43 protein-coding genes (1 of these 43 running past the window's edge) are annotated in these 57,671 nt (G+C 73.3%); 11 read left to right on the forward strand and 32 right to left on the reverse strand.

The window, feature by feature from the left end:
* Nucleotides 1-413 precede the first annotated feature (413 nt).
* The 3 genes from ACFY0I_RS30230 to thyX form a co-directional block, all read right to left on the reverse strand.
* Nucleotides 414-2,099 (reverse strand): ribonuclease J, encoded by a 1,686-nt coding sequence (locus tag ACFY0I_RS30230; RefSeq protein WP_388901774.1) that lies wholly within the window; start codon nt 2,097-2,099, stop codon nt 414-416.
* 115 nt (nt 2,100-2,214) lie between these two features.
* Complete coding sequence (dapA, locus tag ACFY0I_RS30235; protein WP_388901776.1) at nt 2,215-3,114, reverse strand: 4-hydroxy-tetrahydrodipicolinate synthase; 900 nt, start codon at nt 3,112-3,114, stop codon at nt 2,215-2,217.
* A 228-nt stretch (nt 3,115-3,342) separates the two neighbouring features.
* Nucleotides 3,343-4,083, reverse strand: a complete 741-nt coding sequence (gene thyX, locus ACFY0I_RS30240) for an FAD-dependent thymidylate synthase (RefSeq protein WP_281211123.1) — start codon at nt 4,081-4,083, stop codon at nt 3,343-3,345.
* Nucleotides 4,084-4,320: 237 nt separating this feature from the next.
* Here thyX and ACFY0I_RS30245 point away from each other — a divergent pair, with 237 nt between their 5' ends.
* Together ACFY0I_RS30245 and ACFY0I_RS30250 are read left to right on the forward strand one after the other, a co-directional pair.
* Nucleotides 4,321-4,560 (forward strand): hypothetical protein, encoded by a 240-nt coding sequence (locus ACFY0I_RS30245; RefSeq protein WP_362875972.1) that lies wholly within the window; start codon nt 4,321-4,323, stop codon nt 4,558-4,560.
* 48 nt (nt 4,561-4,608) lie between these two features.
* Complete coding sequence (locus ACFY0I_RS30250; RefSeq protein ID WP_388901778.1) at nt 4,609-5,163, forward strand: PH domain-containing protein; 555 nt, start codon at nt 4,609-4,611, stop codon at nt 5,161-5,163.
* 37 nt (nt 5,164-5,200) lie between these two features.
* Here the strand turns inward: ACFY0I_RS30250 and ACFY0I_RS30255 are convergent, their stop codons facing one another.
* From ACFY0I_RS30255 to eccD, 6 genes are all read right to left on the reverse strand, one after another.
* The gene (locus ACFY0I_RS30255) at nt 5,201-5,653 is read right to left on the reverse strand and encodes a hypothetical protein (protein WP_388901780.1); all 453 of its coding nucleotides are present in this window, start codon (nt 5,651-5,653) and stop codon (nt 5,201-5,203) included.
* Between the two features lie 15 nt (nt 5,654-5,668).
* The gene (gene dapB / locus ACFY0I_RS30260; protein WP_388901782.1) at nt 5,669-6,421 is read right to left on the reverse strand and encodes a 4-hydroxy-tetrahydrodipicolinate reductase; all 753 of its coding nucleotides are present in this window, start codon (nt 6,419-6,421) and stop codon (nt 5,669-5,671) included.
* Between the two features lie 58 nt (nt 6,422-6,479).
* Complete coding sequence (locus tag ACFY0I_RS30265) at nt 6,480-7,859, reverse strand: M16 family metallopeptidase (RefSeq protein ID WP_388901784.1); 1,380 nt, start codon at nt 7,857-7,859, stop codon at nt 6,480-6,482.
* Nucleotides 7,856-10,078, reverse strand: a complete 2,223-nt coding sequence (locus ACFY0I_RS30270; RefSeq protein ID WP_385572627.1) for a polyribonucleotide nucleotidyltransferase — start codon at nt 10,076-10,078, stop codon at nt 7,856-7,858. The genes ACFY0I_RS30265 and ACFY0I_RS30270 overlap by 4 nt, the downstream gene beginning before the upstream one ends.
* A 284-nt stretch (nt 10,079-10,362) precedes the next feature.
* The gene (gene rpsO / locus ACFY0I_RS30275) at nt 10,363-10,650 is read right to left on the reverse strand and encodes a 30S ribosomal protein S15 (RefSeq protein ID WP_388901785.1); all 288 of its coding nucleotides are present in this window, start codon (nt 10,648-10,650) and stop codon (nt 10,363-10,365) included.
* 172 nt (nt 10,651-10,822) lie between these two features.
* On the reverse strand, nt 10,823-12,328 hold the full coding sequence (eccD, locus tag ACFY0I_RS30280; RefSeq protein ID WP_388901787.1) for a type VII secretion integral membrane protein EccD: 1,506 nt from the start codon (nt 12,326-12,328) through the stop codon (nt 10,823-10,825).
* 199 nt (nt 12,329-12,527) lie between these two features.
* Between eccD and eccCa the strand changes: the two genes are divergently transcribed.
* Together eccCa and ACFY0I_RS30290 are read left to right on the forward strand one after the other, a co-directional pair.
* Nucleotides 12,528-16,517 (forward strand): type VII secretion protein EccCa, encoded by a 3,990-nt coding sequence (eccCa, locus tag ACFY0I_RS30285; RefSeq protein ID WP_388901788.1) that lies wholly within the window; start codon nt 12,528-12,530, stop codon nt 16,515-16,517.
* 208 nt (nt 16,518-16,725) lie between these two features.
* The gene (locus ACFY0I_RS30290; RefSeq protein WP_266573624.1) at nt 16,726-16,959 is read left to right on the forward strand and encodes a DUF397 domain-containing protein; all 234 of its coding nucleotides are present in this window, start codon (nt 16,726-16,728) and stop codon (nt 16,957-16,959) included.
* Nucleotides 16,960-17,055: 96 nt separating this feature from the next.
* Here ACFY0I_RS30290 and ACFY0I_RS30295 read toward each other — a convergent pair whose 3' ends face one another.
* From ACFY0I_RS30295 to eccB, 4 genes are read right to left on the reverse strand one after another with little or no spacing between them, the layout of a single operon-like run.
* A complete protein-coding gene (locus ACFY0I_RS30295) occupies nt 17,056-17,364 on the reverse strand; it encodes a WXG100 family type VII secretion target (protein WP_388901790.1) in 309 nt (102 codons plus the stop codon).
* A 49-nt stretch (nt 17,365-17,413) separates the two neighbouring features.
* Entirely contained in the window at nt 17,414-17,743 is a 330-nt protein-coding gene (locus tag ACFY0I_RS30300) for a WXG100 family type VII secretion target (RefSeq protein WP_388901792.1), read from the reverse strand.
* A 54-nt stretch (nt 17,744-17,797) separates the two neighbouring features.
* On the reverse strand, nt 17,798-19,084 hold the full coding sequence (mycP, locus tag ACFY0I_RS30305) for a type VII secretion-associated serine protease mycosin (protein ID WP_388901794.1): 1,287 nt from the start codon (nt 19,082-19,084) through the stop codon (nt 17,798-17,800).
* Complete coding sequence (gene eccB / locus ACFY0I_RS30310) at nt 19,081-20,607, reverse strand: type VII secretion protein EccB (protein ID WP_388901796.1); 1,527 nt, start codon at nt 20,605-20,607, stop codon at nt 19,081-19,083. Before eccB ends, mycP begins: the two co-directional genes overlap by 4 nt.
* A 349-nt stretch (nt 20,608-20,956) precedes the next feature.
* Between eccB and eccE the strand changes: the two genes are divergently transcribed.
* The 3 genes from eccE to ACFY0I_RS30325 all read left to right on the forward strand — a co-directional run bounded on the left by eccE (nt 20,957) and on the right by ACFY0I_RS30325 (nt 26,105).
* Complete coding sequence (gene eccE / locus ACFY0I_RS30315) at nt 20,957-22,129, forward strand: type VII secretion protein EccE (protein ID WP_388901798.1); 1,173 nt, start codon at nt 20,957-20,959, stop codon at nt 22,127-22,129.
* A gap of 53 nt (nt 22,130-22,182) precedes the next feature.
* Nucleotides 22,183-22,917 carry a hypothetical protein gene (locus ACFY0I_RS30320; protein WP_388901800.1) on the forward strand — a complete coding sequence of 245 codons (735 nt, stop codon included), beginning with the start codon at nt 22,183-22,185 and terminating at the stop codon, nt 22,915-22,917.
* 134 nt (nt 22,918-23,051) lie between these two features.
* The gene (locus ACFY0I_RS30325) at nt 23,052-26,105 is read left to right on the forward strand and encodes an SCO5717 family growth-regulating ATPase (protein ID WP_388901802.1); all 3,054 of its coding nucleotides are present in this window, start codon (nt 23,052-23,054) and stop codon (nt 26,103-26,105) included.
* Between the two features lie 145 nt (nt 26,106-26,250).
* Here ACFY0I_RS30325 and ACFY0I_RS30330 read toward each other — a convergent pair whose 3' ends face one another.
* The 9 genes from ACFY0I_RS30330 to rimP all read right to left on the reverse strand — a co-directional run bounded on the left by ACFY0I_RS30330 (nt 26,251) and on the right by rimP (nt 40,554).
* A complete protein-coding gene (locus tag ACFY0I_RS30330) occupies nt 26,251-27,216 on the reverse strand; it encodes a bifunctional riboflavin kinase/FAD synthetase (protein ID WP_388901804.1) in 966 nt (321 codons plus the stop codon).
* A 119-nt stretch (nt 27,217-27,335) separates the two neighbouring features.
* Entirely contained in the window at nt 27,336-33,008 is a 5,673-nt protein-coding gene (locus ACFY0I_RS30335; protein WP_388901805.1) for a hypothetical protein, read from the reverse strand.
* 325 nt (nt 33,009-33,333) lie between these two features.
* Nucleotides 33,334-34,242 carry a tRNA pseudouridine(55) synthase TruB gene (gene truB / locus ACFY0I_RS30340; protein ID WP_388901807.1) on the reverse strand — a complete coding sequence of 303 codons (909 nt, stop codon included), beginning with the start codon at nt 34,240-34,242 and terminating at the stop codon, nt 33,334-33,336.
* Nucleotides 34,239-34,691 (reverse strand): 30S ribosome-binding factor RbfA, encoded by a 453-nt coding sequence (rbfA, locus tag ACFY0I_RS30345; protein ID WP_388901808.1) that lies wholly within the window; start codon nt 34,689-34,691, stop codon nt 34,239-34,241. The genes truB and rbfA overlap by 4 nt, the downstream gene beginning before the upstream one ends.
* Before the next feature lie 40 nt (nt 34,692-34,731).
* Nucleotides 34,732-35,025: a DUF503 domain-containing protein gene (locus ACFY0I_RS30350; RefSeq protein ID WP_362875956.1), complete on the reverse strand. Its 294-nt coding sequence runs from the start codon at nt 35,023-35,025 to the stop codon at nt 34,732-34,734.
* 230 nt (nt 35,026-35,255) lie between these two features.
* Nucleotides 35,256-38,381, reverse strand: a complete 3,126-nt coding sequence (gene infB, locus ACFY0I_RS30355) for a translation initiation factor IF-2 (protein WP_388901809.1) — start codon at nt 38,379-38,381, stop codon at nt 35,256-35,258.
* 151 nt (nt 38,382-38,532) lie between these two features.
* Nucleotides 38,533-38,820 carry a YlxR family protein gene (locus ACFY0I_RS30360; protein ID WP_388901811.1) on the reverse strand — a complete coding sequence of 96 codons (288 nt, stop codon included), beginning with the start codon at nt 38,818-38,820 and terminating at the stop codon, nt 38,533-38,535.
* Between the two features lie 133 nt (nt 38,821-38,953).
* The gene (gene nusA, locus ACFY0I_RS30365) at nt 38,954-40,039 is read right to left on the reverse strand and encodes a transcription termination factor NusA (protein WP_388901813.1); all 1,086 of its coding nucleotides are present in this window, start codon (nt 40,037-40,039) and stop codon (nt 38,954-38,956) included.
* A gap of 2 nt (nt 40,040-40,041) precedes the next feature.
* Nucleotides 40,042-40,554, reverse strand: coding sequence for a ribosome maturation factor RimP (gene rimP, locus ACFY0I_RS30370; protein WP_388901815.1), 513 nt, complete (start codon nt 40,552-40,554; stop codon nt 40,042-40,044).
* 158 nt (nt 40,555-40,712) lie between these two features.
* On the opposite strand from rimP, the gene ACFY0I_RS30375 reads away from it, so the two are divergent.
* The 4 genes from ACFY0I_RS30375 to ACFY0I_RS30390 are packed head-to-tail and all read left to right on the forward strand — an operon-like array spanning nt 40,713 to nt 43,588.
* Nucleotides 40,713-41,282: a hypothetical protein gene (locus ACFY0I_RS30375; RefSeq protein ID WP_388901817.1), complete on the forward strand. Its 570-nt coding sequence runs from the start codon at nt 40,713-40,715 to the stop codon at nt 41,280-41,282.
* Nucleotides 41,279-41,719: a ferritin-like domain-containing protein gene (locus ACFY0I_RS30380; protein WP_388901818.1), complete on the forward strand. Its 441-nt coding sequence runs from the start codon at nt 41,279-41,281 to the stop codon at nt 41,717-41,719. Before ACFY0I_RS30375 ends, ACFY0I_RS30380 begins: the two co-directional genes overlap by 4 nt.
* 45 nt (nt 41,720-41,764) lie before the next feature.
* The gene (locus tag ACFY0I_RS30385) at nt 41,765-42,667 is read left to right on the forward strand and encodes an aminoglycoside phosphotransferase family protein (protein ID WP_388901820.1); all 903 of its coding nucleotides are present in this window, start codon (nt 41,765-41,767) and stop codon (nt 42,665-42,667) included.
* Nucleotides 42,668-42,709: 42 nt separating this feature from the next.
* Entirely contained in the window at nt 42,710-43,588 is an 879-nt protein-coding gene (locus tag ACFY0I_RS30390; protein WP_388901822.1) for a slipin family protein, read from the forward strand.
* Here ACFY0I_RS30390 and ACFY0I_RS30395 read toward each other — a convergent pair.
* From ACFY0I_RS30395 to ACFY0I_RS30440, 10 genes are all read right to left on the reverse strand, one after another.
* The gene (locus ACFY0I_RS30395) at nt 43,575-45,275 is read right to left on the reverse strand and encodes a proline--tRNA ligase (RefSeq protein WP_388901823.1); all 1,701 of its coding nucleotides are present in this window, start codon (nt 45,273-45,275) and stop codon (nt 43,575-43,577) included. The genes ACFY0I_RS30390 and ACFY0I_RS30395 overlap by 14 nt on opposite strands.
* 43 nt (nt 45,276-45,318) lie before the next feature.
* A complete protein-coding gene (locus ACFY0I_RS30400; protein ID WP_388901825.1) occupies nt 45,319-45,903 on the reverse strand; it encodes a GNAT family N-acetyltransferase in 585 nt (194 codons plus the stop codon).
* An 80-nt stretch (nt 45,904-45,983) separates the two neighbouring features.
* Complete coding sequence (locus ACFY0I_RS30405) at nt 45,984-46,829, reverse strand: GNAT family N-acetyltransferase (RefSeq protein ID WP_388901826.1); 846 nt, start codon at nt 46,827-46,829, stop codon at nt 45,984-45,986.
* Between the two features lie 139 nt (nt 46,830-46,968).
* Nucleotides 46,969-48,126: a flavodoxin-dependent (E)-4-hydroxy-3-methylbut-2-enyl-diphosphate synthase gene (gene ispG, locus ACFY0I_RS30410; RefSeq protein WP_385572591.1), complete on the reverse strand. Its 1,158-nt coding sequence runs from the start codon at nt 48,124-48,126 to the stop codon at nt 46,969-46,971.
* 187 nt (nt 48,127-48,313) lie between these two features.
* A complete protein-coding gene (locus ACFY0I_RS30415; protein WP_388901828.1) occupies nt 48,314-49,615 on the reverse strand; it encodes a M50 family metallopeptidase in 1,302 nt (433 codons plus the stop codon).
* Nucleotides 49,612-50,874, reverse strand: coding sequence for a 1-deoxy-D-xylulose-5-phosphate reductoisomerase (dxr, locus tag ACFY0I_RS30420; RefSeq protein ID WP_388901830.1), 1,263 nt, complete (start codon nt 50,872-50,874; stop codon nt 49,612-49,614). Before dxr ends, ACFY0I_RS30415 begins: the two co-directional genes overlap by 4 nt.
* Before the next feature lie 12 nt (nt 50,875-50,886).
* Complete coding sequence (locus tag ACFY0I_RS30425; protein WP_388901831.1) at nt 50,887-52,197, reverse strand: hypothetical protein; 1,311 nt, start codon at nt 52,195-52,197, stop codon at nt 50,887-50,889.
* A gap of 75 nt (nt 52,198-52,272) precedes the next feature.
* Nucleotides 52,273-54,234 carry an acyl-CoA dehydrogenase family protein gene (locus ACFY0I_RS30430; protein WP_388901833.1) on the reverse strand — a complete coding sequence of 654 codons (1,962 nt, stop codon included), beginning with the start codon at nt 54,232-54,234 and terminating at the stop codon, nt 52,273-52,275.
* Nucleotides 54,235-54,420: 186 nt separating this feature from the next.
* Nucleotides 54,421-55,866, reverse strand: coding sequence for an aldehyde dehydrogenase family protein (locus ACFY0I_RS30435; protein ID WP_388901834.1), 1,446 nt, complete (start codon nt 55,864-55,866; stop codon nt 54,421-54,423).
* A 265-nt stretch (nt 55,867-56,131) separates the two neighbouring features.
* Nucleotides 56,132-57,671 carry the 3' portion of a PucR family transcriptional regulator gene (locus ACFY0I_RS30440; RefSeq protein WP_388901836.1) on the reverse strand. It continues 41 nt past the right edge of the window, so only the last 1,540 of its 1,581 coding nucleotides appear in the window; the start codon falls outside the window, past its right edge — the gene reads right to left on this strand; the stop codon is at nt 56,132-56,134.

Consider the following 57,671-nt stretch of genomic DNA (forward strand, 5'->3'; position numbering starts at 1 on the left):
TCAAGGAACGGACGCTTCCTTTGTACTCACCCTCTCGGGCTTTCCTCCGGGCTTCGTTCTGTTCTGTTCTTGCGTTTCCGACTCTATCAGACTCTCTCGGGCCCGATTTCCTCGGTGCTTTCCAGGTCCTGCGCTTTCGCGCTTTCCCTTTCCGGCGATTCCGACTCTATCAGATTCATTTCCCTGTCGTTTCCGACCGGATTTGAATTCTGATGGCCTTCGGCGGCCTTTCCCTTTCGGGCGGATCAGACTTTATCAGGTTTCCCCGGGTCATCGATCCCACCCGCTCGCGGACCGGTCCGGGCGCACGTGTGTGCTCGGGGCCCTGCGAGGTGGAGACGTAAACGTACTGGAGCGGGGCCCCCGGATGCAAATCCGGTTGCCCCGCTCCGGTGTGGTCGCTACGGGCGAGGTCAGACCTCGACCACGACCGGCAGGATCATCGGGCGCCGGCGGTAGCCGTCGGAGACCCACTTGCCCATGGTGCGGCGGATGAGCTGCTGGATCTGGTGCGGCTCGGCCACGCCGTCGGCGGCGGCGCGGGCGATGGCTTCCTCGATCTTCGGCAGGATCGCCGTGAAGGCGGAGTCCTCGATGCCGGAGCCGCGGGCCTGGATGGTCGGGCCGCTCACGACCTTGCCCGTGGTGCTGTCCACCACGACGAAGACCGAGACGATGCCCTCGTCCCCGAGGATGCGGCGGTCCTTGAGCGAGGCCTCGGTGACATCGCCGACCGAGAGGCCGTCGACGTAGACGTAGCCGGCCTGGACCTTGCCCGAGATGCGGGCCTTGCCGTCGATGAGGTCGACGACCACGCCGTCCTCGGCGATGACGATGCGGTCCTTGGGGACACCCGTCATCGCGCCGAGCTCGGCGTTGGCGCGCAGGTGGCGCCATTCGCCGTGGACCGGCATGAGGTTCCGCGGCTTGCAGATGTTGTAGAAGTACAACAGCTCGCCGGCGGAGGCGTGACCGGAGACGTGCACCTTGGCGTTGCCCTTGTGCACGACGTTGGCGCCCCAGCGGGTCAGGCCGTTGATCACGCGGTAAACCGCGTTCTCGTTGCCCGGGATCAGGGACGACGCCAGGATCACGGTGTCGCCGGGGACGATCCGGATCTGGTGGTCGCGGTTGGCCATGCGGGACAGGGCCGCCATCGGCTCGCCCTGCGAGCCCGTGCAGACCAGCACGACCTCGTCGTCCGGCAGGTCGTCGAGGGTCTTGACGTCGACGACGAGGCCGGCCGGGACCCGGAGGTAGCCCAGGTCACGGGCGATGCCCATGTTGCGGACCATCGAACGGCCGACGAAGGCGACCCGACGGCCGTACTCGTGGGCGGCGTCCAGGATCTGCTGGATGCGGTGCACGTGGCTCGCGAAGGAGGCCACGATGATCCGCTTCTGCGCGCTCGCGAAGACGCCGCGGATGGCGTTCGAGATGTCGCGCTCCGGCGGGACGAAGCCCGGGACCTCGGCGTTCGTCGAGTCGGAGAGGAGGAGGTCGATGCCCTCCTCGCTCAGACGCGCGAAGGCGTGGAGGTCGGTCAGGCGGTTGTCCAGCGGGAGCTGGTCCATCTTGAAGTCGCCCGTGCAGACCACCATGCCGGCGCCGGTGCGGATCGCCACGGCCAGCGCGTCCGGGATGGAGTGGTTGACGGCGATGAACTCGCAGTCGAACGGGCCCAGGCCCTCGCGCTCGCCCTCCTTCACCTCGAGGGTGTAGGGGCGGATGCGGTGCTCCTGGAGCTTCGCCTCGATGAGGGCGAGGGTCAGCTTGGAGCCGATCAGCGGGATGTCCGGCTTCTCCCGGAGGAGGTACGGGACGGCGCCGATGTGGTCCTCGTGGCCGTGCGTGAGGACGATGCCCTCGATGTCGTCGAGGCGGTCCCGGATGGACGAGAAGTCCGGCAGGATCAGGTCGATGCCGGGCTGCTCCTCCTCGGGGAAGAGGACGCCGCAGTCGACGATCAGCAGGCGACCGTCGAACTCGAAGACGGTCATGTTTCGGCCGATCTCACCGAGACCGCCCAGCGGGGTGACCCGAAGGCCACCCTTCGGGAGCTTCGGCGGCGGACCGAGTTCAGGGTGCGGATGGCTCAAAAGTTTCTCCTTCACCACGCGCGCCACGTACCCCTTGAGGCACGTGGCGCGCATGTCATTCGTGCACTTGCGTTCGTCTGTCGTGGTCTTGCTTATTCAGTTGTGAAGTCTGTTGTCAGAGCTGTACCCCGCCCGCGGCAAGATCGATCTTGAGCTGCGCCGTCTCTTCGGCCGACAGCTCGACCAGCGGGAGTCGCAGCGGGCCCGCGGGCAGGCCCTGCAGGTTCAGCGCGCCCTTGGTGGTCATCACGCCCTGGGTGCGGAACATGCCGGTGAAAACGGGGAGCAACTTCTGGTGGATCTCGGTGGCCTTCTGCACGTCGCCGCCCAGGTGGGCGTCGAGCATCGCACGCAGCTCGGGGGTGACCACGTGGCCGACCACCGACACGAAGCCGACCGCGCCGATCGACAGGAGCGGCAGGTTCAGCATGTCGTCGCCCGAGTACCAGGCCAGGCCGCTCTGCGCGATGGCCCAGCCTGCGCGGCCGAGGTCACCCTTGGCGTCCTTGTTGGCAACGATACGGGGATGCTCGGCGAGCCGAACCAGGGTTTCGGTATTGATCGGAACGCCGCTGCGACCGGGGATGTCGTAGAGCATGACCGGCAGCTCGGTCGCGTCGGCGATGGCCGTGAAGTGCTGGTAGAGGCCCTCCTGCGGCGGCTTGCTGTAGTAGGGCGTGACCGCGAGCAGGCCGTGGGCGCCGGTGCGCTCGGCCTGGCGGGCCAGCTCCAGGGTGTGGCGGGTGTCGTTCGTACCGATGCCGGCGACGACGTGGGCGCGGTCGCCGACCGCCTCCAGTACGGCTCGTACGAGGTCGTTTTTCTCCGCGTCGGTGGTCGTGGGCGACTCACCGGTGGTGCCGTTGATGATCAGGCCGTCGTTGCCTGCGTCCACCAGATGGACGGCGAGACGCTGCGCGCCGTCGAGGTCAAGTGCGCCATCCGCCGTGAACGGCGTGATCATGGCGGTGAGGACCCGCCCGAAGGGGGTCTGCGGAGTCGAGATCGGAGCCATGGGTAACACGCTACTCGCTGCCACGCTCGCGATGTCCCCTCGGGTGACGTCAACAGGGGGAACCTCCGAGTCGTGGCCTCGCAGGTTGTTGGATCCCGGCACTGCCTGCTCGGGGGTTCAAGCAGTGCCGGGTCCGTTTGATCAGCCTAGATGAACTTTACGAAACGCCGCAATACGGACACTTGGGACTTGTCTCCGTACATGTGTACGCCGCACGTGCGTCGAGCCTTACGGGGCAACGCGGCCGTTGCCGTTGAAGGCCGCGTAGGTCAGCGGCATGAGCCGCGCCCAGTGCTGCTCCATCTTCTCGCCGACCATCTCGATCTCCCGCTGCGGGAAGGACGGGACCGCAGCCAGCTCGTGCTGGGTGCGCAGACCGAGGAAGTGCATGAGCGAGCGCGCGTTGCAGGTGGCGTACATCGAGGAGAAGAGACCGACCGGCAGGACCGAACGGGCGACCTCGCGGGCCACCCCCGCCGCCAACATCTCCTGGTACGCCTCGTAGGCCTGGCGGTACGAGTCCTCCATGACCCGGCCCGTCAGCTCCTGCTGCGCCTCGGTGCCCTCGACGAAGACGTACTTGCCGGGGCGGCCCTCCTGGACGAGCTTGCGCTCGGCGTCGGGCACGTAGAAGACCGGCTGGAGCTCCCTGTAGCGGCCGGATTCCTCGTTGTAGGACCAGCCCACGCGGTGCCGCATGAACTCGCGGAAGACGAAGATCGGGGCGCTGATGAAGAACGTCATCGAGTTGTGCTCGAAGGGGCTGCCGTGGCGGTCGCGCATCAGGTAGTTGATGAGGCCCTTGGAGCGCTCGGGGTCCTTCTGCAGCTCCTCCAGGGACTGCTCGCCGGCCGTGGAGACGCGGGCTGCCCACAGCACGTCGGAGTCGGCGGCGGAGTGCTTCACCAGTTCCACCGTCACCTCACTACGGAAGCTGGGTTTCAGGTCTGAAGCAGCGGTCTCGCTCACACGGGGTCCTTCCGAACGGTCTTACCTGGGGCGCGCCCACTCTACGGCGCGCGCGGTGGGTCCCCGCGCAGCCGCGGGGGGCGGCGGGGTCCCCCGTACAGCTGACGAGGTGCCAAGTTTTTTCGTTGATGTCCCGATTTCAGGCACCGATCGGGGCGTTCGTACGTCCTACAGGGAGAACCCGTTCCGTCCCACCCCCACGGCCTCCGGGCCCTGATCGTGAGGAGAGTCGCTCCCATGTTCCGCCGGCGCGAACCCGTCCCGTTCGCCTTCGTCGCCGAGGCCGACCGTTTCCGCAGTAACGTCACTCCGCCGCCGCGCGAGAGTCTGAGCAGGACTCAGATCGCCGCCCGTAGTCTGGTCGGACTGACCGTGGTGGCGGGGCTCGTCGGCTCGTTGCTCCTCGGGATGCCCGCACTGCAGCCGTACGAGGCGACCGGGAAGGCGCAGCAGTCCGAGGCGTCCGAAGGACGGTAGCCTCACGGGCACTGCCCAATCGAACGTGCACGTGAGTGAGGTCCTGCCGTGCCCCTGCCCTTCTTGACGGCCGACGGCGTTTTCGACGTACATGAGGACGAAGCCCTCCCCCACGCGGATCCGGAGCGCTGGCGCCGGCCCTACCGGCCCGGCCCCTGGCGCGTGGCCGGAGCGGCCGTGCTGCTCCTGCTTGCGGCGTTCATGCTGCTGGCCACGATGATCATCGCCTTCGCGGGCACCTGGCTGGGCGCGTGCGTCGGCCTGGCCGCCTCGCTCGTCGTCGTCGGCTCCGCGCTGCGGATGCTCCGTACGGGCGTCTGGGTGAGCCCGTACGGGCTGCGGCGGGTCGGGTTCTTCCGGACCCGTTCCCTCGCCTGGAGCGAGGTCGACGCCATCCGCACGGTGCAGCAGCCGGTGCGCTGGCTGGGGCTCCCCCGGACCGTCCAGGGTCAGGCCCTGACGGTGGCCGGTCGCTCCGGTCCGGATCTGCCGGTCCTGCTGACCGACCACAACGCCGACTTCCTGTCCCGGGGCGAGGCCTTCGACCGGGCCGCCGGGACGCTGGAGGCGTGGGCGCAGGAGTACCGGCCCGTCCCGGCCTGACGCGCCGCCGACGGCCGCCGGAAAGCCCGTACGGGGATCAGACCCGTACGGGCTTTCCCGCGTGCAGGGCGATGGCGCGCTGCATCGCCTTGCGGGCGCGCGGGGTGTCGCGGGCGTCGTGGTAGGCGACGGCGAGGCGGAACCAGCTGCGCCAGTCCCCCGGCGCGTCCTCGGTCTCGGCCTTGCGGCGTGCGAAGACCTCGTCGGCGGAGTCCCGCAGGATCCGGCCGTACTCGTCCCGCTCCAACTCGTCCTCGGGCAGGCCGCCCTCGGCCTCCAGTTCGGTCGCGAGCTGGTTGGCCCGGGTGACGAACTGGGTGTTCTTCCAGAGGAACCAGACGCCGATGACCGGGAGGATCAACACGGCCACGCCGAAGGTGACGGTGATCCAGGTGCCCTGCCGGAGCAGCATCAGCCCCCGGCTGCCGACCAGGACGAAGTAGACGACCAGGACGGCTGCCGTGATGAAGTAGGTGATCTTCGCGCGCATGGGACTACTGCCTCATCAGCCGAGGTCGAGGAAGTTTTCCAGGCCGAAGGTGAGGCCCGGGGTCTGCGTCACGCGGCGCACGCCGAGCAGGATGCCCGGCATGAAGCTGCTGTGGTGCAGGGAGTCGTGACGGATGGTGAGGGTCTCGCCCTCGCTGCCGAGCAGCACCTCCTGGTGGGCCAGCAGGCCCCGGAGGCGGACGGCGTGCACCGGGACCCCGTCGACGTCCGCGCCGCGGGCGCCGTCGAGGGCGGTGGCGGTGGCGTCGGGCTGCGCGCCGAGGCCGGCCTCGGCGCGGGCGGCCGCGATGAGCTGCGCCGTACGGGTCGCGGTGCCGGAGGGCGCGTCGACCTTCTTCGGGTGGTGCAGTTCGACCACTTCGACGGACTCGAAGTAGCGGGCGGCCTGGACGGCGAACTTCATGGTGAGGACGGCGCCGATGGAGAAGTTCGGGGCGATGAGCACCCCGGTCTCCGGCGAGCCGGCCAGCCAGGTGTTCAGCTGTCCGAGGCGGTCCTCGGTCCAGCCGGTGGTGCCGACGACGCCGTGGATGCCGTGGCGGACGAAGAAGTCCAGGTTCTCCATCACGGAGTCGGGCGTGGTCAGCTCGACCACGACCTGGGCGCCGGCCTCGGTCAGCGTCTCCAGCTTGTCGCCGCGGCCGAGGGCCGCCACCAGCTCCATGTCCTCGGCGGCCTCGACGGCCTTGACCGCCTCGGAGCCGATGCGGCCCCGGGCGCCGAGGACCGCCACGCGCAGCTTGCTCATGTTCCGTCCTTAAGTGTGTGCAGCCTTGATACGGGTACGGGCCGGGGCCCGTACGGAGCTAGGCGACCGCTTCGTCGAGGCGGGCGGCCTGCTTCTCCTTCAGCGGACCGATCACCGCGAGGGAGGGGCGCCGGGTCAGTACGTCCCGGGCGACCGCGCGGACGTCGTCCGGGGTCACGGCGGCGATCCGGGCCAGCATGTCGTCGACGGACATCTGGTCGCCCCAGCAGAGCTCGCTCTTGCCGATGCGGTTCATGATCGCGCCGGTGTCCTCCAGGCCGAGGACGGTGGAGCCGGAGAGCTGGCCGATGGCGCGCCGGATCTCGTCGTCGTCGAGGCCGTCGGCGGCCACCTTGTCCAGTTCGTCGCGGCAGATCCGCAGGACGTCGTGGACCTGGTTGGGCCGGCAGCCCGCGTAGACGCCGAACAGGCCGGTGTCGGCGAAGCCCGAGGTGTACGAGTACACGCTGTAGGCCAGTCCGCGCTTCTCGCGGACCTCCTGGAAGAGGCGGGAGGACATGCCTCCGCCGAGGGCGGTGTTCAGGACGCCCAGGGCCCAGCGGCGCTCGTCGGTGCGGGCGAGGCCCGGCATGCCGAGGACGACGTGCGCCTGCTCGGTCCTGCGGTTGACGAGTTCGACCTGGCCGGCGGTGCGGATCCGCTTGGTGCCGGTACGGGGGCCCACGGGCTCGGCGTCGGTGCGGGTGAGCGCGCCGGCCTTCTCGAAGGCCGCGCGGACCTGGCGCACGACCTTGTCGTGGTCGACGTTGCCGGCCGCGGCGACGACCAGGCGGGTCGGATCGTAGTGCTTCTTGTAGAAGCGGCGGATCCGGTCGGCGCCGAGGGCGTTGATCGTGTCGACGGTGCCGAGGACGGGGCGGCCGAGCGGCGAGTCCCCGTACATGGTCCGGGCGAACAGGTCGTGGACCACGTCACCCGGGTCGTCCTCGGTCATCGCGATCTCTTCGAGGATGACGCCGCGCTCGGCGACGACGTCCTCCTCGCGGATCAGCGAGCCGGTGAGCATGTCGCAGACCACGTCGATGGCCAGCGGCAGGTCGGTGTCGAGCACCCGGGCGTAGTAGCAGGTGTACTCCTTCGCCGTGAAGGCGTTCATCTCGCCGCCGACCGCGTCGATCGCGGAGGAGATGTCGAGGGCACTGCGCTTGTCGGTGCCCTTGAAGAGGAGGTGCTCCAGGTAGTGGGTGGCTCCGTTGAGCGTGGGCGTCTCGTCCCGGGAGCCCACGTTCGCCCAGATGCCGAAGGTGGCGGAGCGGACGGAGGGCAGCGTCTCGGTGACGATGCGCAGTCCGCCGGGCAGGACGGTGCGTCGGACGGTGCCGATGCCGTTCTGCCCCTTGAGCAGGGTTTGGGTACGGGCGACGGCCCGCCCCTCCGAAGAGGGGCGGGCCGTCACACGGGAACTACGCGACGTCACTTGTCGGAGTCGTCCTTGTCAGCGTCGTCACCGGCGGCCTCGCCGTCGATCACGGGGATCAGGGACAGCTTGCCGCGCTGGTCGATCTCGGCGATCTCGACCTGCACCTTGGTGCCGACCGCGAGCACGTCCTCGACGTTCTCCACGCGCTTGCCACCGGCGAGCTTGCGGATCTGCGAGATGTGCAGCAGGCCGTCCTTGCCGGGCATGAGGGAGACGAAGGCACCGAAGGTGGTGGTCTTGACGACCGTACCCAGGTACCGCTCGCCGACCTCCGGCATGGTCGGGTTGGCGATCGCGTTGATCGTGGCGCGGGCGGCCTCGGCGGCCGGGCCGTCGGAGGCACCGATGTAGATGGTGCCGTCGTCCTCGATCGTGATCTCGGCGCCGGTGTCCTCCTGGATCTGGTTGATCATCTTGCCCTTGGGGCCGATGACCTCACCGATCTTGTCCACGGGGATCTTGACCGTGATGATCCGCGGGGCGTTCGGGGACATCTCGTCCGGCGTGTCGATCGCTTCCATCATCACGTCGAGGATGTGGAGGCGGGCGTCACGGGCCTGCGTCAGGGCCGCGGCCAGGACGGAGGCGGGGATGCCGTCGAGCTTGGTGTCGAGCTGGAGCGCGGTGACGAACTCCTTGGTGCCGGCGACCTTGAAGTCCATGTCGCCGAACGCGTCCTCCGCACCGAGGATGTCGGTGAGGGCGACGTAGTGGGTCTTGCCGTCGATCTCCTGGGAGATCAGGCCCATGGCGATACCGGCGACGGGGGCCTTGAGGGGCACACCGGCGTTCAGCAGCGACATGGTGGAGGCGCAGACCGAACCCATGGACGTCGAACCGTTGGAGCCGAGGGCCTCGGACACCTGACGGATCGCGTAGGGGAACTCCTCGCGGGTCGGGAGGACCGGCACGATCGCGCGCTCGGCGAGCGCGCCGTGGCCGATCTCGCGGCGCTTCGGCGAACCGACGCGGCCGGTCTCGCCGACGGAGTACGGCGGGAAGTTGTAGTTGTGCATGTAGCGCTTGCGGGTCACCGGGGAGAGGGTGTCCAGCTGCTGCTCCATGCGGAGCATGTTGAGGGTGGTGACGCCCAGGATCTGGGTCTCGCCACGCTCGAACAGCGCCGAGCCGTGCACGCGCGGGATGGCCTCGACCTCGGCCGCGAGGGTACGGATGTCCGTGAGCCCGCGGCCGTCGATGCGGACCTTGTCCTTGATCACGCGCTCGCGGACCACGGCCTTGGTCAGGCTGCGGTAGGCGGCGGAGATCTCCTTCTCGCGACCCTCGAAGGCCGGGAGGAGCTTCGCGGCGGCGATCTCCTTGACGCGGTCCAGCTCGGCCTCGCGCTCCTGCTTGCCCGCGATGGTGAGCGCCTGGGTGAGCTCGCCCTTGACCGCGGCCGAGAGGGCCTCGAACACGTCGTCCTGGTAGTCCAGGAAGACCGGGAACTCGCCCTCGGGCTTGGCGGCCTTGGCGGCCAGGTCGGCCTGGGCCTTGCAGAGGACCTTGATGAAGGGCTTCGCGGCGTCCAGACCGGAGGCGACGATCTCCTCGGTCGGCGCCTCGGCGCCGCCCTTGACGAGGGCGATGGTCTTCTCGGTGGCCTCGGCCTCGACCATCATGATCGCGACGTCGCCGTCTTCGAGGGTGCGACCCGCGACGACCATGTCGAAGACGGCGTCCTCGAGCTCGGTGTGCGTCGGGAAGGCGACCCACTGGCCGCGGATCAGCGCGACGCGGACGCCGCCGATCGGGCCGGAGAAGGGCAGGCCGGCCAGCTGGGTGGACGCGGACGCGGCGTTGATCGCGACGACGTCGTACAGGTGGTCGGGGTTGAGCGCCATGATCGTCGCGACGACCTGGATCTCGTTGCGCAGGCCCTTCTTGAAGGACGGGCGCAGCGGGCGGTCGATCAGGCGGCAGGTGAGGATCGCGTCCTCGGAGGGCCGACCCTCACGACGGAAGAAGGAGCCGGGGATCTTGCCGGCCGCGTACTGCCGCTCCTCGACGTCCACCGTCAGGGGGAAGAAGTCGAGCTGGTCCTTGGGCTTCTTCGACGCGGTGGTGGCGGACAGCACCATCGTGTCGTCGTCCAGGTAGGCAACGGCGGAGCCGGCGGCCTGGCGGGCCAGACGGCCCGTCTCGAAGCGGATGGTGCGGGTGCCGAAGGAACCGTTGTCAATGACGGCCTCGGCGTAGTGGGTCTCGTTCTCCACTAGCGATATCTCCATTTTCGTCGTCTCCGTCCGCCACCCGTGTGGTGGTGGACGGTTGCGGAGAAGCGCTCCTGGCGTGCGGGCCGGTCTTCGATCGAAGCACCCGGTTCTCTGCCCTCCTGGGGCTTTCCGGATACCACTACCGAGGACCGGCGGCGTAGGGAGGGCGCTCCTCCTCTTCCTCTTGTGCGCTGTCTCCAGACTACAAAGCGTCCGGTACGTCGCGCACGTACAGCAAAGGGAGCGGCCCCATCGTTGTGGGCACCGCTCCCTTCACAGCGTCTTTACTTGGCGCCGGCCGCACCGCGACGGATGCCGAGGCGCTCGACCAGCGCACGGAAGCGCTGGATGTCCTTCTTGGCCAGGTACTGCAACAGGCGGCGACGCTGGCCGACCAGGATCAGCAGACCACGACGGGAGTGGTGGTCGTGCTTGTGGGTCTTGAGGTGCTCGGTCAGGTCCGAGATGCGGCGGGACAGCATCGCGACCTGGACCTCGGGGGAGCCGGTGTCGCCCTCCTTGGCACCAAACTCTTCGATGAGCTGCTTCTTCACTGCGGCGTCGAGCGGCACGCGTACTCCTCGTAATAGGTCTTCGTTGCCATCGAGTGCCCCAGGTCGAATTCTCTGGGGATCTTCCGTGACTCGGTAGGCGGGGTCCGCTGAGCGCAGCCTCCAGAGATCTCCGGGGGCGCGTACACAAACGGCCGTCACACAGCGTACCAGGCGTGCGGGTCCCACCGTCTCAGCTGGTGAGCGAGCGGGCGCGGCCGTGGACGTCGAGCACGGCCAGGGTCAGCGGGACCAGACCGAGCAGTACGGCGGCCTCGGTGAGGTCGAGCACCCTTCCCCAGAAGGGTGACAGGCCCTTGCGGGGGATGACAAGCGCAATTCCCGTGAGGAGGGCCGCACCGGCGGCGAGGGCCGTGCAGAGCCAGAGCGTACGGAGGTCCCGGCCGGTGCCCTGGTGGGGGCCGGCCGCGCCCCGGAGCAGGTCGTCGGGGGCGTGCAGGGCCAGGGCCAGCACGAGCGACCCGATCGCGGCGATGCCGGCGGCGAGGGCGACGGCGACCTGTGCGGTGCGGCGGAAGAGGCGGGCCCGTAGGAGCATCGCCAGTCCGGTGGCGAGGGCGAGCGGCCGGGCCCACGGGTCCTGCGAGGCGCCGAGGACGGCGGCGGAGGCGACGGCGACGGCCGCGCAGCCACCGAGCAGGCCGAGGAGCAGTTCGTGGCCCCGGCGGGCCCGGGCGGCGATGAGGTCGGCGTCGAGCGGGCCGACCGGGCCGGGGGCGGGACCGTCACCGTACGGATCGGGGTCGGGGGTGGTGGCGTACGCGGCGTCCACGGTGTCCTCGCTCGCGCCGCGGGGGGCCGCGTAGCCGATGGGCAGCCGGGCGGCGCGGGCGGCGAGGCCGGGGAGGAAGGCGACGAGCCCGATGGCGACGGGGGCGCAGACGGCGGCGACCGCGGTCGCGGTGGCCCCGGTGGTGAGGGCGGCGAAGCCGGCGAGGGCTCCGGTGGCCGCCAGCAGGGCGGCGGCGACGAAGGGGGCGTCGCCCTGCGGAGTGAGGGCGATCAGGGCGGCGGAGGCGACGAGGACGCAGACGCTGCCGAGGAGGAACTGAAGGCGGCCGGGTCCGGCGCCGGGTGCGGGGGCGACGATGCCGGCGCCCGCGATCATCAGGAGCGGGAGGGCGCCGAGGCCGAGGGCGGCGGCGCAGGCCCGGTCGTGGTGGACGCGGGCGCGCGCTCCGGCGGCGGCGGTCAGGGCGAGGCCGAGGGCCGCGGCGACGAGGCCGGGCAGGCCGTGCACGTCGTGGCGGACCGGGTCGGCGTGGCGCAGGACGACGGCGAGCAGGACGAGGAGCAGGGCGGCGCCGGCCAGGCCCGCGCCGCGCAGCATGCCGTCGTCCCAGCGGTGGCGGTCGCGGACGACGGCGGAGGCGACGGCGTCGCAGACGTCGTCGAACACGGCGGGCGGCAGGGATTCGGCGAAGGGGCGCAGGCTGAGCACCTCGCCGTCGAGGACCTGCTGGGCGGCGAGGGTGCGGGCGCCGTCGAGGACGGCGCCCGAGCGGCGTACGAGGTGGAAGCCGGTCGGGGCGCCGACGGGCTGCGGCGGGCGGGTCAGGCGCAGCAGTTCGGGGTACACGTCGGCGACGGCGAGGTCCTCCGGAAGAGCGACGTCGACGCGGCTGTCGGGGGCCACGACGGTGACCCTGCGAAATCCCGTCGACCCGGCCGTGTTCACCTGTGTGACCTCCTTGTCGGCGCCTCGCGGCGGCCCCCGGTTCGCTTGCGCGCGTGCTGCGGGGCGACACCGTAGCCGGGCCGGCGGCGGCCGGTCGGCCACTAGGATCACCGGCCCGCGACGGAGTTCCCCTTCCGTGCGCGGGAGTTGGGGGCGCCGACCGTGGCGGCCCGGCCGTCGTCAAGGGACTGGTGCTCCGGTGAGCCAGATCGTCGTCAAACGCCCGCCCCGGTCGCTGCCGCCGGAAGTTCCCTCGGAAGAGGTGCGGTTGGAGCCGCCGCCGGCCCTGCCGCGGGGGCAGCAGGAGGGCGTCCTGATGCAGCTCCTACCGATGCTCGGCATGGGTTCGTCGGCCGTGTTCTTCTTCCTGCCGACCGGGGCGCACGCGTTCATGCGGGTCATCGGCGTGCTGATGCTGCTGTCCACGGCGGCCATGGTCATCGCGCAGCTGGTGCGCCACCGGCGCGGTACGCAGGGGCAGATGGCCGACGTGCGTCGGGACTACCTGGCGTACCTGGCGCGGACGCGCCGTCGGGTGCGCCGCACGGCGCGGGCGCAGCGCGACGCGCAGTGGTACCTGCATCCGGCGCCGGAGCAGTTGTGGGCGGTGGTGGCGGACGCGTCCCGGCTGTGGGAGCGGCGGCCCGGTGACGCGGACTTCGGGCAGGCCCGGTTGGGGCTGGGTCCGCAGCGCCTCGCGTCCGCGCTGGTGGCGCCGCCGACGGCGCCGGTGGAGGACCTGGAGCCGTTGGCGGCGGGCGCGATGCAGCGCTTCCTGGAGGTGCACTCCTGCCTGGACGGGCTGCCGGTGGCGGTGTCGGTGCGGGCGTTCTACCACCTGACGGTGTCGGGCGAGGTCGGATCGGCGCGGGGCGCCGCGCGGGCGCTGGTGGCGCAGCTGGTGGCGCTGCACTCCCCCGAGGACCTGATGGTGGCGGTGGTGGTCGGGCCGGGTGCGGCGCCGGCATGGGACTGGACGAAGTGGCTGCCGCACGCGCAGCTGCCGGGGCACTTCGACGGGGCCGGTACGAGGCGACTGTTCGGCGACGACCTGGGTGAGGTGGAGGGGCTGTTGGCGTCCCGGCTGGAGGGGCGACCGCGGTTCGGCCGGGACGCGTCGCCGGTGCTGGACCGGCCGCACCTGGTACTGGTCCTCGACGGGGCGACGGTGGCGCCGGACTCGCTGTTCGCGGCGCCGGAGGGCCTTCAGGGGGTGACCGTCGTGGAGGTGGTCGCGGGTGAGTTGGACGAGCCGCGCGGCGGCTTGTCGGTCGTGGTGCGGCCGGGACTGCTGCGCCTGGTGGCGGGTACGGGGGACGCGTACGAGGGCGTCCCGGACGTCCTGTCGCTGCCCGCGGCGCGGGCCCTGGCCCGGCAGCTTGCGCCGCTGCGCACGGGCGGCGGGGACGACGACGAGCCGCTGCTGACGAACCTGGACTTCACCGATCTGCTGGACCTGGGCGACGCGGCCGCCGTGGACGTGGCGCGGACCTGGCGTCCCCGGTCGGCCGGGGAGCGGCTGCGGGTGCCGATCGGGGTGGGTGAGGACGGCGCCCCGGTGATGTTGGACCTGAAGGAGGCCGCGCAGGAGGGCATGGGCCCGCACGGGCTGTGCGTGGGGGCGACGGGGTCGGGCAAGTCGGAGCTGCTGCGCACGCTGGTGCTGGGGCTGGCGGTGACGCACGACTCGCGGACGTTGAACTTCGTCCTGGCGGACTTCAAGGGCGGCGCGACGTTCACCGGAATGGGGCGCCTGCCCCACGTCGCGGCCGTGATCACGAACCTGGCGGACGATCTGACACTGGTCGACCGGATGGGCGACTCGATCGGTGGTGAGCTCCAGCGCCGGCAGGAGCTGCTGCGTTCGGCGGGCACCTACGCGAACCTGCACGACTACGAGCGGGCCCGCGCGGCCGGTGCGCCGCTCGAGCCGCTGGCCTCGCTGGTCCTGGTGATCGACGAGTTCTCCGAACTGCTGGCGGCGAAGCCCGACTTCATCGACATGTTCGTGCGGATCGGCCGCATCGGGCGTTCGCTGGGCGTGCACCTGCTGCTGGCCTCGCAGCGGCTGGAGGAGGGCAGGCTGCGCGGGCTGGACACGTACCTGTCGTACCGGATCGGGCTGCGCACCTTCTCCGCGGCGGAGTCCCGGACGGCGATCGGCGTACCGGACGCGTACCACCTGCCGTCGCTGCCCGGTTCGGGGTACCTGAAGTCCGGTACGGACGGGATGACCCGCTTCAAGGCGGCGTACGTCTCGGGTGTCCATCGCGCCGGCGGCCCGGCCCCGGCGGCGGGGCCGTTCCCGGCGCGGCGCCGGCCCGCGCTGTTCACGGCGGCGCCGGTGGCGGTGGCGTACGCGGGGCCGGACACGGATCGGCGCGCGGCGGATCCGGTGGACGAGGCGGGCCGGGCGGGACAGGCGGATCCGGTCGGGGACGACGCGCTCGCGGACACGGTGCTGGACGTGATCGTGGGGCGGCTGGAGGGGCGGGGGGCGCCCGCGCACCAGGTGTGGCTGCCTCCGCTGGACGAGGCCCCACCGCTGGACCGGCTGCTGCCCGCCCTGGTGGTGGACGACGAGCGGGGGCTGCACGCCCCGGAGTACGAGCGGCCCGGCGCCCTGGTGGTGCCGCTGGGGTTGGTCGACAAGCCGTTCGAGCAGCGGCGCGAGGTGCTGCTCCGGGACTTCTCGGGGGCGGCGGGGCACCTGCTGGTGGTGGGCGGTCCGCGGTCGGGCAAGTCGACGCTGCTGCGGACGCTGATCTCCTCGTTCGCGCTCACGCACACCCCCCGCGAGGTGCAGTTCTACGGGCTGGACTTCGGCGGGGGCGCCCTGGCGTCGGTGGCGGAGCTGCCGCACGTGGGCGGGATCGCCTCGCGGCTGGACCCGGAACGGGTGCGGCGCACGGTCGCGGAGGTGGCGGGCGTCCTCGGCCGGCGCGAGGAGTTCTTCCGGGCGAACGGCATCGACTCCGTGGAGGGGTACCGGCGACGGCGCGCGGCGGGCGGGCTGCCCGGCGAGGCCTGGGGCGACGTCTTCCTCGTCATCGACGGCTGGGGCGGCTTCCGCGGGGAGTACGAGGGCCTGGAGCCGATCGTCACGGACATCGCTTCCCGGGGGCTGGGATACGGCATCCACGTGGTGGTCACCGCTTCCCGGTACATGGAGGTCCGGTCGGCGCTGAAGGACCAGATGCCGGGCCGACTGGAACTGCGGCTCGGTGACGTCATGGACTCCGAGTTCGACCGGCGGGTCGCGGCCAACGTGCCGGCGGGCGTGCCGGGGCGCGGCCAGGTACCGGAGAAGCTGCACTTCCTCGGGGCCCTGCCGCGCATCGACGGGGGCCACGGCACGGACGACCTGGCAGAGGCGGCGGCGGCCTTCGTGGCGGCGGTGCGGTCGGGTTGGGCGGGGCCGCCGGCGCCCGGGGTGCGGCTGCTGCCGAGGTCGCTGCACGCGGACCGGCTGCCGAAGGGCGGGGAGTTCCCGGAGCGCGGGATCGCGTTCGGCATCGGCGAGACGGATCTGGAGCCGGTGTTCGTCGACTTCGCGGCGGACCCGTTCTTCCTGGTGTTCGGCGAGAGCGAGTCGGGCCGGACGAACCTGCTGCGGCTCATCGCCCATCGGATCGCCCAGCGGTACTCCCCGGACGAGGCGAAGCTGGTCGTCGGCGACTACCGGCGCGGGCTGCTCGGGGCGCTCCCGGAGGAGCACCTGCTGGAGTACGCGCCGACGGCGGACTCGCTGCACCTGCACATGGAGGCGCTGGTCGGGGTGTTCTCGCGGCGGCAACCGCCGGCGGACGTCACCCCGCGGCAGCTGCGGGACCGCAGTTGGTGGACGGGCCCGGACGTGTTCGTGATCGTCGACGACTACGACCTGGTGGCCACCGGCCGGAGCAATCCGCTGGCGGCGCTCACGGAGTTCCTGCCCTTCGCGCGCGACACCGGCGTCCGGTTCGTGATCGCGCGCAGTTCGGCGGGCGCCTCGCGGGCGCTGTACGAGCCGTTCATGCAGCGGATCAAGGAGCTGGGCGCGCAGGGCGTGGTGCTGTCCGGCGACCCGGCCGAGGGGGACCTGCTCGGCACGGTCCGGCCGCGCCCGATGCCGCCCGGCCGGGGCCACTTCGTCTCGCGCCGGCGCGGCACCTCGTTGGTGCAGCTGGGGCGGATGCCGAGGGCGTAGCGGGGTGAGGTGATGGGCGGGACGGGACGGGACGGGAGGGACCCGGCGGGTGCGGCGGGCGGACGCGGAGGATGCGGCGGGGCGGACGCGGAGGGTGTAGCGGGGATCACCCGGAAAACCGCACCCCGGGGCCGCGTTCCGCCGATAATCGGCAGCGAAGGGCCGAGCAGCACCCGCACCACCGAGGGAACCGAGGGAAAGGCCGCACATGGGCACTCAGCAGGAGAAGGACGAGCTGTACGCGCTCGACATCAGCGGCGTCGAGTGGCAGGGCCCGCCCGGGACCAGCCCGGACGAGGAGCGGGTCGAGATCGCCAAGCTGCCCGAGGGCGCGGTGGCCATGCGGTCCTCGCTGGACCGGGAGACCGTGCTGCGGTACACGGCCGCCGAGTGGGAGGCCTTCGTGCTCGGCGCGAGGGACGGGGAGTTCGACCTGACCTGAGGGTCCGGACCGGACGTGCGCGTGGACCTGCGCGTCCGATGTGCTCACGAAGGGGCGTGCCCGCGGGCGCGCCCCTTCGTGCGTCGCACAGGGGGTTCAGTAGGCCTCGGTGAACAGGCGCGAGGCCTTCATGTCGGTGGCGCGGTAGTCGCCCTTGCCCTGCTCGATGAGTCGGGCGACGGACTCCAACTGCCGGCGCATGTGGTCGGCCCGGCGGTGGTACTTCGTCTGGAGGCCGACGTACTCCAGGTGCGCCTCGCCGTCCCAGGTGTCGGTGACCACCTTGACGGCCTGCTCCATCTCGGCGAGGTCCTTGACGATGTTGTTCGAGACGGTCCGGATGCGGTCCGCCATCTGCTGGACGCTCTCGTACCGGACGCGGGTCCAGCCGTCGGCGGGGGACATGGTCTTCTCCTTCGGGCGGTGGGGGCGGGACGGGGGGCGGCGCGCCGGGTCAGACGCCGTCGAGGCCGGAGGGGCCGCCGGGGGTGATCGTGCGGAACGCCGAACGGACTTCCTCGTCCTGCGCGTTGGTGAGGTTCTTGGTCTGTGAGACGGCGTGGTGCAGGACGCCGAGCAGGCGGCGGATCTCGTCGTGGTCGACGTTGAGGTCCGCCTGGGCCTTCTTGAAGCCCTCGGCGCCCACGCCGGTCCACCCCGCGCCGGCGGTGGCGAGGATGTCGGCCAGTTCTCGGGCCTGGGTGGTCACGGCGTTGGCCGTCTCGGAGATCTTGTTGGCGGCCCTGACGACCGGATCGTCGGCAAGTCCGAAGGTGTTCGTCATCCGAAGCTCCTCGCTTCTCGGTTCCGCTGTCGGTTTCGCTGTCGGTTCCGTGGCTCACCGCGAACGGCTCCGGCGGGCGCGGGTGTCGCGCACCACGCTCGACGTCCCGGCGATGACCGCGACGAGCAGCCCGCCCGCGCCGAGCCCGTACGTGCCGAGCCGCACCTCCCGTTCCCGCGCCGTCCCGGTCAGGTGCAGCGGCGCCGCCCGCGGGGCGGCGGCCGGGGGCGGGCCGGGATCCGGGACGGGGGGTCCGGGTGTGCCGAGGTCCCGGGTGACGGCCCGCACCGGGTCGACGACGCCCCAACCCACCTCGTTGTCACGGCCGTTGATGCCGCGCTCGGCCGTGTTCTGGATCTGTCGGACCACGTCCCGCGCGCTCCACCGGGGATGCTCCGCGCGCAGCAGGGCGGCGACGCCCGCCACGTAGGGCGCGGAGAAGCTGGTGCCGCTGTCGACGCACTGGCCGAAGCCGGGGACGGTGGAGACCATGTCGACGCCGGGGGCGGCGACCCCGATGAAGTCACCGGGCTGGGAGAACGCGGCGCGTTCGTTGTTGCGGTCGGAGGCGGCCACGGCGAGGACGCCGGGGAAGGCGGCCGGGTAGGTCCTGCGCCCGCGTCCGGCCCGGCCGTCGTTGCCCGCCGAGGCGACGACGACGACGTCCTCGTCCAGGGCCCGTCGGACGGACCGGGCCAGGTCGGAGTCGGGGCCGAGCGGCACGTCGGTGTCCTGGGAGATGTTGATGACGTGGGCGCCCGCGGCCACGGCGTGGTCGACGGCCCGGGCGAGGGGGCCGGCCAGACCGCTGCCCCGTCCGTCGTTGTGCCGGATGGGGATGAGGGTGGCCTCGGGGGCGAGGCCGACGAAGCCGGTGCCCGCCCGGGGCCGGGCCGCGATGATGCCGGCGACCTTGGTGCCGTGCCCGACGGTGTCGTTCGTACCGTCGCCGCCCTTCGGGTCGACGAAGTCCCGCCCGGCGGCGGTGTCGAGGGCGCCGGCGAGCTGCGGGTTGGCGCGGTCCACTCCGGAGTCGATGACGGCGACGCGCACGCCCTTGCCCTTCGTACCGGCCCACAGGGCGTCGAGCAGCAGCCGCTGGAGGGCCCAGGGCCGCTCGGCGATCTGCTGCTCCATCGGGAAGGTGCACTCGCCGGTCCCGTCGAGCCCGAGGCCGGACCCGAGGTCGGACCCGCGCCCGAGCCCGGGGCCGTACGGGGACTGCGGCGCGGGCGCTCCCGCCGTCCCGCACGCCGCGAGGACGCCGACGGCGGCCACGAGGCGGGCGGCGCGCAACGGGAGGGGCGGCGTGCCGCGCGGCTTCCGGGGTGGCGTGCTCATGAACCCTGGGTCCGGCGAGCGGATTCGGTGTCCAGGCGCGGCCCCTTGGAGAGGAACTCCGACCAGGCGATGGGCACCGGGGGCGGGACCACGCCGGCGTAGCCGAGCCGCGTCTGAGCCTCTCCGGCTCCGGACCCCTCGCCGCCGCTCCCGCTCCCGCCGGCCGGGACGGCGTAGCGCAGGCCGGTGTCGGTGACCAGGAACAGGGAGCCGCCGGCGGTGGTCCGGCGGCCCTGGACCTGGGTGTAGAGGAGCCCGGAGCCGGGGGTGACGTAGGAGCCGGCGCCGCTGGCGGTGATGTCGACGGGGAAACCGGAGCCGGCCCAGGTGCTCAGGGTCGGGTCGCCGGCGGCGTCGACGGAGCGCAGGACGTTGCAGACGGTGTCGCGCCGCGCGCCCGTCGGCGCGGCGCCGGCGGCGTCGACCCGATTGACCTGGACGCCCCGGTGGCGCGGCCACTTGGCGTCCGCCCCGAAGGGCGGGACGTCCTGACTCAGGGACTGGAGGTCGACCTCGCGGGCCTTGCCGTGCATGTCGAGGGCGTCGGCGGCGGGCGCGGCGATCAGCAGCCGGGCCATGAACTCGGTGACGGGCGCGACCCGACCGGGCAGGACGACGTAGTACTGGGTGCCGGCGCCGGTCTGGGCGCTCAGGACCATGCCGACCCGGTTGTCCGCGGGGGCCAGGCCCCGGACGCCGGCGTTCGCGCCGGGGGCGCCGGGCAGGCGCGGGAAGGCGAGGCCGTCGCCGGAGCCGAGGGTGGCCAGCCACTGCTCGGTGACGGGTTGCGGGGTGGCGCCCGCGCCGACCAGGGCGGTGGTCAGGGTGCCGGCCGCCGGCCCGCCCTCGGGGAACGCGTACTTGGTGCCCGCCGCGTCGACCAGGTACCGCCGCTGGGCGGCGCCGGTGCTGCGGACGTACAGCACCTGCCGGTCGGTGGTGCGGCGCGCGTCGTCCAGCCGGTCGGCCTCGCGTGCGGCGAGCACGAAGACGGCGCTCTGCACGCCCTGGCCGTTGCCGCCGGGCCGCTGGCAGACGGCCCACCGCTTGGGCCTCCCCGCGTCCTTCGCCTCGGGCAGCCGGTCAGGGGCCCAGGGGATGCCGATGATGGGTCCGCGCGGCGGCCGGCCCGCGTCCAGCAGCTCGTCCGTGACGTGGACGACCTTGAACCGCCGTGGATCGAGGAGGAGTCGGGCCGAAGCCAGGTTCAGCACCGGGTGCAGCCGGTTCCCGCTCCGGCCGGCCACCTCGGTGGAGAGGATCACGTAGCGCGTCGTCGACAGCTTCCCCACGATGACCCGGGCCCCGGGCTCGTTCCAGCCCTTGGGGGCCTGTGGTCTGAACATGCCCCAGGCTCCGAAGCCGACCAGGACGAGGGCGCCGACGATCAGCGAGGGAAGAATCGCGCGCAGCGGCCTGGGCGCGCCTTCCTCGCTGCCCGTTGCGGAGGGCTGGAGGAACGCGGCCACCGTACGCCGCTTCGCACATGTGTACGCGTCGAGTTCATCGCGTCGTGATGCCAAGACCGCCTGCTTCCCCCCGCACCACCCGGTCCGCGCGTCCGGCCCGGGTCCCGCTTCCCGGACCGGGCCCTACTATGCCCCTTGCCGGGGAGGCGACCTGGCGGCGACCACTGCCGCACCGCTCCCCCGGTGGGACAATTCCGCTGCTGTCAGGATGGATTGGCGAACGGTCCGGGTGAGGCGGCCGGGGCCGGACCGCGCCGGATGTCCCTGTTCCATCCGTTGCGGAGGGGGAGGTGCGCGTGTGGGAATCGGCGTGAGAGAGGCGCGTGAGGAGGCGGCCCCGCCCTCGCACGAAGGGGTGACACCGCGTCCGGCGTCGAGGCCCGGTACGTGCGGACCGTTCCGATTGCAACAGCTCGTGCTCCTCCAGCTGGCGGGCGCGGCCCCGCTGGCGGCGTGGACCCTGGAGCCGCGGCTACTGGCGCCCGCCGGCGGGGTGGCCCTGGTCCTGGTGGCCCTCGCGGTCGTACGCCGCCACCGGCTCCCCCTCCCCGAGTGGCTCGGCAGCGCGGTCGCGCTGCGGGCCCGGCGCCGCCGGGCCACCGCCACCACCGCCGTGCCCACCGGCGTCGATCCGGGAACGGCGCCGCTGGTGGAGGCCGAGCCGGCGCTGCGGACGCTGACGTACGGCGGACGCGACCGGCGGCCCGTCGGGATGGTCGGCGACGGCACCTTCCTGACGGCGGTGCTCCGGGTGGACGCGGACGCCACCGCGCTGCGGCCGGACCGGGCGGCGCACCCGCTGCCGCTGTCCGTCGTACGGGACGTCCTCGAAGTGGACGGGATCCGGCTCGAGTCGGCGCAGTTGGTGCTGCACACCCAACCCGCCCCGGCACCCCACCTGCCGGCGGGGTCGATGGCGGCCCGCGCCTACGCGCCGCTCCAGGCCCTGGCGGGCACTCCCGCCGTACGGCTGACCTGGATCGCCCTCAAGCTCGACCCCGAACTGTGCCCCGAGGCGGTCGCCGCGCGCGGTGGCGGCGCCGAGGGGGCGCGGCGCTGTCTGGTGCGGGTGGCCGACCAGTTGGCGAGCCGGCTGGCCGGGCACGGCTTCCTGGCCACGGTGCTGACGGAACAGGAGTTGACGGCCGCGCTGGCCACCTCCGCCTGCGCGAACCCGATGGCGCTCGCCCGGGCCGGCCTCTCGGCGGGCTCGGGCCGCCGTACGCAGGAGACCTCCCGCACCTGGCGCTGCGACGACCGGCAGCACACCACCTACTGGATTCGGCGCTGGCCCCGACTGGGCGGCGCGGGGGCGCGGCTGCCGCAGTTCGTGGCACTGCTGACCTCGCTGCCCGCCCTCGCCATCAACTTCAGCCTCACGATGGCCCCGGCCGGGCGCCGCGGGGTGAGCCTGACCGGGCACGTCCGGGTGACGGGCCGCAGCGGCGGGGAACTGGCCACGGCGTGCCGCGAGCTGGAGCGGACGGCACGCGGCGTACGGGCCGGGGTGGTGCGGCTCGACCGGGAGCAGGTGCCGGGGCTGCTCGCCTCGCTGCCGCTGGGAGGTGCGCGGTGAGGGGCGGCTCCGGGCTGTTCTTCGGGGGGATGTCGCCGGGCGGCTCCGGTCTGATGGGTCCACGCCGGGGACGGCACGTCGTCACGGCGGCGGAGCTGGACCGGTTGGCGGTGCCCGTCGGGGACGACGGGGTCGTCATCGGCGTGGACGCGGAGGGCCGTCCGGCGGTGCTGGGCGTCAACCGCCCCACCCCGTACGAGGTCACGCTGATCGGCGGCCTGTGGACGGCGCAGGTGCTGGCGCTGCGCACGGCTGCCACGGGGGCCAGGGTCGTGGTGGAGAGCGGACGCGGGCCGGCGTGGGCGGACCTGGCCCGCGAGGCGGGCGCCGGGCAGCAGTGCGTCACCGTGCACGAGGTGGGGTGCGTACCGCGGCAGGTCGCGTCGGCGGGCGGTCCCGTGCTGGTGGTCCGCGACTGCGGGATCAGTCCGCCGCGGGGGCGGGTGACGGCGGGCCCCTGGCAGTCCGTGCTGACCCTGCTGCCGTACCTCGGCCCGACGGCGCCCCGGCTGCTGCGGGGTTCCGCGCTGGTGGGGGTGCAGCGGGTGTCCCCGGACGAGGCGGCGCGGATCGGCGACCTGATGCGGCTGCCGCCCTCGGCGGTGGAGGCCCTGCCGACGCTGGGGGACGGGGTGACGCTGTGGTGCACGCCACGGGACCGGAAGTTCGTCCTGACCCGGGGGACGGAGGAGGAGACGGCCCTGTTCGGGGCGGCCCGGCGCGTCGACCGACCCGGCCGGGACTCCCGATGGGCGGTGACGGTTGCTCAGGGCCCGGGGGGCCTGTAGGCAGGAGTACGGGGGCGCCACCTCGCGGGATATTGCGGGCGGGCCGCGATTAGGCTGGGCCCGGGGCGCGGCGTCGAGTGTCGAGCGTCGAGTTGGGCGCCACCCCGACCGTGTTGGACAGACCAGGAGGACCAGTGACCGGCGATCGGAACGAGAGGCGCGGCGGGACGTGGGACGTCCCGACGGACGATCAGTCCGACGCGGAGCCCGATGTGACGGGCGAGTTCACCATCGACTACACCCCGCCGGCCTGGTACACCCAGGGCGCGCCCGCCCATGACGTCCCCGACCTCCCCGAGGGCAGCGGCTTCGAGCCGCACCGCCCGTCGGACGTGGTGTCACCCCCGACGATGCGGATCGCGCCGTCGGCGATCCCCCGGCAGCCGCAGCCGCAGGCGCCGGCCGAGGGGGACGGTGCGGAGGTCGTGGAGGCCGTGGCGCCCGTGCAGGCTGTGGCGCCCTTGCAGGCCGTGGAGGCCGTGGAGTTCGACCCGACCCCGGTCGAGATCCCGGCGCCCTTCGCGGCACCGGTGTTCCCCCCGCCCCCGGCCCACACCCCGAGCAGCCCGCCCATCAGCCCGAACACGCCGCCGGCGCCGTTCACGCCGGGCAGCGCGGGCAGCCCGGCAGGGGCCGAAGGCCCGGTCACGGGCGGAGGCCCGGCGGCGGCTGAGGGCCCTACGGCGGCGAACGTCCCCGGTGCGGGCAACCTTCCGAACGCCGTCGGTGCCCCGGCCGTGCCCAGCTTCCCGGTTCCGGCCGGCATTCCGGTGGCGCCGGGCCTTTCACACACCCCGGCGCCTGCCGACGCCCCGGCCGTGCCCAGTCCCCCGGTCGCGCCCCCGACGCCGGAGGCACCCCGCGCGGAGTCCCGCGTCGAGGACGCGCCGCCCGCGCCCCACTCGGCACCCGCACCGGCGTTCCCGGCGACACCGGTCGTGGAGGCGCCCCGCGCCGAAGCCGCCGTCCCCCCGCCCGCGTACCCGGCCGCGCCCAGCGAGGCACCGCGCACCGAAGCCCCGGTCGCGAACGCCCCGTCCACGGCTCCCGCGTACCCCAACACGCCCACCACAGAGGCGCCGTACGCCGAAGGCCCCGTCCCGGACGCCCCGCCCGCCTACCCGGCCGCGCCCACCGAGGCGCCCCGCACCGAAGCCCCGGTCGTGGACGCCCCGCCCGCAGCGCCCGTGCATCCCGACGCGCCGCTCCCGTACCCGGGTGCGCCCGTCGGGGCCCCGGTCGCCGACGCGCCGCCCGCGTACCCGTCCCCGGTCGCGCCCGCCGAAGCGCGCCGGGCCGACGCCCCCGTCGCGGACGCGCCGCCCGCATACCCCACCGCGGCCCGCGCCGAGGCCCCGGTCGCCGACGCCCCGCCCGCCCATCCGGCGGCGCCCGGCCCGGAGGCGCACCGTAGCGGGACGCCCGCCGCGGACGCCCCGCCCGCGTACCCTGCCGCGCCCATCGGCGCGCCCCACGGCGGAGCCCCCGTCGCCGGCACCCCGCCCTACGCGGAAGCTCCGGCCGTCGTGGCGGAGTCGGGTGCGGCGCCGGTCGCGGATGCCCCGCCCGCCCCCTACGCGCAGCCGGTCGCGCCGGCCGAGGAGCCGCCGGCGGCACCCGCCCACGCCGCCGCGCAGGCGCCGCCCGCCCCGTACCCGCCCGCGGTTGCCGCAGGCGGTGCCTCGGCGGCCGGAGCGCCCGTCGCCGAGGCACCTCCCGCGCCCTACCCGAGCCCCACCCCCGCCGTCGCGCCGGTCCCGGGTTTCCCGACGCCGCCGGGCCCCGAACAGGGCCTGTACGCACAGCCGGCCGTCCACCCGGAGTCCCAGCACCCCGGCGGACAAACCCCGTTCGGGGGACCCGGGGGCGAACCGTCGACCCCGCCGGCCGCGTTCCGGTCCCCCGACGCACCTCAGGGCTACGGCTTCCCGCCGACCCAGGCACAAGCACAGCCGCAGCCCGAGGGGTACGGGTTCCCGCCCGTCCCCCCTCAGGCCCAGCACCCGCAGCCGCAGCAGGCCGCCCCGTACCAACAGCCCGGTCAGGGCCACGGCGCGCCGCTCGGCTACACCGCGGCCGTCGAGCTGTCGTCGGACCGGCTGCTGCGCGCCAAGCAGAAGCCGAAGACCGGCCGTTCCGGCTTCCGTTTCGGCGGCAAGGCCGCGGAGGCCGAGCGTCAGCGGAAGTTGGAGCTGATCCGTACGCCGGTGATGTCCTGCTACCGCATCGCCGTCATCAGCCTCAAGGGCGGCGTCGGCAAGACCACGACCACCACCGCCCTCGGCGCCACTCTCGCCACCGAGCGGCAGGACAAGATCCTGGCGATCGACGCGAACCCGGACGCCGGCACCCTCGGCCGCCGCGTGCGCCGCGAGACCGGGGCGACGATCCGCGACCTCGTGCAGGCGATCCCGTACCTGCACTCGTACATGGACATCCGGCGCTTCACCTCGCAGGCCCCCTCCGGCCTGGAGATCATCGCGAACGACGTGGACCCGGCCGTCTCGACGACCTTCAACGACGAGGACTACCGTCGCGTCATCGAGACCGTCGGCCGCCAGTATCCGATCATCCTCACGGACTCGGGCACCGGGCTCCTCTACTCCGCCATGCGCGGCGTCCTGGACCTGGCCGATCAGCTGATCATCATCTCGACCCCGTCCGTGGACGGCGCGAGCAGCGCCAGCACCACCCTCGACTGGCTCTCCGCGCACGGCTACGCCGAGCTCGTCGCGCGCTCCCTCACCGTCATCTCCGGGGTCCGCGAGACCGCCAAGATGATCAAGGTCGAGGACATCGTGCAGCACTTCGAGACCCGCTGCCGAGGCGTCGTGGTCGTGCCGTTCGACGAGCACCTCGCGGCCGGCGCGGAGGTGGACCTCGACCTGATGCGGCCCAAGACCCGGGAGGCGTACTTCACCCTCTCCGCCCTGGTCGCCGAGGACTTCACCCGGGCGCAGCAGCAGGCGGCCCAGGCCCACTGGGGCGCGCCCCAGCACGCCGCCCAGCCTCCGTACCCCCAGCAGCCCCAGGCACAACAGGCGCCCCAGCAACCGGGTCCGTACCAGCAGCCCCAGCCGCCGCAACAACCGTACGGCCGGCCGTACCCGCAGCCGGGCCAACCCTGGCAGCAGCCTCAGCAGCCCCAACAGCCCGGTCAGCCGCCGCGCGACCCGCGCCTCGGCTGAGGTCCGCGTCCACACCTGCGGACGCGGACGCAGGTGTGGACGCAGGTATGGACGCAGGTATGGACGCAGACGCACGGAGGGCCCGTTCCGTCCCGGAGAACCTGGGACGGAACGGGCCCTCCGGCACGTTCGGACGTGGGGACGCTCAGCGCCCGGCGCGCTCGCTGTCGTAGGCCTCGGTCAGCAGCCGGGAGCGCTTCACGTCGTCCGCGATGGCTTCCAACAGGCCGTCCAGCGACTCGAACTTCGCCATGCCCCGCACGTACGCGAGGAAGTCCACGGCGACGTGCATCCCGTACAGGTCCAGGCCGATCCGGTCGATCGCGTACGCCTCGACCGTCCGCTCGGTGGCGTCGAACTGCACGTTCGTGCCGACCGAGATCGCCGCCGGCATCCGCTCGCCGTCCGCCGTCAACCAGCCCGCGTACACGCCGTCGGCGGGGATCGCGGTGTGCGGCTGCGTCTCGACGTTCGCCGTCGGGTAGCCGAGTTCGCGCCCGCGCTGCGCGCCGCGCACCACGACGCCCTCGACCCGGTGCGGGCGGCCCAGGATCTCGCCGGCGCCCTCGACATCGCCCTCGGAGACCAATCGGCGCGCCAGCGTGGACGAGAACGGCACGCCGCCGCCCGCCTCGCCGCGCACGACCAGGTCCACGACCTCGACCTCGTAGTCGTACGTGGCGCCCAGCTCGCGCAGGAAGTCGACGTTCCCGGCGGCCCGGTGGCCGAAGCGGAAGTTGGGGCCCTCGATGACAGCCGTCGCGTGCAGCTTGTCGGCCAGCACCTTGACGATGAAGTCGGCCGGGGACAGCTGCGAGAACTCCGCCGTGAACGGCAGGATCAGCAGCGCGTCGACCCCGAGGCCGGCCATCAGCTCGGCCCGGCGGTCGTACGAGGCGAGGATCGGCGGGTGGCTGCCCGGCCGTACGACCTCGCTCGGGTGCGGACTGAACGTGACGACGACCGACGGGACGCCGAGCTCGCGGGCCCTCGCGACGGCCCGTCCGATGATCAGCTGATGTCCCCGGTGCACACCGTCGTAGGAGCCGATGGTGACGACGCTGCGTCCCCAGTCCTGGGGGATGTCCTCCAAGCCACGCCAGCGCTGCACTGTGACCGCTCCTCGCCCGAACCCGTGTAGTCCCTGTACCGATTGCCGATTGCAGGTCTAAGACTGCCATGCCGGTGGCCGGGGCCCCGCATCGGCGTCGGCGTCGGCCCGCTGCCGCCTCACGTGATGTCCGGAGCCGTCCTGCTGAGCGTCTCCACCGTGCGCCGCGCACCCGGTCCGAGCAGCGCGGCGGCCTCCGCCCCCGCCTGTGCGAGCCAGCGCGCGACGAGCGCGCCGAAGGCCGGGTCGGTCCGGGCCAGCTCCACCGTGCGGTGCTCGAACACGGTGGGGCCGCCCGGGATCCGCAACAGCTGCCGCCCGGCCCGCCGGAGCAGCTCGCGCGTGCGTTCCTCGGGGCGGGCGCGGGTGCCGGCGGCGAGGGCTTCGAGGAAGGCGCCCAGCACCGCCGGGTCGCCCTCCTCGCGCAGCAGCGCGTCGGCCAGTTCGCCCCGCAGCCCGTACGGGGGCGCCCCGCCGGGCGCGCCCAGTACCCGGGCCAGCTCCGCCCGTACGGACGCCGGCCCGGTCCGCAGCAGGTCCAGCACGAGGGGCCGCACCACGGACCCCGCCGCCGGCCCCTGGTCCAGCCGCCGGTCCACGAAGGCGGCGGCGTGCGGTGCGTCCTCGGGCCGGCACGCCAGGTGGTCCCGTACGAGGTCACCCGCGCGGCGGGCCAGCCCGGGCGTGGTCAGCGCGGCCAGGGCGCGGAGCACCTCCCCGTCGGCGCGGGCGCGCAGCGCGGCGAACACCGCGTCCGGGTCGGGCAGCACCGGCAGCGCCGCCACCAGCGCGGACGCCGGCAGCCGGGAGCCGCGCCCGGGGTCGCGGAAGCAGGCGAGTGCGTCGGGGAGGTAGCGGGCCCGGACCTGGGGGTCGCGGAGCAGGATCCCGAGGGCGCTGCCGTGCAGGGCGCCGTCGGTGGGCCGGGCGAGCAGCGCCCGGGCGGCCCGACGCAGCAGCTCCCGGTCGGCCGGGGTGCGGACGTGCGGGGCGGTGGCGAGCCCGTACGCGGCGGCGGCGACCCGGCGCCCGGGCCGTTCGTCGCGGGCCCAGCGGTCGACGGCCCGGCACAGGGCGGAGGGCTCGTCCTCGGCGAGGGCCGCGAGCAGTTCGTCGGCGCGCGGGTGCGCCGCGCTCACCAGGGCCTCCGCGAGGTCGTCGACGGCGGCTCCCCGGTGGGTGTGCAGGAGGGCCTGGGCCGCGGTGGCGACGGTCGCTCCCGGGCGGGCGCGCAGTCGGCGTTCGTCGCCGAACCAGGCGCAGAGCAGGGGCTGGACCACTCGCGGTGCCCGTACGAGGCGGCGGGCGGCGGCGTCGAGGTAGCGGTGGTCGGCGGGCAGCAGGCGGCGGAGCAGGTCGAGCCGGTCGGACTCGGACAACCGGAGCCGGTTCCAGAACCAGCCCCCGAACTCCTCGGAGCCGGCCCGCGCCACGTGCTCGGCGAGGGCGTGCAGGACGGGCAGGTGCGGGGTGGCGTCGGCGGCCCGCAGCAAGGACTCGCGCAGCAGCCGACCGGCCCACCAGACCCGGTCGGGGTCGACGTCCGGGGTTTCCTCCGCGAAGGCGTTGAGCGCGCCGACCAGCCGGGTCAGCCGGACCCGGATCTCGGGCGCGGGCAGCCGGCGCAAGGCTTCCAGGACGGGTCCGATCCGGTGCCGGGGCACGGGCGGGCCGGGCTCGGCGGGGCCCGAGTGCACCAGGGCCTGGAGGGCGGTCGGCACGTCGAGGTGGCCGGCCTGGAGCCACTCGGACAGTTCCTCGTGCGCGAAGCGGTAGCCGTCGGACCCGGCGGGCACGAACAGCCCCTCGGTGAGGACGGCGGAGGCCCAACCGGTGCGGCGGGGGAACAGTTCCTCGAAGTCGTCCCGGTCCAAACGGCCTTGGCCCAGACACCGCCGGGCCGCCTCGTGCACCCGCCCGGCCACCCGCGCCGCGAGCCGCCGCACCCCGGGCCCGTGCACGCCGGTGGCGCCGGCGGGGTGGTCCGGCACCGGATGGTCGGGGCCGGCGCAACCGCGAACCCCGACGGCCGACCCTCCGGCCGCAAGGCCCCGTGACCCCCGGCCGTCGAAGGCGTCGGAACCCGGGACGCCGACGGCCGGGCCACCGGCGACGGGGCCGGCCCCCGGCCCGTGGGAGCCGGAACGAACGCGGTCGCACCCACCGGTACGGGGATGCCCGGGGCCGTACCTCCCGGAGCCGAAGCAACCGGGCCCGCAACCGTCCGGGCGGAGGTACCCGGGCCCGTACCCACCCGGGTCGGGGCACGCGGACCCGTACCCACCCGGATCGAGGCACGGGGACCCGTACCCACCCGGATCGGGCCACGCGGACCCGCACCCGTCCGGATCGGGGCCAGCACAGCCGCACCCCGCAAGGCCGGGATCGGCACAACCGGACCCCACAGAGCCGGGGGACGGCGAGCCACCCCCATCGGCTCCGGGGTGGACAGGGCCCCGCCCACAGGCCCCGGAACAACCGGAGCCGCACCCGCCGACCCCCGGGACACCGGAGCCGCACCCGCCGACCCCGGGGACACCGCAGCCGCAGCCGCCGACGCCGAGGTGGGCTGGGCCGGGGCCGCCGCCCGCGTAGGTCGGAGCGCAGCCGGCGCCCGCGCCGCGTCCTTCCGGACCGTCCCGGCCGGGGACCAGCGCGCCCGAGCCGTTCGCACCCGCACTCCCGACGCCGGACCCGCTCCCGGTCGGCCCACACGTACCGGGGTCATCGCTCGAACCCCCGTGGCCGGCAAGGCCGTACGCATCCGGGCCCGTCGCCCCACCCGGGCCGTTCACGGCGGAGCACCCGGCATCGGGCCCCTCCACCCAGGGCCCGCTCCCACCTGCCGTTCCCGGACCTCGAAACCCGGCGTTGCCCACGCCGAAGCCCCGCGTGCCGGGGCCGCGTTCGCCGAAGGGGTGACTCGCCGGGCCGTGGACGCCCGCACCGCGCAGCCCCGGGCCGCCTTCCCCCCGCCCTTCGGCGGCCCGCTCCAGGGCGTCCGAACCGTTCAGGGCGGGGTTCGGGACGGATGACCCCTGGCGAGCACCGGCGAAGCATCCGTCCCCCGCGCCATCGGCGGCGCCACCGGAGCCCGAGCCGTGGACGCCCGGGTTGCCGGTTCCCGGGCGGTCGGCGGCCCGGCCTGCGCCCGCCGGTCCGGACGCGGCCGGAGCACCGGAGCCCCCGGTGACCGGCGAGCTCGGGGTGGGGCCGTCCCCGGCGGGCCCGGCCGAACCGGTGCGGAGGTCCCGGGGTGCGGAGGGGACGCCCGACGGGCCGTCCGGGGGCGGGAACGCGCCCGAGGTGGCGATGCGGACCGCCACCCGCAGGGCCGCCAGGTCCAGGTGGGCCGCGAACACCTCGTCCCGGCCCGGGCACCCGGCGGTGACCCCGGCGGCACGGATCCCGGCGAGCAGGCGCAGGGTGAGCGGATGCCGCGCGTCGGCCTCCTGGACGCCGTCGGCGGGGATCCCGTAGCGGGCACGGGCGGTCTCCGCCTCGTCCGGGTCCAGGTCTCCCACGGCCAGCGCGGCGGGCAGCCGCCGGACCGGGCGGGCCGGGGTGTGCAGCACTTCGGCCGGGTAGAGGGCGCCGGCCCGCTCCCAGTACTCGGGCCGAGTGGCGACGACGAGCCGGACACCGGTCGAGCGCAGCCACGCGGCGGTGGCTTCGGTCCAGGCCGCGAGGCGGTGCGAGAGGCGCGGCGGCATCTCCTCGGGCGCGTCCAACACCACCAGCAGTGGCCGCCCGGCCACCCCCGCGACCCGGGCCACCCTCTCGGCCACGCCCTCCACGCCGAAGACGGCGGGCCGGGCTCCGGTGGGTGCGTCGGGTTCGACGGGTGGAGCGGCTTCGGGAGGTTCGGGACGTCGGTGGGCCGTGGTGGGGCGGCCGGTCCCGCCGGTCCTGGCCATGGGGATGGTGGCCGGGTGCGCCTCGGCGGGGCGGTCCACCGAACCGCCGGCTCCTCCCCACCGACCCGGCCCGCCCGGCCCGCCCGGCCCGCCCGAGCCAACCGACTCGACCGACTCGACCGCGCCGGCCGCGCCGACCGCACCACCCCGTCGCCCGCTCCACGCCACCGCTCCGGGTCCGGCCCCCGGCCACGTCCCGGCCCCTACCCCTGCGCCTGCGCCTGCGCCTGCGCCTGCCCCTGTCCCTGCCCCTGCCCCTGCGCCGAACCCACCGCCCGAACCCGACCCGGGCACTGCCCATGCGCCGGGCCCGGCGTCCGCCCCGGCACCGGTTTCCGGGTCCACACCGTGTCCTGGGCCCGTCGCTTCCTCAACCGCCCGTACGACGAAGGCTCTGGGCCTCGGAACCACCCCGGGCCAGGATCCCGGCCACGACTCCGATCCGGCACCCGCCCCGACCCCGGCTCCCACCCCCACCGCAGCGCCGACCCCCACCCCGACACCGGATCCGGACCCCGGCACCTCCCCTGATCCGGCGCCCTCGCCACATGCTCCGGTCCCGAGTCCCGGCCATGGGCCCGACGTGGACCCCGAGCCGACGTCCAGCCCCGCCCAGGCGCCCGACCCGGCCCCGGCCCGCACCCCCGTGCCCCGACCGGCCGGGATCGCCCCCGGCGGAGCTCCTGCACCCGCCCCCTCGTCCGGCCACGCCCCGTCCCCCACCGCCGCAGCCCCACCGATCCCCTCGCCCGCCTCGACGTCCGACCCCACCCGGGGGTCCACCCCGTGACCCTCCCGCACCCGACCCGCACCCCGCTCACCCGCGCCCGCGCCCGCCCCCGCCTCCACGCCGGACACCAGGGCTCGGGAGATCGCGTCGGCCAGGGAGCCGTCGGCGGCGCGCAGGTCCGCCCCCCGTAGCCACACGGTCGGGGCGGGCCGGGGGCCGCGGGTACGTTCGGCGGTCAGGGTGGCGAGGGCCGTGGTGCGGCCGGTACCGGGGTTTCCGACCAGGCCGAGGACGAACCGGTCCCCGGCGGTGAAGGCCGCCAGCGCGGCGGCGAGCGCGGGCCGGGCCACCGGTTCGGATGCGGGTCCCGACCCGGGCACGGGCCCCAGCGGGAGGGCGGCGCCGAGGCCGGCCGCCGTCAGCACCAGCGTCCCCGCGAGGTTCAGATCGGCTCCGTGGCCGGGCACGGTCGCGGAGTTGCGTTCCAGCAGGCGCGCGAGGGGCCCGCCGGGGGCGGCTGCGGCGGCAGCCCGCAGGGGCAGGGCGAAGACCCCGGAGCGGTGCTCCGACTCCAGAGCGGTGCCCAGGACCGCGAGCACCGCTCCGGTCGCGGCATCCAGGACCGGCCCCCCGCAGGCCCCACCGCCCGCTCCGAGGGCGTCCCGACCGGCGGTGCCGATGGCCAGTTCCACCGTGACGGGCAGCTCGCGGGACCACCCCGCCGCGCTGTACCTGACCCCCGCACCCGCCCCGAGCACCCGCGCCTGTCGCCAACCCCGGGCAAGGAGCCGTACGTACGTCCCTACGGGAAGCTCCTCGCGCATGGCCACCGGCAGCGGCCGCAGCCCGAGTCCGTCGGTCCGCACCAGGGCCAGCGCCGCCTCGGGCAGCGGGGTCACGTCGGCCGGCTCCGCGAGCCAGGTCCGACCTCCGGGCGCGTGCAACACGATCCGGCCCGGTCCGTCGACGGCCTCGTGGCTGGTGATCACCGTGCCGCGATCGTCGGCCAGGAACCCCGTGCCGCGCGGCCGGCCGGTCGGATCACAGATCCTGACGAGCCCCTCGACGCGCGACAACCCCCCGAGCGCCGCGTCGATCACCGCCGCCGCACCCGCACCCGCACCCGCCGTGACCTCGTCCGTCATCGCCGCACCACTCCCCCGCCGCGAGCTCCGTGCTCATGACGGTAGGCAAGTGAAGATCAGCACGAAAAGAACGCAGGGCGAACGCGCCCCCATACGCTCCCTCCATTCACTCCGAGCGCCTGCTCGGATGGGTGAACAAGGGGCTCCGGATGGATAGAGACTTACCCGAGGGGGGTCGTGGAGCGGTGAGCAGCAGACCTTGTGCGCTCACCGCTCCACGTCAACACCCGCCCTGTCCCGTCCCGGCCGGATCGTCGGACCCGTCCGGTGGAAGGGCCGATGGCGCGAAGAGGCCGATGGACAGAGGCCGACGGGACACACCCCGTCAGACGAAGACCGCCAGCGACTTCGCCTTGCCGCCCTTGCTCTCCACGAGCCCGAGCAGTTGCCCCTGCGGCCCGTACACGGCGACCGTGCGGCCGTCGCGGTACTCGTCCGGCATCTCGATCCGCACCCCGTTGCCGAGCAGCGACGCCCGGCGGGAGTCCAGGTCCCAGCGCGGGAACGCGGCGGCCGCGGCCTCGCCGATCGGCATGACGGTCAGCTCCTCCTGGAGCTGGTCCAGGGTGCGGGCCTTGTCGAGCTTGTACGGGCCCACCCGCGTGCGCCGCAGCGCCGTCAGGTGTCCGCCCACGCCCAGGTCCGCACCGAGGTCACGGGCGAGCGCCCGGATGTACGTACCGCTGGAGCAGACGACGGAGACGACCAGGTCGACGACCTTCGTGCCGTCCTCGGCCTCCGCCTCCCGCATGTCGTACACGTGGAACGACGAGATGGTCACCGGGCGGGCCGGGATCTCGAAGTCCTCGCCGTCGCGGGCGCGCTTGTAGGAACGCACGCCCTTGATCTTGATCGCGCTGACCTTCGACGGGACCTGCATGATCTCGCCGCTCAGCTTGGCGATGCCCGCGTCCACGGCCTCGCGGGTGACCCTAGAGGCGTCCGTCGACGAGGTGATCTCGCCCTCGGCGTCGTCCGTGAGGGTGTACTGCCCGAGACGGATGGTCCCGAGGTACTCCTTCTCGGTCAGTGCGAGGTGACCGAGGAGTTTGGTCGCCTTCTCGACACCGAGGACGAGGACGCCCGTCGCCATCGGGTCGAGGGTGCCGGCGTGGCCGACGCGACGGGTCTTGGCGATCCCGCGCATCTTGGCGACCACGTCGTGCGAAGTGAAGCCGGACGGCTTGTCGACGATGACAAGGCCGTCCGGAGTCTTCCCTGCTTCGGTGCTCATTCCGCGGCTGCGTCCTCGTCGTCCTCGTCGCCCGGCTTCTTGTACGGGTCGGCGTCGCCGGCGTACTTGGCGCCGGAGGACACCTCGCGCACCTGGGCGTCGGAGGAACGCGCCTTGTCGAGGAGGTCCTCGATGGTCTTCGCGTTCTCCGGGAGGGCGTCCGCCACGAAGGTCAGGGTGGGCGTGAACTTGGTTCCCGCCGCCCGGCCGACCGCGGAACGCAGCACGCCCTTGGCGCTCTCCAGACCCGCTGCCGCACTGGCCCGGTCCTCGTCGTCACCGTAGACCGTGTAGAAGACCGTGGCCTCCCGCAGGTCGCCGGTGACCCTGGTGTCCGTGATGGTCACGTGCGTACCGAGGCGGGGGTCCTTGACGCCGCGCAGCAGCTTCTCGGCCACCACCTCCCGGATGAGGTCCGCCAGCTTCTTCGCCCGCGCATTGTCGGCCACTGGTCCGTCTCCTTCTTCTGTCTTGCAGACAAGCAATAAGTCAGTCTTCATCACCGTGGAGACGCCGTCGTACCGACAGCAGCTCCACCTCGGGACGCGCCGCGACCAGCCGCTCGCAGCGGTCCAGTACGTCCGACACGAATCCCACGTCGCCACTCACCAGGGCCACCCCGATACGGGCCCTGCGATGCAGGTCCTGGTCGCCCACCTCGGCCGCGCTCACGGAGAACTTGCGTTGGAGCTCGGCGACGATGGGCCGCACGACGGAGCGTTTCTCCTTCAGCGAGTGGACGTCGCCGAGGAGCAGATCGAAGGACAGAGTCCCCACGTACATGCAGTTCCGGATGTCCCGCCGGTTCGGGTTCGATGGCCTGTCGGGCCGTCGTCCGACAGGTTCCCGCCGGGTCTCGTCCGACGGGTTCACCCGGCCGTGGCACGGCAGGATCACCGGACGCCCGGCAGGGTCATCAGAACCGTACACGCAACGGCCGGGGCCGATCGACGGATATTCCGCCGACCGGCCCCGGTGCTACGAGCTACGAGCGTGTGCGATGTGCCTCGCGCTTACGCGCGGGGCTTCTCGCGCATCTCGTACGTCGCGATGACGTCGTCGATCTTGATGTCGTTGAAGGAACCGAGGTTGATACCGCCCTCGAAGCCTTCGCGGATCTCGGTGACGTCGTCCTTGAAGCGGCGCAGACCCGAGATGGTGAGGCTCTCGGCGACGACCTTGCCGTCGCGCAGGAGCCGCGCCTTCGTGTTGCGCTTGACCTCGCCGGAGCGGATGAGAACACCCGCGATGTTGCCCAGCTTGGACGAGCGGAAGATCTCGCGGACCTCCGCCGTACCGAGCTCGACCTCTTCGTACTCCGGCTTGAGCAGACCCTTGAGGGCCGCCTCGATCTCCTCGATGGCCTGGTAGATCACCGAGTAGTAGCGGACGTCGACACCCTCGCGGTCCGCCATCTGCGCGGCGCGACCGGCCGCACGGACGTTGTAACCGATGACGATGGCGTCGGAGCCCATCGCCAGCGAGATGTCGGACTCGGTGACCGCACCCACACCGCGGTGCAGGACGCGGATGTCGACCTCTTCGCCGACGTCGAGCTGGAGCAGCGAGGACTCGAGGGCCTCGACCGCACCGGACGCGTCGCCCTTGATGATGAGGTTGAGTTCCTGGACCAGACCGGCCTTGAGGACCGAGTCGAGGTCTTCCAGGGACACCCGGCGGACGCGCTTGGCGAAGTTGGCGTTGCGCTCACGCGCAGCACGCTTCTCGGCGATCTGACGGGCGGTGCGGTCCTCGTCGACGACGAGGAAGTTGTCGCCGGCGCCGGGGACGTTGGTGAGACCCAGGACCAGGACGGGGGTCGAGGGACCCGCTTCCTCGACGTTGTTGCCCTTGTCGTCGAGCATGGCGCGCACTCGGCCGTAGGCGTCGCCCACGACCATCGTGTCGCCGACGCGGAGGGTACCGCGCTGGACGAGGACGGTGGCGACGGCACCGCGGCCGCGGTCGAGGTGGGACTCGATCGCAATACCCTGAGCGTCCTGCTCCGGGTTGGCACGCAGGTCGAGCGAGGCGTCGGCGGTGAGGACGACGGCCTCCAGCAGGGAGTCGATGTGCAGACCCTGCTTGGCGGAGATGTCGACGAACATCGTGTCGCCGCCGTACTCCTCGGCGACCAGACCGAACTCGGTGAGCTGACCGCGCACCTTGACCGGGTCGGCACCCTCGACGTCGATCTTGTTGACCGCGACGACGATCGGGACGCCGGCGGCCTTGGCGTGGTTGAGCGCCTCGATCGTCTGCGGCATGACGCCGTCGTTGGCCGCGACCACGAGGATCGCGATGTCGGTCGACTTGGCACCACGGGCACGCATGGCGGTGAACGCCTCGTGACCCGGGGTGTCGATGAAGGTGATCTTGCGCTCTTCACCGTTGACCTCGGTACCGACCTGGTACGCACCGATGTGCTGCGTGATGCCACCGGCCTCGCCCGCAACGACGTTCGTCTTGCGGATGGCGTCGAGCAGTCGGGTCTTACCGTGGTCGACGTGACCCATGACGGTCACGACCGGCGGACGCGGCATGAGGTATTCCTCGCCGCCCTCGTCCTCGCCGAACTCGATGTCGAAGCCCTCGAGAAGCTCGCGGTCCTCTTCCTCCGGGCTGACGATCTGGACGACGTAGTTCATCTCGCCGGCCAGCATTTCGAGCGTCTCGTCGGAGACGGACTGCGTGGCAGTGACCATCTCGCCGAGGTTCATCATCACGGCGACGAGCGACGCCGGGTTGGCGTTGATCTTCTCCGCGAAGTCGGTGAGGGAGGCACCGCGCGACAGGCGCACGGTCTCGCCGCCACCGCGCGGCAGCATCACGCCGCCGACGGACGGGGCCTGCATGGCCTCGTACTCCTGGCGCCTCTGACGCTTGGACTTGCGACCACGACGGGCCGGACCGCCGGGACGGCCGAAGGCACCCTGCGTGCCACCACGGGCACCGGGACCACCGGGACGCCCGCCGAAGCCGGGACGACCGCCGCCACCGGCACCGGCCGGACCGCCACCGAAGCCACCACCGGGACGGGGACCGCCGAAGCCGCCACCGCCGCCGGGACGCGAGCCCGGACCGGCCGGACGACCGGCGAAGCCGCCGCCCGCGGGACGACCGGCGCCACCGGGACGGGCACCGCCCGCACCGGGACCACGGCCACCGGGGCCGCCACCGGGACGGGGACCGGGACCACCGGCAGCGGGACGCTGCGGCATCATGCCCGGGTTGGGACGGTTACCACCGGGAGCACCACCGGGACGCGGGGCGCCGCCCTGCGGACGCGGCATGCCGCCCGGGGTCGGACGGGCGCCGCCGGGGCCGCCCTGCGGACGCGGAGCGCCACCGGGGCCGCCCTGCGGACGGGGAGCACCCTGACCGCCACCGGCGCCGGGGGCACCGGGACGCGGAGCGCCGGCCGGACGGGGCGCCTGCGGGCGCGCCATGCCGGTCGAGCCACCGGAGGTGAAGGGGTTGTTGCCCGGACGGGGACCGGCCGGACGGGCGCCCTGGGGGCGCGGGGACTGGGCACCACCGGCGGCGGGACGCTGTCCCTGACCACCGGGGGCGTTGCCGGCCGGACGCGGGGCGCCGGGACGGGCACCGCCCTGACCACCCTGACCCTGGGCCGGACGCTGCTGCGCCGGACGGGGGCCGGGAGCGGCGGCGGGACGCTCGGTGCGCGCCGGGGCGGCGGCCGGAGCCGCCGGGGGCGCGGAGAACTCGGTCGCCACGGGCGCCGCCGGAGCGGGCTTCGGGGCGGCCGGAGCCTTCGGACCGGGACGCGGGCCGGAGGCGGCCGGAGTCACCGGGGCGGGAGCCGCGGGGGCGGCGGGAGCCTCGGCGACGACCGGCTTGGGGGCCGGTGCACCGGGCTTGGGGGCAGCGGGACGCGCCGGGGCGGGAGCCCCGGGCTTGGCGGGTGCGGCGCTGCGGGGCGCACCCGGCTTCGCAGCGGACTTGCCGGCGTTGCCGCCGGGCCCCTGCAGTGCGTCGGTCAACTTGCGTACAACCGGCGCCTCGATCGTCGAGGACGCCGAACGGACGAACTCACCGAGTTCCTGGAGCTTGGCCATGACGACCTTGCTCTCAACTCCGAACTCCTTTGCGAGTTCGTATACCCGGACCTTAGCCACTTCGCTCCTTTTAGGTCCGGGTTACGCCGGACCGTCGCTACTTCATGGGCGTACTCATCGCGTACTCATCGAGTGCTCATCGCAATCTCGACCTACTTCCAACTCGCGAGGTACCTGACCGCACGGGTTACCCGTGCCGTTCTTCTTGCTCTTACGGTGTCGCCTCGGCCGGCACGGCCAAAGCTGTGCGCAGATCCGCCGTGTCGAGCGCTCCGGCGGACCGGAGGGCCCGGGGGAACGCCCGGCGGCGGACCGCCTGGTCGAGGCAGACCACGGCGGGGTGCACGTAGGCACCCCGGCCGGGCAGCGTACCGCGTGGATCGGCGACGCATTGGTCACCGATCGCCACGATGCGCAGCAGATCGCTCTTGGCCGCTCGCTCCCGACACCCCACACAGGTTCGTTCGGGGCATGCGCGGGCTTGCGTCCGGCCAGACACGCCTAAGTCTACCTCCCCGTAGCGACCTCACCCCTTCAGGTGAAAAATCGAACGGACGTCGTGGTGTTCCTCAAGGGACTCCGAGGTTTCGGAGTCCCTGTCTACCGGCCGGGAACCCCCGACCGGTACCGGTTTATTCCCGGCCGCGTCCCTGGTCGCGGTCGCCGTCACGCCCACCGTCACGGGCCGGGCCGCGCCCGCCGTCACGGTCGGAGCCGCGGTCGCGGTCGTCCCCGTCGGCGACCGGCTCGGTGTCCGGGCGGATGTCGATGCGCCAGCCGGTGAGCCGCGCGGCGAGGCGGGCGTTCTGGCCCTCCTTGCCGATGGCCAGCGACAGCTGGTAGTCGGGCACGGTGACGCGCGCGGACCGGGTGTCCCAGTCCACGACGTCGACCGCGCTCACCCGGGCGGGTGACAGCGCGTTGGCGACCATCTCCGCCGGGTCGTCCGACCAGTCGACGATGTCGATCTTCTCGCCGTGCAGCTCCGCCATGACGTTGCGCACACGGCTGCCCATCGGGCCGATGCAGGCGCCCTTGGGGTTCAGGCCGGAGCGGGTCGACCGGACGGCGATCTTGGTGCGGTGACCGGCCTCACGGGCGATCGCCGAGATCTCGACGCTGCCGTCGGCGATCTCCGGGACCTCCAGGGAGAAGAGCTTCTTCACCAGGTTGGGGTGGGTGCGCGACAGGGTCACGGACGGACCGCGAACACCCTTCGCCACCCGCACGACGTACGCCTTCAGGCGCAGGCCGTGCGTGTACTCCTCGCCGGGAACCTGCTCCTGCACCGGCAGGATGGCCTCCAGCTTGCCGATGTCGACGAGGACGTTCTTGGGGTCCTTGCCCTGCTGGACGACGCCGGTGATGACGTCGCCCTCGCGACCGGCGAACTCGCCGAAGGTCAGGTCGTCCTCGGCGTCGCGCAGACGCTGGAGGATCACCTGCTTGGCGGTCGTCGCGGCGATGCGCCCGAAGTCCGACGGCGTGTCGTCGAACTCCTTGGGCTCCTGGCCCTCTTCGAGGTCCCTCGGGTCCTCCGTCGCCCACACGACCACGTGACCGTTGGTGCGGTCGAGCACCACGCGGGCGCGGCGGAAGCTGCCCTCGGTGCGGTGGTACGCGATGAGGAGGGCCGACTCGATCGCTTCGACGAGCAGGTCGAACGAGATCTCCTTCTCGCGGACCAGACCCCGCAGGGCACTCATGTCGATGTCCACGGCTACGCCTCCTCTTCCTTCTTGTCCTTGCGGTTGAACTCGATTTCGACACGCGCCTTGGCGATGTCGGCGAACGCGATGCGGCGGGTGGTCGCCTTGCGGCCCTTCACACCCGGAACTTCGAGGTCCATGCCCTCGTCGTCGACGTCGAGGATGCGGGCGATCAGTTCCCCGGCACCCTTTTCACCGTCGGCGGTCAACTGAAACTTGACGAGACGGCCGGTCGCCCGAACGTAGTGACGGTGCTCGGTGAGCGGGCGGTCCGCGCCCGGGGAGCTGACTTCGAGGACGTACTCGTCCTCACCCATCACGTCGGAGGCGTCGAGCTCGTCGGACACCTCACGACTCAGCTCGGCACAGGCGTCGAGTTCCACACCCTCGTCGGAGTCCACGATGACCCGCAGCATCCGACGCTTGCCCGCCTTGGACAGCTCGATCTCTTCGAGGTCCAGGCCCTTGGCGGCGACGAGCGGCTCCAGCAGTCCGCGCAGCCTGTCGCTCTGGGTGGTGCTCATCCGGGTGACTCCTCGGCCGCGTGTGCTGTTGTGGTTTTCCGTCGCGTGTCAGGTCAAAGGGTATCCGGTCGCGGGGGGTGTTGCCGTCCGCGCTGCGGACGCGACCCCCGGGTACCGTGATCACACCCTGTCCCGCCATCACCCCGAGGACGACGCCCGTGCCCTGGACCCTGCCCTTGAGGCCCTCGCGTAGGCGCCTGCTCGTCGGAGCCGCCGGTGCGGCCGGGGCCGCGCTGCTCCCCGGGTGCTCCGGCGGGAGCGACCCGTCGGACGCCGACACCGGCGTTCCGCTCGAACGGCGCATCCGAGAGGGCGCCGTTCGGGACAGCGAACGACTGCTCGAACGTTACGAGGCCACCACCGCCGCCCATCCGGCCCTCGCCGCGCGCCTCGCGCCGCTGCGGACCGCCGTCGCGGCGCACGTCGCGGCCCTGGCCCTGCCGGGCCCGGCCTCCCCCACGCCGTCGGCCACGGGCAAGCCGCTGTCCGCCGGTGCCTCCGGGACGCCCTCGGGGTCGCCGTCGGCGCGCCCCGACCCGGTCCCGCCGAAGGAGGTCGACGCCCTGGCCGCGCTGGCGGACGCCGAACGGGACCTGTCCGAGGCCCGCACGGTGTCGCTGGCCGGCGCGCCCGGCGAACTGGCCCGACTGCTGGCCTCGGTGGCCGCGTGCGGGGCCGTCCACACCTACCTGCTGACCGCCACCCCCACCCCGGGAGCCGCTTCGTGAAGCCCGAACCCTCCCCCGCCGGCCGTCCGCTGGAGGCGGCCCAGGCGGCGCTGGCCGCCGAGCACTCGGCGGCGTACGCCTACGGGGTGATCGGCGCCCGCGCCTCGGCCGCCCGGGCCGCCGAGGCGCGCGAGGCGTACGGCGAGCACCTCGCCCGCCGGGACTCCCTGACCCGGACGGTGCGGGAGCTGGGCGGCTCGCCCCGGCCCTCGGAGGCGGCGTACGCGCTGCCCTTCGAGCTGCGCGGACCGGCGGACGCCGAGCGGCTGGCCGCCGAGATCGAGGACCGGGTGGCGGGCGCGTACTCGGATCTGGTCCGGGCGGCGGACGGCCGGCTGCGCCGCGAGGCCGCCGACGCGTTGAGTGCCTCGGCCGTCCGCGCGGCGCGCTGGCGCGGTGTCGGCGTAGCCTTCCCTGGGCTCACGGAAAAGCGCTGAGGAGGCGCGACGGGGCCCGGGACGGCTGAAAGGGATCACGCACGCATGGCTTTCGAACCGCCGCAGCGGCTTGTACGGGCGCTCGGCGAGATGCCCGGGACGACGCAGGACACGGACTGGCTGGGGCAGTTGCCCCGGCTCGCCGATGAGGCACTCGCCCGGCGGGACGTCTCCGCCCAGCGGGTCCAGGCCCCCGGCGGCCGCAGCAGCCTGGTGCTCCTCGTCCACTACTCCGACGGCACCCCGGCGGCCCTGAAGCTGGCCCCCCCGGCCGCCCGGCCGGAGCGGGAGCTCGCCGCGCTGGCGCACTGGGGCGGTTTCGGAGCCGTACGGGTCCTCGACTCGCGCCATCACGAGGACGACGGCGGGCTGCTCCTGGAGCGCCTCCACCCCGAGGTGTCGCTGCGCTCGCTGCCCGAGGCGAAGGCGCTGCTGGAGGCCTGCGGCACGCTCCGCCGGCTGTGGGTCGAGCCACCACCGGAGCACCGCTTCGAGACGGTGGCCGAGCGCACGGCCCTCCAGTGCGGGGCCCTGCGCGCGGCGCCGCCGGAACTGCGGGCGCTCGCGGACGCTGCCGTGGCGGCACGGGAGGAACTGACGGCCGCGCCGGCCGAGGAACTGCTGCTGCACGGGAACTTCCGGCAGGGCAAGGTGCTGGCCGGCGAGCGGGCGCCGTGGCTGACGGTGGGTCCGGATCCGCTGGTCGGCGAGCGGGCGTACGACCTGGCCAGGCTGGTCCGGGACCGGCTGGAGGACCAGGTCGCCTCCTCGACGGGGGCCGCCGGGGCCCGGCGGCGGGTGAACAAGCTGGCGGACTCGCTGGAGGTCGACCGCGAGCGGCTGCGGGGCTGGACGGTGTTCCGCGCGGTGGAGTCCGGCAACCGCGCGCTGGCCGCCGGGCGACGCCGGGACGCGGAGCTGTTGCTGGAGTTCGCGGCCTGGTTGTAGGGCATACCGTAGGTAGGAAGGTATGTCCGGCAGGGGGCCGTCATGGTCGAAGAACTGCTGATAGCGGCGATCGCCGCGGGCGTCGGGGTGGCCGCGTACGCGGCGACCGCCGCCCGGGTGGTGAAGCAGTACGAGCGGGGCGTGGTGTTCCGCCTCGGCCGGCTGCGCGAGGGCGTCCGGGGGCCCGGGTTCACGCTGGTGGTGCCGGGGATCGACCGGCTCCGCAAGGTGAACATGCAGATCGTGACGATGCCGGTGCCGGCCCAGGAGGGCATCACCCGCGACAACGTCACGGTGCGGGTGGACGCGGTCGTCTACTTCAAGGTCGTGAACGCGGCCGACGCGATCATCGAGGTCGAGGACTACCGGTTCGCGGTCTCCCAGATGGCGCAGACGTCCCTGCGGTCGATCATCGGCAAATCGGACCTGGACGACCTGCTGTCGAACCGTGAGCAGCTGAACCAGGGGTTGGAGCTGATGATCGACAGTCCGGCCGTCGGGTGGGGCGTGCAGATCGACCGGGTGGAGATCAAGGACGTGTCGCTGCCGGAGACGATGAAGCGGTCGATGGCGCGCCAGGCGGAGGCGGACCGCGAGCGTCGCGCCCGGGTGATCAACGCGGACGCGGAGCTGCAGGCGTCGAAGAAGCTGGCGGAGGCGGCGGCGGTGATGTCGGAGCAGCCGGCGGCCCTCCAGCTGCGGCTGCTCCAGACGGTGGTCGCGGTCGCCGCGGAGAAGAACTCCACGCTGGTGCTGCCGTTCCCGGTGGAGCTCCTGCGCTTCCTGGAACGCGCGGCGCCGGGCGCGCCGGGCGCGCCGGGCGCCCAGCCGCCGCCGGTTCCCCCGCCCGTGGAGCCCGGGACGGAGGACGCCGGCGGGAGCGGTGACCGGGCGGTCCGGAGACGACTCAGCCCTTCGTGAGGCGGGTCAGGGCCTCCTCCAGGGGGAGTTCCTCCCGGGTGCCGGTGGCGCGGTCCTGGAGTTCGACGATGCCGTCGGCCGAGCGGCGGCCCGCCACCAGGATGTGGGGGACGCCGATCAGTTCGGCGTCGGTGAGCTTCACGCCGGGCGACAGTCCGGGCCGGTCGTCGAGCAGGACCCGCCGACCGGCTCCGGCGAGTTCGGTTGCCGCCCGCTCCGCCAGGGCGAGCGGGACGGCCTTGCCCGCGGCGACGACGTGCACGTCCGCCGGGGCCACTTCGGCGGGCCAGCACAGGCCCCGGTCGTCCGCGGTCTGCTCCGCGAGGGCGGCGACGGCGCGGGAGACCCCGATGCCGTAGGAGCCCATGGTGACCCGGACGGGCTTGCCCTCGCGGCCGAGTACGTCGAGGCCGAAGGCGTCCGCGTACTTGCGGCCGAGCTGGAAGATGTGCCCGATCTCGATCGCCCGGTCGAGCCGCAGGCCGGCGCCGCAGGCGGGGCAGGGGTCGCCCGGCTCGACGACGACCACGTCGAGGTACCGGTCCACCTCGAAGTCGCGTCCGCAGACCACGTTCCGCGCGTGGGTGCCCGCCCGGTTGGCGCCGGTCACCCAGGACGTGCCGGGCGCCACGCGGGGGTCCGCGAGGTAGCGGACCTTCTCCAGGCCCTGCGGGCCCACGTAGCCGCGTACCAGGTCGGGGCGGTCGGCGAAGTCCTCGGCGGTCACGAGTTCCACGACCGCGGGCGCCAGGTGCTCGCCGAGCTTGCCGAGGTCGACCTCGCGGTCGCCGGGGACGCCGACGGCCACGATCTCGCCGTCGACCTTCACCAGGAGGTTCTTCAGGGTCGCCGACGCGGGGACGTCGAGGAAGGCCGCCAGTGACTCGATGGTCGGGGTGTCGGGGGTGTCCAGTTCCTCGACGGGGCCGTGGTCGCCCGCGGCCGGGGCGAGGGCGAAGGTGACGGCCTCGGTGTTGGCCGCGTAGTCGCAGGAGGGGCAGTCGACGAAGGTGTCCTCGCCGGCCCCGGCGGGCGCGAGGAACTCCTCGGACGCCGAGCCGCCCATGGCCCCGGACACCGCCGAAACGATGCGGTGGTCGAGCCCGAGCCGCTGGAAGATCCGTACGTACGCCTCGCGGTGGAGCCGGTAGGACTCGGCGAGGCCCTCGTCGGAGACGTCGAAGGAGTACGAGTCCTTCATCTGGAACTCGCGCCCGCGCAGCACTCCGGAGCGGGGGCGGGCCTCGTCTCGGTACTTCGTCTGGATCTGGTAGAGCATGACCGGCAGGTCCTTGTAGGAGGTGCACTGGTCCTTCACGACGAGGGTGAAGATCTCTTCGTGGGTGGGGCCGAGCAGGTAGTCGGCGCCCTTGCGGTCCTTGAGCCGGAACAGCAGGTCGCCGTACTCCGACCAGCGGCCGCTGACCTCGTACGGTTCCTTCGGCAGCAGCGCGGGGAGCAATACCTCCTGGGCGCCGATGGCGTCCATCTCCTCGCGGACGACGCGCGTGACGTTGTCCAGGACCCGCTTGCCGAGCGGCAGCCAGGTCCACACGCCGGCGGAGCTGCGCCGTACGTAGCCGGCCCGGACCAGGAGGCGGTGGCTGAGGGTCTCGGCGTCCGCCGGGTCCTCGCGGAGGGTCTTGGCCATGAGGCGGGACATGCGCTGCACGTGTTGCGTAGACATGTCCGGAGGCTACCGGGGCCGACGGGGGCTCCGGCAACCCGTTTCAGGGCCGGGGGCCGGGCCTGAGCAGTGGCAGGGGCGCGCCCATGACGGCGTACGGGAGGCTCGCGCTCGGGAACTGGACGCGGCGGGCGAGGTCCCGGTAGCCGAGGGCGGCGTAGAGGCCGCGGGCCGGGCTGTCGGTGTCGATGGCGGAGAGGATCGAGCGGGGTTCCTCGGCGCCGTCGGTGATCCGGGTGATGAGGGTGCGGCCGACGCCGCGGCCCTGGAAGCCGGGATGGACGTGCAGTTCGGTGATGACGAAGGAGTCGTCGAGCCAGCCGTCGGCGCCGCCGGCCCGCAGGTACGGTTCGACGATCGTGGACCACCAGTGGCCGCGGTCGTTGGGCATGCCGTAGACGAAGGCGGCGAGGGCGCCGTCGTCGGTGAAGGCGCCGAGCGCGCGGGCGCCGCGGCTGGTCATGTGGCGCTGGACGATGTAGCGCCGGATGCCGACCTCGTCCTCGCTGAGCCCGAAGGCCACCGCCTGCACGCGCAGGGCCTCGTCCACGCGTTCGGCGAGGTCGAGGGGGCCGATGCGGAGTCCGGCGGGCCGTGCGGGGTCGTCGCCCCCGGGGGTAGGCAGCATGCGGCGACCTTACTTCGGGGTAGGGCCGGTGCGGTACGGCTCGGGCGGCGAAAGCGGCCACGGCCGGGGCGGCGGCGGGCTCAGAACAGGACGCTCATGAACGCGCCGGTCTCGCGGAAGCCGACCCGCCGGTAGGCGGCGCGCGCGGCGGTGTTGAAGTCGTTGACGTAGAGGCTGACGACGGGGGCGACGTCGCGCAGTGCGTAGGCGACGACGGCCGCCATGCCGGCTTCGGAGTGGCCGCGGCCCCGGTGGTCGGGGTCGACCCACACGCCCTGGATCTGGCAGGCACGGCCGGTGGCGGCGCCGATCTCGGCCTTGAAGACGACCTTGCCGTCGTCGATGCGGGCGAAGGAGCGGCCGGTGCCGACGAGTTCGGCGACGCGGGCCTGGTAGAGGAGTCCGCCGTCCCCGGCCATCGGGGAGATGCCGACCTCCTCGGTGAACATGGCGACGCAGGCGGGCATGATCAGGTCCATCTCGTCCTTGCGGACCCGGCGGACGCGCGGATCGGCGGTGACCGTGGTGGAGGGCTGTTCCATGACCATCAGCGGTTGGCGGGAGCGGACGTCGCGGGCGGGTCCCCAGCTGGGTTCGAGGAGCTGCCACAGCAGCCGGGTGGCTTCGGCGGGGCCGACGATGGAGGAGCAGCGACGGCCGGTGCGGCGGGCCCGTTCGGCGAAGGCGCGGACGGCGTCGGCTTCGGCGCAGACGGGGACCAGGTTGGCGCCGGCGTAGCACAGGGAGCGGAGCTCGCCGTCGGCGTACCAGCCCCACATCTCGCCGCCCAGGCGCCAGGGGTCGAGGCCCGCGACCTGGACCCTGGAGGCGACGAAGGCGTTCTCGACCGGCGCGCGCCCGAGGACTTCGAGGGCGGCGTCGAGATCACTGGGCTCAAGGACCCTGGTGGTGGTCTGCGTCAACACTGGGGGGCCTCACCATGCAGTCTGCTGATCTCCGCACTGTACCCGGCGAGGCCTGGGGATGCCGCCTCCCACGGTCACGAAAGGACCCCGGCCCCGGCCCCGAGCTGCGGGAACGGGGCCGGGGCCGGAGCTGCGGGAGCTACACGCCGATGGCCACGGTCGGCTCGCCGGAGGGGATGCCGTCCTTCTCCATCTGCTCGGCGATCTTCATCGCCTCTTCGATGAGGGTCTCGACGATCTTCGACTCGGGAACGGTCTTGATGACCTCGCCCTTGACGAAGATCTGGCCCTTGCCGTTGCCGGAGGCGACACCGAGGTCGGCCTCGCGGGCCTCGCCGGGGCCGTTGACGACGCAGCCCATGACCGCGACGCGCAGCGGGACCTCCATGCCCTCCAGGCCCGCCGTGACCTCCTCGGCCAGCTTGTAGACGTCGACCTGGGCGCGACCGCAGGAGGGGCAGGAGACGATCTCCAGGCGGCGGGGCTTGAGGTTCAGCGATTCCAGGATCTGGTTGCCGACCTTGACCTCCTCGACCGGCGGCGCGGACAGGGAGACGCGGATGGTGTCGCCGATGCCCTCGGAGAGCAGCGCGCCGAAGGCGACGGCGGACTTGATGGTGCCCTGGAAGGCGGGGCCGGCCTCGGTGACGCCCAGGTGCAGCGGGTAGTCGCAGGCGGCGGCGAGCTGGCGGTAGGCGTTGACCATGACGACCGGGTCGTTGTGCTTGACCGAGATCTTGATGTCGCCGAAGCCGTGCTCCTCGAAGAGGGAGGCCTCCCACAGCGCGGACTCGACCAGCGCCTCGGGGGTGGCCTTGCCGTACTTCTTGAGCAGGCGGGCGTCGAGGGAGCCGGCGTTCACGCCGATGCGGATCGGGGTGCCGGTGTCCTTGGCGGCCCGCGCGATCTCCTTGACCTTGTCGTCGAACTGCTTGATGTTGCCCGGGTTCACGCGGACGGCGGCGCAGCCGGCGTCGATCGCGGCGAACACGTACTTGGGCTGGAAGTGGATGTCCGCGATGACCGGGATCTGCGACTTCTTCGCGATGACGGCGAGGGCGTCGGCGTCGTCCTGCGTCGGGCAGGCGACGCGGACGATGTTGCAACCGGAGGCGGTCAGCTCGGCGATCTGCTGGAGCGTGGCGCCGATGTCGGACGTGCGGGTGGTGGTCATCGACTGCACCGAGATGGGTGCGTCGCCACCGACGGCCACGGAACCGACCTGGATCTTGCGGCTGACCCTGCGGTCGGCAAGCTTCGTCGGCACGGCCGGCATTCCGAGTGAGATGGCAGTCATCTGCTGTGCAACCCCAAGGTGTGGATCGAGGTCCCGAGATCGGCGGGCTCCAGTCTTCGAGATTACGCCAATCAGCACGCGCCCCTTGCATCCGAGGGGGTGTGCCACCCGAACGTAGGGAGCCGGGCACGATGTGTGCCCGGCTCCGTCCGCCCTGCTGTAGGGACCTGCTGTGGGGAAACGGCGGCTAGGTGATCTTGATGGGGTTCACCACGTCCGCGACGAGGACCAGCAGCGTGAAGCAGACGAAGAGTCCGGCGACCACGTACGCGGCGGGCATCAGCCGGGCCACGTCGAACGGGCCGGGGTCGGCGCGCCGCAGGAGCCGTGCCACGTTGCGCCGCAGGGACTCCCACAGGGCGCCGGCGATGTGCCCGCCGTCCAGGGGCAGCAGGGGCAGCATGTTGAACAGGAAGAGCGAGAGGTTGAACATGCCGAGGACGTTCAGCATGATCGACATGCGCTGTTCGCCCGGGATGTCCAGGGTCGCGATCTCGCCGCTGATGCGGGCCGCTCCGACGATGCCCATCGGGGAGTCCTGCTCGCGTTCGGCTCCGCCGAAGGCCGCGTCCCACAGGGCCGGGATCTTGGCGGGGAGCTGGATCAGGCCCTGCACGCTGCCCTCGACGATCTCGCCCATGTGGTCCACGGACTCACCGAAACCGAGGGCCGCGATCTCGGTCTTCGGGCTGAAGCCGAGCCAGCCCGCCGTGACGTACTCGCCCTTGACGTAGCCGCCGTGCCCGTCGGTCCTGGCGACCTTGTTCTCGATCAGGTCGACCGGAAGGGTCACCTCGCGGCCGTCGCGCACGACGGTGACGGTGGCGGGGCCGACGGTGTCGCGGATCCGCTGTTGCAGGGCGGACCAGTCGGCGACCTCGCGGCCGTCGAAGGCGACGATGCGGTCACCGGCCGCGAGGCCGGCCCGCTTGGCCGGGGCGACCGGGTCGCTGTCCTTGCAGACCTCCCGGTTCTCGCTCTGCTGGATCACGCAGGGCGAGACGGTGGCGACCTCGGTGGTGGTGCGGTTGATCCCGAAGGTCATCCAGACACCGAAGAAGATCGCGAGGGCGAGCACCAGGTTCATGAAGGGGCCCGCGAACATCACGATCACGCGCTTCCACGGCTTGCGCGTGTAGAAGAGCCGCGACTCGTCGCCGGGCTGGAGCTCCTCGTAGGCCGCCGAGCGGGCGTCCTCGATCATCGACCGGAACGGCGACGTGGAGCGGGCGGTGACCTTGCCGTCCTCGCCGGGCGGGAACATCCCGATCATGCGGATGTAGCCGCCCATCGGGATGGCCTTGATCCCGTACTCGGTGTCGCCCTTCTTGCGCGACCAGATGGTCCGGCCGAAGCCGACCATGTACTGGGGCACGCGGATGCCGAAGAGCTTGGCCGTGGAGAGGTGGCCGAGCTCGTGCCAGGCGATCGAGAAGAGCAGGCCGACCACGAAGACGACCACACCGATCAAGGTCAGCAGTATCGTCATGCGCTCGCCTCCACGGCGGCTCGAGCCGCCATCTCCCGTGCCCGGGCCCTGGCCCAGGTCTCCGCTTCCAGGACGTCCGCGACGGTCAGCGAGGTTCCCGCTCGCGGCACGCCGTGTTCATCGACCACGGCAGAGACCGTATCCATGATTGCTGTGAACGGCAGCCGACCGGCCAGGAACGCCTCCACGCACTCCTCGTTCGCCGCATTGAACACCGCGGGGGCCGTGCCGCCCAGGGTGCCGACGTGGCGCGCCAGGCCGACCGCGGGGAAGGCCTCGGTGTCCAGGGGGAAGAACTCCCAGGTCGACGCCTTGGTCCAGTCGAACGCGGGGGCCGCGTCCGGGACCCGCTCGGGCCAGCCGATGCCGATCGCGATGGGACCGCGCATGTCGGGCGGGGTGGCCTGGGCGAGGGTGGAGCCGTCGGTGAACTCGACCATGGAGTGGACGTAGGACTGCGGGTGGACGACGACCTCGATGCGCTCGAAGGGGATGTCGTAGAGCAGGTGCGCCTCGATGACCTCCAGCCCCTTGTTGACCAGGGTCGCCGAGTTCACGGTGATCACCGGGCCCATGGCCCAGGTCGGGTGCGCGAGCGCGTCCTCGACGGTGACCCCGGCCAGCTCCGCGCGGGTGCGGCCGCGGAAGGGGCCGCCGGAGGCGGTGACCACGAGCTTGCGGACGTCGGCGCGGGTCCCGCCGGCCAGGGCCTGGAAGAGCGCCGCGTGCTCGGAGTCCACGGGGATGATCTGCCCGGGCTTCGCGAGGGCCTTGACCAACGGGCCGCCGACGATCAGCGACTCCTTGTTGGCCAGGGCCAGGGTCCGCCCCGCCCGCAGCGCGGCGAGGGTGGGCGCGAGGCCGATGGAGCCGGTGATGCCGTTGAGGACGGTGTGGCACGGCGAGGCGGCGAGCTCGGCGGCCGCGTCGGGCCCGGCCAGGATCTCGGGCAGCGGCTCGGACGGCCCGTACTGGGCCCCGAGCGCCTCCTTCAGGGCCGGTACGACGTCCTCGCGGGCGACGGCCACGGTCCGCACCCGCAGCAGCCGCGCCTGCTCGGCGAGCAGTCCGACGCGCCCACCGGCGGCGGACAGCGCCGTGACGCGGAAGCGGTCCGGGTGGCGCAGGGCGAGATCGATGGCCTGGGTGCCGATGGACCCGGTCGACCCGAGGATGACGATGTCCCGGCGGCCGGCCGAGGCGTCGAAGAGGAGGTGCGGGTCGGCGAGGGGGGCTGGACTGTCGGTCATGCCCCCCATTGTGGCCGCAACTCAGGAGCGCTTGGACACGGAGTCCCCGTCGGTGACGCGGGCGAGGAGTTCGGGGAGCGTTCCGGCGAAGTCGGGGAGCGCCCGGGCCGCCCGCCACCAGGCCCGCGGGTCCGTCCCGAGGGCGACGTCGAACAGTCGGTCGGCCTCCGCCCGGGCGGCGAGGACGGCCGCGGGCCGGTCGTGGCGGTCCGGGTGGCCGATGTCGCCGAGCCACTGGTCCTCGTCCAGCGCCCAGCAGGCGGGGACCTTGTGCCGGACCACGTCGGCTCCGGTGATCAGGCCGCGGTCCAGGCAGTCGCGGACCCAGCGGACGTCCTCCTCGACGGTCTCCATCGGGACGGCGAGGCTCACCAGCGCCAGTTCCCGCTCCCAGCCGCCGATCGGCTCGGACGGGGCCGTGTCGGGGGCGAGCCGGCGTACGGCCCGGCCCAGCGCCGGGTCGTGCCGTACCAGGCCCAGTGGCGGCAGCGAGTTCGCGGCCAGCTCCGCCGCCAGCTCGGGCAGGGTGCCGCGGTAGCCGGGGGCCCGGCGCGGCAGTTCGGCCCACAGCCGCGGGTCCTCCCCCAGCGCGGGCCGCAGGGCCCGCTGCACCGCCGACTGCATCTCGGCCTGCTCGGGCAGGCTCCAGCGCAGCCCGCGCGTGACGGGAAGGTGCCCCAGCAGCAGCGTCCGGGCGGCGGGCGCCACGTGGGCGACGAGCTCGTCGCAGGTCAGCAGCCCGGTCCGGACCGCGCGCACGGCGGGCCGGTACCAGTGGCGCCCGTACGGGTCCCCCGCGCGGGCGTCGAGGAGGGCCGGGCAGGCCTCCCGGGGCAGCCCGGCCGCCAGCATCAGGGCCTCCACGGCTCCCGGCGGCAGCGGGGCACGGGCGTGCTCGCGCAGCAGCTGTTCCGCGTCGAGCTCGTGCGGCATGCCGAGCAGGGTGAGCGGGACCCGGGGCCGGCGGGCGTGCCGGCGCAGCAGGGCGATCAGCCCGGCGGAGTCGAAGGGGCCCGGCCCCGTCGCCCGGAGCAGCTCCGGGGAGGGGCCGGGGCGGGCGGCGTACCGGGCCGGGCCGGGCAGGCCGGGCAGCGGGCGGCCGACGACGTGGGGGTTGCGGGCGATGTAGTGCCGGTCCGCCTCGGCTCCCCCGCGCAGCAGCAGGGTGACGGCCGAGGCCGGCAGCCACTGGTCGCGGCACAGGTACTTGCGCGACGGCCCGTCGAGCCGGTCGAGCAGCTCACCCACCACCTGTTGCGGCGCGTGGCGCAACAGGTGCGCCACGCACCAGGCCAGCCGTCTGCTGACCCGGTCCTCCTCGGCCGTCGGCATCGTCCTCGCCCGCCTCGCGCTCGTACCCGCGCCCGGGGTCGCACATCAGTCCGGGCTACTGCCGATGATGGCAGGTCAGCGTAGGGGGCGGTGGGCGTTTTCGTGCACCGACGGACCCGGTGCGGCGTCCGCGATCCAGGGGCCGTCGCCGGACGGGTCGAGCACGCCCTCCTCCAGCCAGGTGTAGGCGCCGCCGAGGACCCCTTCGACGACCTTGCGGTCGAGGTCGTCGGTGTTGGACCAGAGCCGGCCGAAGAGCTCCTCGACGCGGATCCGGGACTGTCGGCAGAAGGCGTCGGCGAGCTGATAGGCCTCGCGGCCGTGCTCGTCGGCGGCCCTGAGGTGTTCGGCGCGCACGCAGGCCGCGCTCATCGCGAAGAGCTCGGCGCCGATGTCGACGATCCGGCCGAGGAAGTTCTGCTTCGTCTCCATGCGGCCCTGCCAGCGGGACATCGCGTAGAACGTCGAGCGGGCGAGTTTGCGGGAGCCGCGTTCGACGTACCTCAGGTGGGTCGCCAGGTCGGGGTGCCCGGTCGGGTGGAACTCCCGGTAGGTGCCCGGGAGTTGGCCGGCTCCGGTGGCCAGCTGGGGCAGCCAGCGGGCGTAGAACCCGGCCGCGCGGGCGCCCGCCCTGGCCTTGTCGCCGAGGTCCTTCTCGGGGTCGATGATGTCGCCCGCGACCGCGAGGTGGGCGTCGACCGCTTCGCGGGCGATGAGCAGGTGCATGATCTCGGTCGAGCCCTCGAAGATCCGGTTGATCCGCAGGTCGCGGAGCATCTGCTCGGCCGGGACGGCCCGCTCGCCGCGCGCGGCGAGCGACTCGGCGGTCTCGAAACCGCGGCCGCCCCGGATCTGGACGAGTTCGTCGGCCATCAGGCAGGCCATCTCGGAGCCGTACAGCTTGGCGAGGGCCGCCTCGATGCGGATGTCGTTGCGGTCCTCGTCGGCCATCTGGGAGGCCAGGTCGACGACCGCCTCCAGGGCGAAGGTGGTGGCGGCGATGAAGGAGATCTTGGCGCCGACGGCCTCGTGCCGGGCGACGGGCCGACCCCACTGCTCGCGGACCCCGGACCACTCCCGGGCGATCTTCAGACACCACTTGCCGGCGCCGACGCACATCGCCGGCAGGGACAGCCGGCCGGTGTTCAGGGTGGTCAGCGCGATCTTGAGGCCGGCGCCCTCGGCGCCGATCCGCTGGGCGGCGGGGACCCGGACGCGGTGGAACCGGGTGACGCCGTTCTCCAGGCCGCGCAGACCCATGAAGGCGTTGCGGTGCTCGACGGTGATGCCCGGCGAGTCGGCCTCGACGACGAAGGCGGTGATCCCGCCGCGGTGGTTCTCGCCCTTCGGGACGCGGGCCATCACCACGAGCAGGTCCGCGACGACCCCGTTGGTGGTCCACAGCTTCACCCCGTCGAGGACGTACGCGTCCTCCCCGTCCGGGACGGCCGTGGTGGCCAGGCGCGCCGGGTCGGAGCCCACGTCGGGCTCGGTGAGCAGGAAGGCGCTGATGGCGGTGGTGGCGCAGCGCGGCAGGTAGGCGTCCTTCTGCTCCTGCGTCCCGAACATCTTCAGCGGTTGGGGCACGCCGATCGACTGGTGGGCGGAGAGCAGGGCCCCGATGGCCGGGCTGACCGAGCCGACGAGGGCGAGCGCCTTGTTGTAGTAGACCTGGGTGAGGCCGAGGCCGCCGTATTTGGGGTCGATCTTCATGCCGAGGGCGCCGAGCTCCTTGAGCCCGCGGACCGTCTCGTCGGGGATCCGCGCCTCCCGCTCGATGCGGGCGGCGGTTCCGTCGGCGAGCATCGCCTCGCAGAACTCCCGCATCCGGGCCAGGAAGGCCTCCCCGCGCCGGACGTCCTCGTCGGCGGGGAGCGGGTGGGGGTGGATCAGGTCGATCCGGAAGCGGCCGAGGAAGAGCTCCTTGGCGAAACTGGGCTTGCGCCAGTCCTGCTCCCGGGCCGCTTCCGCGACCTGCCGCGCCTCGCGCTCGGTCACCTTGGGCTGTACGGGCTGTACGGGCTGTGTTGCGGACATCCGGGTACTCACCTCGCCGCATCGGGACACTACCGATCGGTGCTACCTGTGAGTCGTACCCGATTCCGGGGCTCGGGAAAAGGCCGCGTGGGCCGTCCGGGCGGCCGTGTGGGCCGCCCGGGAAAAGGGGGACGGCCGGAGCCCCCGCACAGTAGGCTCCGGCCGTCGGTCTGGGACCGTACGAGATCAGATGTCGAGGCCGGTGAGGACCAGGACGCGCTCGTAGGTGTAGTCGTCCATCGCGTAGCGGACGCCCTCGCGGCCCACGCCGGACTGCTTGACGCCGCCGTACGGCATCTGGTCGGCCCGGTAGGAGGGCGCGTCGCCGATGATCACGCCGCCGACCTCCAGCTCGCGGTGGGCGCGGAAGGCGACCTGGATGTCACGGGTGAAGACGCCGGTCTGGAGACCGAACTTCGAGTCGTTGACGGCGGCGAAGGCCTCGTCGGTGTCCTCGACGCGCAGCAGGGTCAGGACCGGGCCGAAGACCTCTTCGGTGGCGAGCTTCACGCCGGCCGGAACGTCCGCGACGACGGTCGGCTCGACGGTGGCGCCGTCGCGCTTGCCGCCCGTGAGCAGCTTGGCGCCGGCGGCGACGGCCTCCTCGACCCAGGCCTCGACGCGCTTGGCGGCGTCCTCGGAGACCAGCGGGCCGACGTCGGTGGCGGAGTCGGAGGGGTCACCGGTGACCTGCTCGCGGACCTTCGCGACGACCTTCTCGGCCAGGCGGTCGTAGACGGACGCGTCGGCGATCACGCGCTGCACGGAGATGCAGGACTGGCCGGCCTGGTAGTTCGAGAAGGTCGCGATGCGGGTCGCGGCCCAGTCGAGGTCGGCCTCGGAGGACCAGTCGGCGAGGACGACCGCCGCGGCGTTGCCGCCGAGCTCCAGGGTGCAGTGCTTGTGCGGCACCGACTGCTGGATGGCGTAGCCGACGGTGTCGGAACCGGTGAAGGAGATGACGGGCAGGCGCTCGTCCTTGACCAGCGCCGGCATCTTCTCGTTGGCGACCGGCAGGACCGACCAGGAGCCGGCCGGGAGGTCGGTCTCGGCGAGCAGCTCGCCGAGGATCAGACCGGAGAGCGGGGTGGCCGGCGCCGGCTTCAGGATGATCGGCGCGCCGACGGCGATGGCCGGGGCCACCTTGTGGGCGCACAGGTTCAGCGGGAAGTTGAACGGCGCGATGCCGAGGACGGGACCCTTGACGAAGCGACGGGTCAGGGCCAGCCGGCCGACGCCACCGGCGTCGGTGTCCAGGCGCTGGGCCTCTCCGCCGTTGAAGCGACGGGCTTCCTCGGCCGCGAATCGGAACACGGACACCGCACGGCCGACCTCGCCGCGGGCCCACTTGACCGGCTTGCCGTTCTCGGCGGAGATCAGCTGGGCGATCTCCTCGGTGCGCTCGGCGAGGCGGCGCGACACGTGGTCCAGGGCCGCCGCACGTACGTGGGCGGGGGTGGCGGAGAACTCCGCCGTCACGGCGTGCGCCGCGGCCACGGCCTCTTCGACCTGGGCGTCGGTCGGCACGCTGACGGTACCGACGAGCCGTCCGTCCCACGGGTTGTGGACGTCGAAGCTGTCCTCGCCGGAGGCCTCGCGGCCGGCGAGCCAGAAGGCGTGGGTGGAGGTCATGCGAATCCCGGCCCTTCGGATTGTGCGGGGGGTACCTCGCAGCGGCAGCCGGAGGCGGGTCCTGTCCCCACCACCGTAGGACGCCGTCGGGGTTTCGTTGTTTATCCGGCGTGGAGCGGCGACCTGTCCGGCTTCGCCGGTTTGTCAGTGTCGTGGGCCGCGGGGGCCGTGCGCGGGCCCGGGAGGAGGGGGCCAAGGCGGCGGGGGGGGGCGGCCGGTGGGCGTGGTGCCAGGCGGGGGAGGGTGTCAGGGCGTGGGGGTGGTGTCAGGGCGTGGGGGTGGCCGCCTTCAGGGCGAGCCAGAGTTCCATCCGGACGTCCGGGTCGTCCAGGGAGCGCCCGAGGATCTCCTCGACCCGCTTCATCCGGTACCGCAGCGTGTGCCGGTGGACGCCCAGGTCGGCCGCGGCGGCGTCCCACTGGCCGTGGCGGGAGAGCCACGCCTGGAGCGAGGCCACCAGGTCGCCGCGGCCGGTCGCGTCGTGCTCCCGCAGGGCCCGCAGCGTGCCGTCCGCGAAGGCCCGTACGGCGTCGTCCGCGAGCAGCGGCAGGACCGAGCCCGCCGCGAGGTCCTCGTGCTCCACCATCGGCCGCCCCCGGCGCCGGGCCACGGCGAGGGCCTGGTCGGCCTGCTTGACGGCTGCGGCCACGCCCGTGGCGGCGGCCGGCGCGGACAGGCCCACCACCAGCTCGTCCGGCTCGGGGCCGGTCGCGTCCCGGCCGCGCCGGGCCTCCAGGGCCTCCGCGTGGTCGGCGCACGCCTGTACGGCGGATCCGCCGTCGGCGGCGAGCACCACGAGGCGGCCCTCCCCCGGGACCACGAGCAGCGCCTCACCGGTGCGGGCCGCCGCCGACTCCACGGCGTCGGCGAGCAGCGCCAGCCCCTCCGGTTGGGCGGTCCCGGGCAGCGCCGGCTCGGCGGTGACGATCCGGAACGGCGCCTCCAGCAGTGCCCCGTACAGGTCCCCGGCCACGGCCCGGGCGTGCTCGGCCTGGCCCTCCAGCAGCATCCGCAGCACGGCCGCGCCGAGTCGGGATTCCGCGTCGTGCAGCGAGCGCGAGCGTTCCGTGGTCAGGGTCAGCAGGGCGACGGCCGAGTGCACCGCGTACCGCTCGGCGGTGCCCAGCGGGGCGCCCGTACCGACGGCGAGCGCGCCCCGGGCCCGGCGGCCGGTGCCAAGGGACTGGAGTTCGACCCGGTCGTCGGAGCCGCCCACAACGGCGCTCGCCGGCGCGGGGCGCTCGCGCAGGCGCTCCACGTCGGGGGTGAGCCGGGCGGCGCGGCGTGCGGCCCAGTCCGGCGCGGCGGCGACGACCGCGCCGGAGGTGTCGTACAGCGCGGCCCACCCGTGGACGTGGGCGGCGAGCTTCGTCAGCAGTTCGGCGGGCCCGTCGGCGGACAGGGCGGCCCGGGTCAGTTCGCGCTGCGCCTCGAAGCCGGCGGTGACGGCCCGGTACTGGTCGGCGGCGAGGGCGGCGGAGACGGCCTTGCTGATGGCCAGGAACGGGGTCCGGCGCGGCACCTCCAGCAGCGGCAGGTCCTCCTCCCGGGCGGCCTCGACGAGCGCGTCGGGGACGGCGTCGTAGTTCACCCCGACGGCGAAGCCGATGCCGACGACGCCGGCGGCCGCGAGGCGACGTACGTAGCGGCGCATCTCCTCGGGGTCGTCCGCGTCCAGCTTCATGGCGGTGACCAGCAGCAGCTCGCCGCCCTCCATGTAGGGGACGGGGTCGGCCAGCTCACTGACGTGGGCCCAGCGCACGGGCGTGTCGAGACGGGTCTCCCCGGCCCGGACGCTGAGCTTG

The sequence above is a fragment of the Streptomyces sp. NPDC001568 genome (assembly GCF_042893755.1).
GTDB lineage: Bacteria > Actinomycetota > Actinomycetes > Streptomycetales > Streptomycetaceae > Streptomyces.

Bases quoted from the DNA above. Each gene is read 5' to 3' on its own strand.
- ACFY0I_RS30415 (WP_388901828.1), bottom strand. From the start codon at position 49,615: ATGACGATACTGCTGACCTTGATCGGTGTGGTCGTCTTCGTGGTCGGC.
- rimP (WP_388901815.1), bottom strand. From the start codon at position 40,554: ATGAGCACCACCCAGAGCGACAGGCTGCGCGGACTGCTGGAGCCGCTC.
- truB (WP_388901807.1), bottom strand. From the start codon at position 34,242: ATGAGCACCGAAGCAGGGAAGACTCCGGACGGCCTTGTCATCGTCGAC.
- ACFY0I_RS30390 (WP_388901822.1), top strand. From the start codon at position 42,710: ATGGTCGAAGAACTGCTGATAGCGGCGATCGCCGCGGGCGTCGGGGTG.
- dapB (WP_388901782.1), bottom strand. From the start codon at position 6,421: ATGAGCAAGCTGCGCGTGGCGGTCCTCGGCGCCCGGGGCCGCATCGGC.
- ACFY0I_RS30395 (WP_388901823.1), bottom strand. From the start codon at position 45,275: ATGTCTACGCAACACGTGCAGCGCATGTCCCGCCTCATGGCCAAGACC.
- ACFY0I_RS30320 (WP_388901800.1), top strand. From the start codon at position 22,183: ATGGGTCCACGCCGGGGACGGCACGTCGTCACGGCGGCGGAGCTGGAC.
- ACFY0I_RS30295 (WP_388901790.1), bottom strand. From the start codon at position 17,364: ATGTCCCCCGCCGACGGCTGGACCCGCGTCCGGTACGAGAGCGTCCAG.
- ACFY0I_RS30300 (WP_388901792.1), bottom strand. From the start codon at position 17,743: ATGACGAACACCTTCGGACTTGCCGACGATCCGGTCGTCAGGGCCGCC.
- ispG (WP_385572591.1), bottom strand. From the start codon at position 48,126: ATGACTGCCATCTCACTCGGAATGCCGGCCGTGCCGACGAAGCTTGCC.
- ACFY0I_RS30335 (WP_388901805.1), bottom strand. From the start codon at position 33,008: ATGACGGACGAGGTCACGGCGGGTGCGGGTGCGGGTGCGGCGGCGGTG.
- mycP (WP_388901794.1), bottom strand. From the start codon at position 19,084: ATGAGCACGCCACCCCGGAAGCCGCGCGGCACGCCGCCCCTCCCGTTG.
- ACFY0I_RS30245 (WP_362875972.1), top strand. From the start codon at position 4,321: ATGTTCCGCCGGCGCGAACCCGTCCCGTTCGCCTTCGTCGCCGAGGCC.
- ACFY0I_RS30400 (WP_388901825.1), bottom strand. From the start codon at position 45,903: ATGCTGCCTACCCCCGGGGGCGACGACCCCGCACGGCCCGCCGGACTC.
- ACFY0I_RS30425 (WP_388901831.1), bottom strand. From the start codon at position 52,197: ATGCCGACGGCCGAGGAGGACCGGGTCAGCAGACGGCTGGCCTGGTGC.
- ACFY0I_RS30430 (WP_388901833.1), bottom strand. From the start codon at position 54,234: ATGTCCGCAACACAGCCCGTACAGCCCGTACAGCCCAAGGTGACCGAG.
- ACFY0I_RS30385 (WP_388901820.1), top strand. From the start codon at position 41,765: ATGGCTTTCGAACCGCCGCAGCGGCTTGTACGGGCGCTCGGCGAGATG.
- ACFY0I_RS30435 (WP_388901834.1), bottom strand. From the start codon at position 55,866: ATGACCTCCACCCACGCCTTCTGGCTCGCCGGCCGCGAGGCCTCCGGC.
- ACFY0I_RS30350 (WP_362875956.1), bottom strand. From the start codon at position 35,025: ATGTACGTGGGGACTCTGTCCTTCGATCTGCTCCTCGGCGACGTCCAC.
- ACFY0I_RS30290 (WP_266573624.1), top strand. From the start codon at position 16,726: ATGGGCACTCAGCAGGAGAAGGACGAGCTGTACGCGCTCGACATCAGC.
- ACFY0I_RS30255 (WP_388901780.1), bottom strand. From the start codon at position 5,653: ATGCGCGCGAAGATCACCTACTTCATCACGGCAGCCGTCCTGGTCGTC.
- dapA (WP_388901776.1), bottom strand. From the start codon at position 3,114: ATGGCTCCGATCTCGACTCCGCAGACCCCCTTCGGGCGGGTCCTCACC.
- dxr (WP_388901830.1), bottom strand. From the start codon at position 50,874: ATGGGGGGCATGACCGACAGTCCAGCCCCCCTCGCCGACCCGCACCTC.